The organism is Bdellovibrio bacteriovorus, from assembly GCF_001592735.1.
In the GTDB taxonomy this organism is placed as follows: domain Bacteria; phylum Bdellovibrionota; class Bdellovibrionia; order Bdellovibrionales; family Bdellovibrionaceae; genus Bdellovibrio; species Bdellovibrio bacteriovorus_D.
In genome coordinates this window covers 1-54,016 of record NZ_LUKE01000008.1, presented here as the reverse complement: position 1 = coordinate 54,016, position 54,016 = coordinate 1, and the positions used below count along the sequence as shown (strand labels likewise).

The following is a 54,016-nucleotide window of genomic DNA, read 5'->3' as shown; positions in this document are numbered from 1 at the left end:
CACATAATTTACATAATCCTTTGACCTGGATTTCGTTCTTTTATATCGTATTTCAAGGGCCCACAGAGGGCCTTTGAAAATCCCAAACCCGTTATATTGTCTATATATAAATAGATTTTTAATCTATTAAGGTCTATCTATATATAGACGATATGTAGTATTATATCTACATATAGATAGATTTTGTGAAGGCGGACTTATGGGATCTAAGACAGCAAAACTGCGTCGACATCAGATTGATCGAAGCTTTGAAGAATCCAAAAGATTTCTTTTAAGCAGACTTCCTAAGTATGGGTGGGTGAATGAAATCCGTGAAGCCTTAGGAATGACGATGCAGGATTTAGCCGATCGCTTGGGCGTGATCAAACAGCGCATCGATCGCATTGAAAAAGATGAGATCAATGGCAGCGTCACGTTAAAGACGATGCAAGAAACGGCCGAGGCTTTGAATTGCGATTTTGTTTATTTTTTAGTTCCGAAAGGACAAGGCTTACAAGCCACACTTGAAGCCCAAGCACGCAAAGCGGCGCAAGAAATTGTGAAAAACACGGAACACACCATGGAGCTTGAGGAGCAGGGAACTTCTAAACAGTCCCAGCAAAGGTTGATTGAAAGCCTGACACAGGATTTGTTGATGAAGGAAGACCGTAAAATATGGAGAACGAAAAATGAAAATTCAAAGTCCTCCCGGCGCGACACCTCTGGATGATGAAACTCTTCGTGGATTGATTCCGAATTTAAGCACGCAACAAGAGCTCGACGAATTTGAAGCTGCCGGTATCGCGCGCGCCACTTTGTGGGCTCAAAGCAGTCGTCGTTTGCAGCAAGATCTTTTGTCGGCCTCGGGTCTGTGTCTGCTGCATAAAAAAATGTTTGAAGATGTTTGGGATTGGGCCGGGCAGTTTCGTTTGCGCCAAACCAATATCGGGGTTGCGGCTAAAGATATTCAAAATGAATTAGGTCTGCTTTTAGGTGATGTCAAATTCTGGATTGAACACGAAACATTTTCAGCTGAAGAAATCGCCGTGCGTTTTCATCATCGCTTGGTGTGGATTCATCCGTTTCCTAATGGCAATGGGCGATTTTCAAGGTTGGCGACAGATTTATTAATGCAGCAAATGGCTGAAAAAAACTTTTCCTGGGGCCGTTCGCAGCTAGGTAAACTAGGCGAAGCCCGCAGCGCTTATATCGGCGCACTTAAAACCGCCGATCACTCGCAAGATTATGATCGGCTTTTAAGATTTATGAAAAGTTAAATTTTTAAGTCTCTAGCGGCATGCGCGGGCGGGGTGTTTCCCCTAAAATAATGGAGTTCGTAAACTCATAACTGACCAAAAGAGTTAAAGAGCTATAATACACCCACACCAAAAATACCACTAAGGAACCGGCGGCGCCGTAAGCACTGCCAATGGCCGTACTTCCTAAGTATAAAGCAATCAAAGTTTTACCGACCATAAAAAAGAAGGCGCTGGTTGTGCCCGCGATAAGACATTTTTTCCAACCCATTTTATCCGAGGGAACAAAGCGATAAATGGCGGCAAATAGGAGTGCGAAAATCGCAAAATTGCTGACAAACGTCACCGTCTGCCAAAAGAAGCCTTCGCCTCCAGGAAAGACCACGGTCAAGGCGGTGGAGAGCATCAGCGAAGCAATGAAGAGAAAAATAAAACCCAGCAAAAGTCCGATAGAAAAAAGTCGATCGATAAGAAAACCCATCCAGCTTTCTTCGTGGGCTTCGTACTTATGTTCGTTCACTTTATTAAGGGCATAACGAAGTTGAGAAAAAATCGCTGAAGCGGAAATTAAAAGTATCGCAAAACCGATGATACCGGAAAGGCCCGTCGCTTGCGGATGTTTATCCGCGTTATCTAAAATCAAACGAATGGATTCACCGGCCTGGTGGCCGATGGCTCCAGAAAAACCTTCGAAAATTTTTGTTTTTTGGTCTTCCCCTAAAACCGAGGCTAAAGATAGTAAAATAAGCACGAAAGGCGCGAGGGCTAAGCCCGTGTAATAGGCCAAGGACGCGGCCAACACAAAGACTTCGTGTTTAGTCAGCTCATTGGTTAAATTTACGAATCGCGTTTTGATGGTCATTGCTACCTCCGTTATTTTTGCCAGCCGGGCACCCACGCGGTGGTACGGCCGCCGACTTCATCGTGCTGAATTTTTTGACCCTTGCTTGTTTTGGCGTTTTTAGATTTTCCCCAGCGATGATGGAAAAGCCAGGTTTTCGGGAAGCGTTCATAATCGGCATCGACGCTGGCTGCTTTTTTTACGACCGCCAAAGTCATCTTGTGCAAAAGTTTAAGTTCGGCAGGTTTTAGCTCGGATGCCAAGCGATGAGGCGCAATACGGGCCTGAAAAAGAATTTCATCGGCCAGCCAGTTTCCGATACCTGCAAAAAGAGTTTGATCTAAAAGAACGGCCTTGATGGCCTTTTTTCTTTTTTTAAGTTTCTCGCTTAAAACTTTTACTGTCGGCCAATCAATCAAGGGATCAAATCCCAGGCGTTTGATACGGGGATGTTCCCAAGGATCGTCGGCCAGCCACATTCGACCAAAGCGTCGCGGATCGGTAAAGGCCATTTCAATTTTTTTATCACAAATTAAGAGCAGTCGACAAAACCACATGCGGCCTTTCGGATCGTCATCGTCCTCGAGGCTCCATAATTTAGTGCCTCCCCAAATATCGCGATGACGACCGGTGGAGGCGTCTTCTAAAAGTGAAATATTACCACTCATGCCTAAATGAAAAATCGGCCACGGTTTTTTATTGAGCTCTAACCAGAAGTATTTTCCTTTTCGACCGGCCCCCGTGATTTTCGCACCGACCAAAGCTTTTTCGACTTCTGCAGAGCGCACAAAAGCGAACAGCCAACGATCCTTGTCGTCGGTCACAATTTCTTTTATTTTTCGGCCCTTTAATGTGCTCGCAAGTTTGCGTCGAACGGCCTCGACTTCTGCTAGTTCCGGCATCTTCACCTCGCCCTTATATTTTATCCCGCGTTTTAAACGGCGAGTGCAGTATTAAATTTATTTTTCGCCAAAATGCATTGTGAGGGAACACTAATGCCACCACGCACCTTGCCGATTAACGCCCACTTCTGGAGTAAATCCGCGCGGCGCTGAGGAAAGGTAAGCAGAAAAACTCATATTGTCTAAAGTCCAAGTGCCATTGCGAGTGCTGACGGCAGCGACCACATGCCCCTCACCCCCTCGCGTCCCGACAAAAGCCGCCATATGAGAAGAAGGCACCCCGAGCCAGCGAAGCAGTTCGATACGTAAGACCGCATAGTCTTCGCAATCTCCTGAACGTCGCGCCAAGGTTTGCGAAGGTGTTTGCCAATGATTTGACGGATCTTCCAGGGGGCGGATCATCTGGCGAGTGACTTTATGCACCCAAGAAATCCGCTCTGCTAAAGGGGCCTCGCGCATTTGTTGAACACCCTGCCAAAGACCCGCGGCCCGCAGCATCTCGGAAGAAAGAGTGGCTCTGATGGCTTCGCGCCGACCCGACGGAAGAGGTGATTCCATTTTAGATTCTTTGCCCCAGAACTCCGCTCCAGCAGAAGCCAAGGGTGAAAACAAGGTCGCAGTAACAACAAATAAGGTGCAGATGAAATATCTCATTGAAAAACCCCCTAAAGCAGAACCAGGGCTGCAACCGAGATGCCGAGCTTTGCCCGAAATGAAAGGTCAATAAAACACACGGGACTGTTTTGCGCGCCGCCTTTTTTGGGGCATTAATACTTAAAGTGAGGACTATTTCCCAAGCCGCTCCACGAGAAGAGTGATAAAAAAAATGGAATTAAGGGCGCCTCGGTGTAAAAATCAAAAGCAATGAGTAAAACAATCACTAAAGAAAACGCCCGGGGTATTTGGCTAAAATCCCAAGGGCTGACGGAATCTGCTCCCTTCGGCAAGGGATCTGCGGCGACCACCAAGGCCATCGAACATTTGGGTTATGTCCAAATCGACACGATCAACGTCATTGAGCGCTGTCATCATCACATCTTGTACACACGCATTCCGGATTATAAACGCCGTGATCTGCACCAAGCACAAAGCCAAGATAAAACCGTTTTTGAGTATTGGACCCATGCGCTTTCTTATGTGCCGACCCAAGACTTTCGCTTTTTTATTCCAGATATGAAGCGCCGGCGTCTTTCGCCCGGGCCGTGGTTGGGCAAAGTAAAGCCGCAAGAGCTGCAAAAAGTTTTGCGTCTGATAAAAAAAGAAGGACCGATTTCTATCCGGGATATTACCGATGATGTTCTGGTTGAAAAAGATCACGAATGGGCCAGCCGTAAACCTTCCAAGAAAGCTTTGCAGCTGGGTTTTTATTCTGGAAGATTGGTGATCAGCGAACGACAAGGCATGCTTAAAAAATACGAGCTGCTGGAAAGACATTTTGCGTGGGATAAGATGCCAAAGCCCGCCACACGCGCGGAAGTTTTAGAATACGAAATTCAGAGATCTTTAAGAGCCCAAGGACTTGTCACCCTTGATTCTATTTGCCACTTAGTACCCAGTAAAAAACCGGAAATTAGAAAGATCATAGAAAAGAAAGTTAAAAAAGGTGAGCTGATTGAAATTAAAGTTCAAGATGCCACCAGATCTGAGTTCTGGGTCGCGCCGGAAGTTTTAGACGAAGCGGTCACGGTGAATGAAGAGCTTGTCCATATTCTGTCCCCTTTTGATCCATTAACTATTCAGCGTAAACGCTTGCACTCGCTTTTTGATTATGAACATCGCTTTGAAGCCTATGTGCCGAAAGAAAAGCGCAAATACGGCTATTTTGCGTTGCCGGTTTTAGTCGGCGATAAGATTGTGGCGGCCATTGATTTAAAAACGGATCGCGAAAAACAAAAGATGCTGATTCAGAAATGGACTTGGCTGGGAAAACACAAATCAGCTAATAACAAAAAACTTATCGAATCCGAGTTGAACCGGTTTGAAAAGTTCCAACTGCAAAAGTAACTTTTGAGTCCTGACATTTATTGATAAGATTTTTTACTTATGCCTTCGCAAATAAGGCATAATAAAAATATGAAGCCTTATAAGAACATCAGCGGCAAATCAGGCGTGATAGCTTACGAAATTCGTGAGCGTTCCATTGTTGTGGTTTTTGTGGGTGGGGATTCGTATTTGTACGATTATGTTCGCACGGGAAAGCGCGAAGTTGAAAAGATGAAAGAGCTGGCCCTGCAAGGCTGGGGACTTGCGACCTATATCTCGATGCACGTGAAAGATCGTTACGCCCAAAAAATCGCGGGCTGAGATTTTACTAAAACTCTTCTTTGGTCATCGCGAAAAGCAACAGATCCACCCATTTTTTATTAAACAGCAGTCTTTTTTTGCTTAAGCCTTCTTTGCGTAAACCCAAAGCTTTGGCGACGCGGATAGAGCGCTTGTTTTTAGGCTCGATGCCGGCCTCAATGCGGTGAAGTTTGATATTTTTAAAGGCGATGTGGATGGCGGCTTTGCAAGCCTCTTGCGCGTATCCTTGACCCCAGTGATTGTTGAAAATGCGATACCCTAAATAAGCGTTGTTAAAAACTCCTCGAGAAACATCCATCAGCGCCACTTGGCCAATCAGCACGCCGTCGTCTTTGCGGAAGACGCCGAAGTTGTAGTACTTATCTTGCGCGCGCAGTTTTTTTTCGTTCTTTAGCGTCTCTTTGAATTTTGCCAAGGTCAGCTCGGACTCTTTCCAATTGGTTGTGTCCCATTCGTTTTGCACGGGACGTTGGCAAGAGTAAGCTTGTTCCCAGTTTTCATAGTCATGAAGTTCTAGGGGACGAATAATAAGACGCTTGGTGATTTTCAAGTACGGCAACCTTTTAGAGATCATGATTAGCGAAGTTCAACCGAGTCCTCAAAGCTGTCATTGCTGATGAGACGCAAAGGCACACGTTGAAGTTTGGTGTGGTAATAGGAAAGATGATGACCGCTTTTTACCATGGCGGTGTGCTCGTAATGGCCGATAAGTCTTAAGGTGATCTTAACTTCGGTATTGCGAGGCACGGTGATAGCTTTAGGAGTCACCATATGGGTGTTTTTATCGTTCACCCAAATTTCCGCGCCTTCTTGCTCCGTAATCACCATGCACAAGCAGGGAGACTTCGTCGTAAAGCTTAGAAGTTCGCGTAAGGTTTTAAACCATGTCATCCGTGGCCCCTCCCCAAAGAGCTGGCCAGGGTTTAGCACAGGTTTTTTATGATTTAAAAGTGTTTTTCGCCAATCCCAGACCTTTTAGGGTGCGAGGGAATGGCTTAATGCAGAGCGATTGGGGCAATCAGGTAGAATTCAGGGATTTCTACTGTAAAACTTTCGCCGTTTTCAGCGACGAACTGATAATGCCCTTTCATACTGCCGGTGGAGGCGTGCAGAGGGCAGGCACTTTCGTATTCAAATGTCTGACCGGGTTGGATTTTGGGTTGAACACCCACCACGCCAGGGCCACGCACTTCTTCTTTGTGTCCGTGAGAATCCGTGATCAGCCAAAAGCGGCTCATCAATTGAGCGGGTGAAGATCCATTGTTGGTGATTGAAATTTTATAAGCAAAGAAATGATAGTTTTGATCAGGCTTTGATTCCTGAGAAACGTAAACCACATTCACCTTGATACTAAAATCTCTTGTTTCGGTCTTTTGCATTGCCATAATGAAATCTAGGATAGTTTTTTCGTAACGAAAGTAAAAGAAAAATTAATAAAACGTCTCTGGGCGGCACGTTGGCATGTCAAAGATCACGGGACTTTAAGATTTTCAATTTCAAAGACCAGGGGATAGTGGTCACTTGGTAAATGAAGTTTGGCCTCCATATTGCGAGGCACATCTCGTTCCATTCCCATTTCGTCCTTATAACGATACACTTTGGTGGCACCGGCTTTGACCAGTTTTTGAAGATTGGGATTTAAAAACGCAAAATCAATCTGACGACCATCGGCTTTGCCGCCGTTGCGAACTTGGTAGAATGTCGCTCGCGCTTCGGGGGGAAGTTGAGACACCTCTAAGACGTCAGACAACTGGGTCAGGCTGTACAGGTCCCTAAACTCCTCATCGGTGTGGTGAACTCCGGCTTGACCATTAAAATCACCGGCCACCATGATCGGTAAATCGGGGTGCACGGCTTCAAGTTCTTGATAGATTTCGATCAAAGTTCGTAATTCTGCTTGGCGTCGTTCAAAGCCATTGGGGTCGATACGATCCGGATCTAAGCGGGACTTTAAATGTGCTAGTAAAATCGTCAAAAAAGGTTTCTCACGATCGGTGGTAAAAAGTCTGAGTTCGGCCACGTCCCGCGAAAACTTATGACTGCTTGTGACCTTGCCGCCCTTAATCGGATAACCGTTTAAAAGGCTTTGGCGTTCGTGAGGATAAAGGTAATTGATGGGGCGATTTTTATTGGACTGAAGATCGAAATAAAAATCCATGTTCTTGCGGATCAAAAATCCCACGTCAATATTGCGCTCTGAGTTTCCTTCAATCAAACAGGGCGAATAGGCGTCATCCATAAAGAGATGGTTGAAGTTATTTAAGGATTCAAAACCACCGACTTCGCACAGCATAATGATGTCGGCGTTAATTTCTTTCAGAGCCTTGGCGATTTCGTGGCACTTTTTAAGCGGCTTATTTTCATAGACCGAAACGGAGAGACGCTGCCACTGGGACTCGCTCAAATTTACGGCCTCTTTTTGGGGAGTGCCTTCGAACATCAAAAAGAGGTTCTCTGCATTGAGTAAGCAAAATTTAAGATTTGTGGTCTTCGTCCACGTCATATTATGATTCTACGGAATTTGTTCATCCAGGCACAAACTAAAAGTGAGGAAATCAGTGGCTAAGAAGTCCGCTTCAGCGAAAACTCCGTCAAAAGGCAAATCACAGCTCAACATTCAATCTTGGGTTGATACCTTTAGCTTCGGAAAAGAACTTAAAGTAAAAAATGAATTGACAGGTTTCGTCTATTTCTTAGGAGTGGATGATCAAAGCCAACTGGGCGCTTTGATTGAAGAGCATTCTTTAGTTTGGCAAGCAGAGTCTTTGAAAAAAACAGAACGCGAGTTTATTTATTTCGTCGGTCAAAATGGCCCGGTGTGGATTCTGCGTCCTCGTCAAAAAGGAACTGTCGGTCACGGTGGTTTGATTGACGAAGCCGAATACACGTGGGCCCGTGATCAGTTCGGTGCCTTGGTTGCGCAAATCAAAGCTCACGCGGTGAAAGTTTTAAATATTGAATTCCGCGGCACGGATGAAGTCCAAGATCTGGGCGCTTTGGTCGGTTTAGATATGGCGACTTATAATTACCGTCACTATGTCGACGATAAGCAGCTGTTGGATCTTCCTAAGGTTTCTTTGAAAAAGACTTTGGGCACTTTGGATTCCGATTTGATCGTGGAAGCTATTGATCGTGCGCGCGCCGTAAATACGGCCCGCCATTTGGTGAACATGCCACCGAATGATTTAAACCCAGCTACTTTTGCTGAACTTGTAAGCAAAAAATTGAATTTGCCATCCACGGCGAAAGTGACCGTGTGGGATGAGCGTAAACTTCGTCAAGAGGGCATGGGTTTACATGCTTCCACTGGCCAAGGGGCGGAAAACACCTCGCGCATGGTCCACATCCGCTATCGCCCTAAGGGAAAATCAAAACTAAAACCGATCGCGTTTGTGGGTAAGGGGATTACGTTTGATACGGGCGGCCTTGATATCAAACCGTCTTCGGCGATGCGTTTGATGAAAAAAGACATGGGTGGCGCGGCGTCGGTTGTCGGTCTTGCGACGTGGGCCTCAAACAGTGAATACCCGGGTCCTTTGGATTTTTATTTGGCTTTGGCGGAAAACGCGGTGGATGGAAAATCCTTCCGTCCCAGTGACGTGATCACCGCGCGCAACGGTTTGCGCGTTGAGATTGATAACACGGATGCTGAAGGCCGCTTGGTTTTGGCAGACGTTTTAGATGTCGCCTGCACGCAAAAAGGGTCGGATGATCCAGAATACGTGATTGACGTCGCGACCTTAACGGGGGCGATCAAAGTGGGTTTGGGTTCTGAAATTGCCGGTTTGTTTTCAAATGATGATACTTTGGCGTCAGCGATCACTCAGGCCGGACAACGTGCGGGGGATTTGAACTGGCGCATGCCTTTGTTTGAAAAATACTGGGCTGAGATGTCGTCGCCATTTGCAGATTTTAAAAACTCGGGCGGAAGCTTTGGTGGCGCGATCACTGCGGCGTTGTTTTTACAAAAATTTGTGCGTGGAAAAAAATGGGCGCATTTAGACGTGTATGCGTGGAGCGATAAAGCGCAAGGGGCACTCACTAGCAGCGGTGGTTCTGGTCAGCCGGTTCAGTGTTTGATTGAGTTTTTGACGGATCGAGCGATGAACGCGTAGTTGATTGCGGATAGTTTTATTTTTAAGACGCTCAGGAGTTAAAAACCTGAGCGTTTTTTATTTGTAGCTAACGCAACTCGCTGCCGCGTCCTGCAGCTTTGTGCGTTACACTTGGAATTAAAAAAGATATTTTACCGATGCGCCGATCGTGGTTCGGCGCATGTCTTTTAACGTCAGTTTGGCAGTGCCTTGGGTGACGTCGGAGTTACTTGCGGTGACACTTTGAAGAAAGAAATCCAACGAAGAGGTGTCTGGAATAAGTGCAAACCGGGCGCCGACTTGTACGCCAGACATGGTGTATGCGCTGGTTCTTGTCAGAGTAGTTGTGGTGGTGTTTTTCGCTTCCGTGCTTGAAAGGGAAGCGAAGCCAAGACCGCCGCTGATAAAAAATCCGTCGTTTACTTTGAATTGGACTTGTCCTTGAACTTCGATAGTTTCACCGGCGCCTTTTTCTGTGATTTCTCCATTTTCCGCATCAGTTGTTGAGCCTGCCCACAAGCTGGTATAATCAATTAGAATTCCAATCTCGGCGGCACGAAATCTACGAAACGTACCTAATTGCAATCCGGCAGAGTTTCGTCCGGAACCCATGGTGCCGTCTGCATTATCGGTGGCGATTTTCGCCTCAAATGTTTTTGGTATGTAATAGGCGGTTAGAACAACATCTAACGGAGCGGTCTCCGTTTGTTGAACGGGGCGATAAATGAGTGAAGCTTTTGGGTCTTTGAACCCCTTAGAGTAATATGTGGTATTGAGGCTGCTGAGTTCTGTGTTTTCACCAGGAACCAGGATCAGTCTAATAGACGCGTTGAAGTTATCAGTGATTCCATAGGAAAATATCAAGCCAAGATTTGTTCGTCTCGTTTTTTGGTCAGCGGCAAATGTAGATCCCGAGTAATAGCTCAGTTCTTCATTCTGAGAAAAGAAGGCACCTTCAATGCCAAATTTTCCACTTTGAAGGAGATACCCTAAGTCGGTCATTGTTCGGTTCGGTAAAATAAGAGGGACGTTTTCTGAAACCGATGCGTTTTTGTTTTTGGGCTGCTTTTCCAAAACGGGTTCGTCAATAACGTGAAGAGAAGGCTCGAGCATCTGGTTTAATGTCAAAGACTTCGCCTTATCGCAATCTGAAGTATCTAAGGTGATATTGTTGGCACTTTGCCCTACAACTTTAAGGGGACATTGAGTGTTATCTTGAAAAGTTGCGAGCAAGATTTTTCCGCGTTCGATGGGCTCGCTCGAATTGCTCGTCACGACCACGATATTTTTACTCAAAATAATCTGTCTTATTTTATATTGAGCTTCCAAAGCTGGAGTTTGGGCAAAGGAGTTAGTGACTCCAAGCACCGAGCAAACAACCAAGATCATTTTAAGTTTCATCATTTCCCTCTCTTTGATGTCATCGCAGTCATTGTGAATGGGGATGGATATAAATAAAAATAAATTGTTTATTTTGAATGTTTTGCGCGTAGGTTTGCGACTAAAGTAGGGCGCCTTAACGCGCTGGTGCTACCTACGTAGGTAGCACTGGTGCGTTATCGCTGAGTTGCACTGGAATATTGAATACAGGCGTCGGCAGCTTTGTGCGTTATCGATGTAATCGGGGGATATAAGTAATCGCGGTCGCGGTTACTTATATCCAAATAACTTTTTAGATTTAATATAATCGCGAACTTTGTCCGGAACGCATTTTTCCCACTTCGGGTCGCCTTTGGCTAAAAGGTCTTCGACGTCGCGGGAATGCATGTACTCTAAAGTCTCATCACAACCAGCCACATCGACGATTTGGCTGTTGTCTAAGAAGTAAGAATACATATGGCGCAGGTGAGGCTGCGGAAAAAAGCTTTTCGTGGTCATGCACAACATCGAAGTCTTATGGGGGTAAACGTAAAGCTTGGTCTTTTGTTCTAAAAGCTTCCCTAAACCTTCCAGCAATCCGCCTTCAAGATCTTTATAGTGATCTTCCGTAAAAAGCTTTTCTAAGTAATTGGCCGAGATAATGATCGCCATAAAGTGCGGCGTATAACGACGCATGAAGCGCTTTAATTTATAAAACAACTTAAAGTTAGAAATCATCACGTGCATACCCAAGTTCGTCAGTGTTTCCACGCGGGCTAAAAAGTCTTTTTCGTTGACGTCGCCATCGGTGAAAAAGCTTTGCATCGTCATTTCCATGATCGGCAAAACTTCGACGTTCTTGGTTTCACTAGCACTGACGTCGCCCTTCATTTGTAAGATGCCTTTTTGCATGACATCCAAATGAGTCGTGGTGATCGGGCGGAAGTGACCGCGCTGAATTAAAACGGATTTGCCGTAAACAGCATCGGATACATTTAAAATTTCATTTTTTGGCGAAAACAAGATCGCTTCGGCTAAACCGCGACGAACAAGTTCTAGGTTCATCAAACGATCATCAAACTCTGAAAGATCAGGGCCGCGGAACTTAATCACGTCAATGACGATTTGACCTTCTTTAAGGTTATCCACTAAATGCGGGATGAACTGGTCGGGATCATTAATATGATAAAAAGCCGCGTGAATCAAATTGACGCCCAAAATCCCTAAGGATTCTTGTTGTTGCAAGCGATAGCGATCTAGCATCCGGATGTGCAAAATGATTTCGTTGTGCGCGCCCCCCGGCGTATTTTGAAAGCGCACCCCCATCCAACCGTGGGATTGCTTGTGACCGCCTGAAGCCGTCGCGACCGTGTTGGCAAACGCAAAAAACTTCGTATGCGCACCACGCGTGTCCGCCAAACGATCCACTAAAAGATCGTACTCATGACCAAGCATTTTTTCTAAACGCGCTTCACACACGTAACGGCCATTGGCCTCGCGCCCATAAATATCGTCACTGACGATCATGTCGTAAGCAGAAATAGTTTTAGCGATGGTTTGTGAGGCTTTGCCGACCTGAAAGAAATGTCTGGCAACTTCCTGACCCGCACCGATTTCGGCAAAAGCACCATAGCGAGAAGTATCAATGTTGATTTTAAGTGCTTTAGCTTCTGGTTTTTCGATGGGAGAGTCGGACATTACTTTCTGTCTCCTTCATTCTTTTCAGCTTTCACCCAGCCGGTGATGGCTAAGCTCATCGCTTTTTCAATCGGCATATCTAATGGAGTGATTTTACTGCGAGGAACCATCAGTGTAAATCCCCCTAAGCCGTAACTCATCGGCACATAGACCGCGATGCGATCGCCCGCATTTTGTTCGATGGCAGGAATGTCTTTAAAGCTTTCGCGAGTCACTAGACCCAAGACGCGGACTCCGCCTTCGCCCATATCGACGAAGACCACTTTTTGTAAGCCACCCGGACCGCCACCTTTAGAAAATAAATTCATCAGATCGCGCAAAGGACTGTAGACCGCTTTAATGAACGGAACTTGCGTGAGCTTTTGTTCCAACTTTTGAAAGATCCCGCCAGCTAAAAGGTTATTCAGCATCAAGCCTAAAAGGAAAATAAGCACGATCGTTAATAAGAATCCTAAACCGGGAATGTAAACCGGAAGAACTTGGCGAAGGGCATCGCCTAAAAAACTGTCCACGATCGCGATGCCGGCGTAGATAATATATATAGTCAACGCGATCGGTAGGAAGGTCACTAAACCTTGCAAGAAGATTTTCTGAAGCTGTTTCATACTTGGATGTCCTGTTCTAAGAAGTCTATCGGCAGAAAATGAATAACATCTAAGACCCGGTCCAGCAAGCCGTGACGCCCTCTCATATTGAGACATTTTTTTTGCTCAACCCCCCTGGACTTCTGTCCGAAGAGAATAAGGTCAAAGGAGAACCCGTGAAACGAGTTCTAGCACGTACTACTATATTTACCATCTCTTGGATGTTCGCGCTGTCCGTTTGGGCTCAGGCCGAAGTCGTTCCGGGCGAATATATCGTGAAATTCAAGGCCTCATCGGGAGCCGCCGTCGCTCAGACCAAGCTTTCTGGTAAGGCGTCGTTGAAGTCTTCCTTCCCCGGTATGGGGATGTACCACGTCAACATGAAGGGTGAAAACGAAAAGGCCAACTTTGACGCCTTAAAAGCCGACCCAGAAGTTGAGTATATCGAGCCCAATTTCGTACAAAGAAAAAGTGAAGTCGAGCCCAACGAACCTGTAGAGGCTTTGTCTTATGATGAGGTTGTTGCGGCGGGTGCTTCGACAAGCCCCACTGTGTATTCCCAGTCCTCAGCACCTACGGGTATTGAATCGGCTTGGACTCAAGTGCTGTCTTTAAGCTCTTACAATCACAAGGTCGTTGTGGCCGTGATCGACACGGGCCTGGATCGGTATCATGACGTGTTTAAACCCGTGGCCTCAGGCGGTACGGGAGCACTTTGGATTAATCAAGCGGAAGCCAATGGTCAGCCCGGTGTCGACGATGATCAAAACGGTTATGTCGATGATATCAATGGCTGGAACTTTATTAATAACACCAATAACTTTGTTGATGATGACAATCACGGGACCCACGTGGCGGGGATTGTAGTCGGGACAGGGCAAAATATCTTTGCGCGCCCCTTGTCAGAGTCAAAAATCCAAATCATGCCGTTAAAGTTTTTGGGTGGTTCGGGATCAGGTTCAACATCCAATGCCATCCGTGCGATTTATTACGCGGTCAATAACGGGGCGCGCGTGATCAATAATTCTTGGGGTGGTCCTTCGTACTCGCGAGCGTTACATGATGCGATCACTTACGCTTATGACAACAAAGTTTTAGTTCTTTCTGCCGCCGGAAATCTTGGCAGTAATAATGATTCCACGCCGATGTATCCCTCAAACTATGATGTTCCAAGCAACCTATCGGTGGCTTCAACATCTAGCTATGACGAGCTTTCAAGTTTTTCAAACTATGGTGCTTCGACGGTGAACTTGGGAAGTCCGGGTGAGTGGATTGAAAGTACCATCCCCGGTAATAAAACGATGAAAATGTCGGGCACAAGTATGGCAACGCCATTTGTCTCCGGTGTTGCGGCGTTGGCTTTCCGTGAGGCTCCGGGGCTTTCAGGTTATCAGATGAAAAATCTGATCATCGGAACATCGACGGCAGTAAATCGTCTGTATGGACGCGTTTCTTCGGGCGCGCGTGTGGATGCGGCGACGTTGATCGCGGCCTCTAAAACCATGGTTTCGACCATGTCATCTCAGCCTTCTTACAAACCTTCTTATCAAGCAGATCGTAGCGTGGCCTCTGAAGGTGCGGGCGGTGCTGCGGGTGGATGTGGTTTGGTTAAAGCGGTCACGCAAAATGGGCCGGGTTCAGGTCAGGGGGGCAATATGCCAGGGGCGGCACCGATTGGTGTGATCGTGGGCCTGTTGTTAGTGCCGATGATCGTATGGCAGGTTCTAAGAGCCCGTGCTCCGCAATCGCGACGTAAACATGAACGCTTTAAAATGAGTTCGGAAATCCGCGTCAGTGTCGGTGAGCGAGAGTTGGTTGGTTCTGTGCAAACAATCTCCGAAGGTGGTTTGTCATTCAATACCGATCAAGCGCTGGAAAAAGGTGGTATCGTCACGATGCGCATCCAAAGCCCGGATGGTCACGAGGTCATCGAGGTGCAAGGACAAGTCGTGTGGAACGAAGCTAACCAAGCGTATGGCGTCCAATTCGCCAACGCGAAACAAGGAACACTGGCTATGATCCGCGACTGGACTTCGGGATTGATGAAAACTTAAGCTGAGTAAAAATGTTCTTTCGACAAAGCCCTCTGCTAAAAACAGGGGGCTTTTTATTTTATTTTAACCAATTTGGCTGAGGGCGATGCACTTGCCAAGTCAAAGACTCTAAGACATTGCGTGAATGTTCGCAGTAAAAAGATCTTTCATGACCGCAGGCCTGCTGGATACTGGTGTTTAAACTTGTTAAAACTTTGTCTGCGTAAGCATTCCAGGCCGGGGAAGCTTTGGCCGGACTTCGTACTTGCTGTTGGATGGCGAGTTCCATGGATGAAACCAAGTATTCCACTTGAGCGGAATAGTGTGGATCTTGGCGTTTCATATTTTCAAGATTTCCGCAGCGACGGTATTCGATCGAATTGCGGCACGTATCGCCTTGGCACTGAACAGCGACTGATTTTTCGACGCTATCAAATCTTAAAATATCAGCCGTCTGACCATAACTTTCATTGACGATCGCGTGAGTGGTGACTTCATACGCGGCCGTTGAAAAATCCGTTTTTTTATTAAATGTCAGTTGGTCATTAAGCCAAACATTCGCATGCACTTCGCGGTCTTCATCCGAAATATCAGGCATCGTGCGACGATACACTTGGATGTCACCAGGCTGTTGTTGACCTGCGGGAACTTTCAGACACAGCGGAGAATCAATCAAATGTTTAAACTCTTTGGCAGAGGTGAAGCGAAAGTGCGCTAAGACGCCCGAAGCGAACAGGGCCGAATTCCAGCAGTTCGGGCCGTGGTGAGTGATCTTGGTGCTAAGTAAAAACTGAATGCGGGGATTGAGCTCTTGAGCTTGTGCCGTAAACGCATAGGCAGTCGTCAATAAGAGCGACAGGAAGGAGGCGCCCATAAGGCGCAGGCAGCTTTTAAACACCCGTTGGTCCTTTCAAAGAGACTTTAAAAGAACCAATCCAAAAGACATACCAAGATATGTCTCAAAATGAGAAAAAACTAATAGTAGTAATCCACCTTCACGTTAAAGCGCATGGTGTTGTGATGGCAGTCGCTAGAGGCATCGTTATCACCAATGGTGATCATCGTGAGGTTGATATCGCTGGCACTTGTCATGCCCAGGATATTTTGAATCACACGCTCGCTAAATTGCAAATTCACGCTGCCATTGGTGTCCGTCAATGGGAATGAACAAGAAGCAAGCCCCTTATCCTTGCCAGCGCAATATTGCTTTTCTGGAGCAGAATCGGCCGTGTCGGCTTTCGCGCTTTTACCTTTGATGCGAGACCAGTCATAAAAATAATAGCCGTTGGTGTTTTGCAAATAGGTTTGAAAATCGGATGTCGCCGTTAAAAGATAGTTATTCAAAGTTAAAAGAATGTTGTCATCATAGCGAAAGTTTTGCTGATCTACGTCTTCAAGGTGAACTTGGCAGACCACCGCTCCTGAGGGAATATTCACCTTGCGCACTTGTTCGATGCGAGCGGTGGCAAAAGTATTAAGTTTCGCCAGATTATCTCCAACTCCCCAAGGACATTGCCCAACGTTATCTTCAAAGACGATTTGCGTGGTTGACGACTGAATTTTCCCGCGAGCTTTCGCATCGTCGCAGTTATTGATCAGCTCAGAAACCGTGGTCGGTGGAGTGCCTGACGGCGTTGCAGATGGGGACGGTGATGGAGAGGACGTCGGTTCTTCGGAAGAGCCCGGAGTTCCACTTAAATCCACTTCGGCTTCACTGGTTTTCAAAGCATGGTCTTCAATTTGGAGACCCTTATTCGAACAATTTTGAAAGAGTGCCACTAAGGCTACACCCACGGCTGCGATAGCTAAAACGCGCTTTTTCATCAACACCTCAAATCCTTATTATGAGGATAACAAAAGCGGCGCGCGCCTTTAAGAAATAAATGTGATAAGTCCTAAGGTCTGTGACTAAAGAAGTGTCCCATGCAAGATCACGCTGGCCACGGTGAAGTAAATAACTAAACCGGTGACGTCCACGATCGTCGCAACCGCCGGGGCAGAGGCCGACGCGGGGTCAAAGCCAATCTTTTTAAGCAAGAACGGAAGCATGGATCCAGATATGGTTCCCCATAAAACGACGCCCATCACACTCACGCAGACGGTGAGTCCTACAAGCGCATAGTGTTCGGTGTAAAGACTCGACCGATTTGGCCACAACATAATACGGATCATGCCAATGATTCCTAATAAAGCACCTAGGCAAAGGCCGGTGAGGACTTCTCGGCCCAGAACTTTCCACCAGTCGCGCAAACGAACTTCACGAAGGGCAATCGCACGAATGATCAAGGTGGAGGCTTGAGAGCCCGAGTTACCACCTGAGGAAATAATCAACGGAATGAACATCGAAAGAACCACGGCCTTCGCAAGCTCGTGTTCAAAAAAAGCCATGGCGGTCGCGGTGAACATCTCTCCCAGGAAAAGGATCAAAAGCCAGCCGCCACGTTTTTTCAACATCTCGAGCATGCCGATTTTTAAGTACGGGGCATCCAGGGTCTCAACACCCCCGATTTTATGAATATCTTCGGTGGCTTCTTCTTGAATTGCGTGCGCCACGTCGTCAAATGTCACGATACCCTTCATCACGCCATTTTCATCGACAACGGGAACGGCCATCAAATCTTGGTGAGAAAAAATCTGACCGATTTGTTCTTGGTCCATCTCAGGGGGAACCATCAAAATATCGGTGTGCATAATTTCAGCGATTTTTTTACCCGGTCCCGCAGAGAAAAGCTCTCTGAAAGAAACGACACCTTGAAGCTTTTGTTCAGAGTCTAAAACGTAAGCGTAATAAATCGTTTCCACATGGGTCTTAGCTTGAATGCGGATATAGCTAATGGCTTCATCCACCGTCATATCAGGACGCAGACGAACAAAGCGGGAACTCATCAAGCCCCCGGCGGCATCTTCAGCATAGGCTAGTAACGCTGTGACTTCTCGTTTGGTTTGGGGGTCTAGCAAAGTTAAAAGATCGTCTTTAGAGTCGACACCAATTTCTTGAATCAAATCGGCCACGTCATCCGGAGCGAGAAGGCGGATCCAAGAACGCTTTTCTAAGGCAGAAGCTTCAGAAATGAGCTCGGCTTGATCGTGAGTTTTAAGGCTTAAAAAAAGCTCTTCGGCTTCGGTGCGCGGAAGCTCTCGGAATTTTTCACGACGTTCGTCGCGGGACATTCCCGACCAGGCATCCGTCAAACTTAACACCGATTCTTCATTCTGATTTTCTTCTGGCGTTTGTTTGATGTCGTCCATGGTGCCTAGCTCCGTTTAAGAAAAACCTTTACTCTTGAATATCGGTTTTTGCCAACAAATATTTTAGACCAGTTCTGTATTTTTAAAGCGCGGAAGCACTTCGCTTGTGGGCCCTAATGAGACGATTTCCCCATTCTGAAGCCATAAGATTCGATCGCACTTTGCCAATGTCGAAAGACGATGGGCGATGATGATCTGAGTTCGATCTGAAAAGAATTCTTCTGTTGCCTTCACCATGATTTCCTCAGACTGAGGATCCACGGAACTGGTGGCCTCATCCATAATCACAATCGGGGCTTCTTGCAAAAGGCACCTTGCCATACACAGAAGCTGGCGCTCACCTAAAGAAAGATTCTTACCTCGTTCTTCGATCCTCATTTCCAGACCACCGGGTTGCATTTCCACCCACTCGCGCAGTCCCACTTGTTCTAGGACCTCCCAAAGGCGTTCTTCTGGCAAGTTTTCTTTGATGTCTAAGTTAAAACGCAAACTGCCTTGAAACAAAATCGGCTCTTGGGCGATAAAGGCCATCGACTGACGATAAAGATTCAGATCCATGCCGCTTGAATTTTCACCGAGCTTGTCATTGAACCTTGGTTCGTGCCCGTTAATAGAAATATGCCCCTTATCGATCGGGTAAAGGTGAAAAAGCGCTTGAATCAAACTTGATTTTCCGGAACCGGTGCGACCCACGATCCCTAATCTTTCTCCGGCCTTCACTTCAAAATCGACACCCTTTAGTACCCACGGCAGGTCCTCGCGGTACCGGAACCATAATTGGGACACTTGCACCGAGGCATTGCGTTCTTCGGTCAAACGACGGCCAGAAAGATATTTTTCTAAAGTGGGTGAATAGGTCGCGTGTCCGGTGGCAAAGGTTGCCGAGGCCGGTAAAAGACTGCCTTTTTCAATCGGCATGCGCAGGTATTGATCCAAACGTTCAACCCCGATCATCGCTTCTTCAAATTGGGTCAACCATTCAAAGAACATTTGCACGGTGTTACCCGAAAGCGCAATAAAAGCAAAGGCCACGCCCACCGAACCAATCGTAGTCCAACCGCGTTCGACCATAAAATACGCTGACACACCAGTAATCAGTAACAACAAAGCCGTGAGGCTATTCATCTGAAATGAAAAACTAATCAGGTGTTTGGTGGTGCTCATTTTTTGATTTAAAAAATGGCGATCCAAATTTTCAAAGCGTTCGGCAAACGAACGCTGACGACGGAAGGAGCGAATGGTGCTGGCCCCTTGAGTGGTTTCAGCAAAATGCGCGATACTGGGGGAACGACTGGCGGAAAGCTCACGACGTGAAGTGCGTAGTTTTTCTTGATTGAATTTATAAACCAAGAAATTCATCACGGCGATGAACGCCACCAGAATCAAATAATAAGGACTCGCCACGGTGATTAAAATCACCATCATCACCAAATCAAAAATAATCGAAAGGAACTCGGCCAAGGGCCCCCCGAAAAGTCGGAAGATATTGCCATAGTCGCTTGAAAAACGCGTGATGATCCTTCCGGCCGGAGTGTTATCAAAAAAGCTCATCGGGAGGCGCGACGTGCGCAACGTCACTTCATCATAAAAAGTCGAAATGGCTTGCGCGGAAAGACGCGAAAATCCCACCCGGAAAGAAATGGTCAGAACAAAACCCACTGAGGCCATGCCCAATAAAAGAAAAACATACTGTGCGGAAGTGTACCCGGACAGCGGCGTTTCTTTGCCGATCAGGGCATCCACCCAATATCCAATAACATTGGTATTTGCTAATAAAAGGCCACGACCTGAAAGACCCAAAGCCAGGCATAAAAGAATACGCCCCCTATAAGGCTTATAGGCAAAAGACAAGGTTTGAAAAAGCGCGCGTGAATAGCCGCCTTCTTTTTTTGAATCGCCGTCAGAGAGGTATTTAGGTTTAGGCGCGATTCTAGACACGATTCACCTCGGTTGCGGTGGGTGTGGTGGCTTCTTTAGCGACACTGGTGGTGTACTCGCGGAATTTTTCACTGCGGGCTAAAAGCTCTTCAAAAGTTCCTTGATCGATGATCTTACCATCTTCCATAAATAAAATACGATCCACACGGTTTAAAGCACTCAGTCTATGAGTCACTAATAAACGCGTGCGCTCACTCCACGCGCCCAATAAAAGCTGCTCAAAAAGTTTGTGTTCCGTGTCGACATCCACCGCACTTAAACAATCATCCAAAAGCATGATCGGGGCTTGATGAAAATGCACGCGGGCCAAGCCCACGCGCTGACGTTGGCCGCCAGACAGGTTCACACCGCGTTCGCCGATTTCGGTGTTAAGTCCTTTTTCCACACGTTCTGAACTTAAATCAAATTGGGCAAGCTTCAGCGACTCTTCAACGAAGCCGTCTCTTTCCGGTTCGATGTCGTAAAGAAAGGCGACATTTTCACGCAAAGAAGCGCTCATGATAAAGCCCTCTTGGGGGACATAGGCGAAATGTTCGCGCACATCATCCAAAGGAGATTCTAAAACATCTTTGCCGTTCAAACGATATACTTGAAATCGCGACCCGGTTTCTCTCAAGAGAGATAACAACAACATGGATTTGCCAGCGCCGACTTCGCCCACGATAGCGACAAACTCGCCCTGTTTCACGTCCAGGTTGATATTTTTTAAAATACGACGAGGACCAACAGAAAGATTTAAACCGCGAATTTGTAGGGCCCAGTCTTCGTCATCACGATCATCCCATTTTTCTCGGGTTTCATCTTCTGAGGTTTGGTTGTTCTTTGTCGCAAAAAACTGTTCAAGGCGTTTTAGGGATGTCCAGGAGTCAAAGGCGAACGTAAAAAACCAAGGCATTTGACGAAAGGGCCTTGTTAAGAAAATACCCACGATCCACAATAATGCTAAAAGCTCGCCGCTGGTTAAAGAATGTTTTGAATAAAAAATCAAACTGCCTAAGGCCACGAGGTTGATAAAAAATGTGATCGATGAGGAAATGGAGTTCATCACTTGGCCATTGGTGACCATTAAGACGCGATTGCGCGTTTCAATTTCTCTTTTATTAAAAATGTTTTTTTCGAAATGACGAGTCCAACCTAAGATGCGGATGGTGCGGATGTTTTGCACCCATTCGTTCACCAAGCCAATGCGTTCCGCGGCTAGTTGTTTAAAACGGAAAAAGAATTTTGATTGGCGAAAGGCCATGAAGGTATTGATGGCCGTGATAAAACACATCACCCCCACAATCGGCCACAGCGGAACATCAAAAAGAACCGACAAAGCAAACGGAGCTAAAATCAGTGGAAATAAAGTTGAACATCCTGAAGGCAGCGTTTGATCTAAAAAGACCGTCGCTCCTTGAACGTCGGTGGCATATAAAGAAACGATTTCCCCGACGGGGCGACCGCTCATGGTGTCTACACGCAAGTTCAAGGTTTTTTCATAAAGGCGTTTACCGAACACGCGCTGCATGTAAAGGGACTCGCGGATGCTCAAGTAATTAGTGGCTTGGGAAAAAGCCTGCGCCATCAGCACACACAAAAACGCGCCTAAAATATAAGCCAAAGGAGATTCAAATTGGATAAAGTGCAGGTTGCTAGGCGTGTGGGTCAGTTGATCCACAAATTCTTTCTGGAAGAACGGACCTAGGATACCAAAGACCGCCGCGGTCAGCGAAGTGAGCAAAATCAAAACGCGGGCATGAAATCGCGTGAATACTACTTCTGAAAATAACGATCTCTTCATGATGCGTCGTTCCTAAACCAGCCTGTGAGGCTCATGCGGGGTTGAAAGCTCTTCTCGACTTGATGAGGGAAGAGGTCACTGCGAAAAAGGACCAAGGTGCCTAAGCGAGGTTCGACCTGGGCAATCCGTTGATTTTCATCGTGGGGATCAAAAAAGCTGAGAGCTCCACCGTGATCGGGTTTCCAGTTTTCATTGAGGTAAAGGATGAAGGTGATTTTCCTTGCTCCCGTGCCTCGATGATTGTCGACATGTTTATCATATCCGGTGCCGGGGGGATACAACGCAAAATGTGTTTCATATCTTTTTAAGCCGAGAAAAAAATGTCGATTGAGCGCTTGTGAAATGTCATTCAGCGCTTTTAAAAAATCCTGCTCTATAGAATTCGAAGAATCTTCTTCTATCCAACGCGTGTGATCGCCGCGAATTTCGGTGTGCGCAGATTTGGATACTCCGCGTCCTATGGAAGCCTGTTGAAAATGACCTTTGGAATGCTGATTTTGACACTCTTGGGCAAGAGAACGCACGAAACTTTTTTCGAAGACTTGTGAGGAACGGGCCCAGCCATTTTCTGCTAGGTCTGCAAACATTCTTTCGAGAGAGGAGAGATTGATTTGATTCTGTTCCAAAGTGTTGCCATTCTAGTAAGGCGAGGCATTGATGGCAAAAAGTTCTTTTACACGACGTGATTTTTTAAAAGCATCCGCTTGGGGCGGATCGGCTTTAGCTTTGAGTCATTGCACCAGTCTTGATCATTACTTTATGGGGGATATGAGAAGCCTTCAAGAAGAGGTCGTGATCTTAGGGGCGGGGGCGGCGGGCCTTGTTGCCGCTTTTGAATTAAAAAAACGCAAAATCCCCTTTCGTGTCTTTGAGGCGTCCTCACGTGTCGGGGGGCGAGTTCAATCTGTTCCCGTCTTCCCAGAAGGAGGCCCCATTGCAGAACTGGGGGCGGAGTTTTTCGAATCTCATCACAACCATGTGTTTAACGTGATTCGCGAACTGAATGTGCCAGTTAAAGAAGTGAAATCCGTATCGGGTCTTGAAGCGCATCTATTTTCTTTCGCGGGAAAAACGTATCGCGTGAAAGATCTGGTGCCGAAAATGAAAACTCTGCAGGCCCCCCTTCGTCGTGTGCGCAGTGATCTGTTTCGCGATCAAGATGTGATCTTAAGTTATAAAAATGCCCTGCAGTTTGAACGATCGGCTTATTACGATTCGCTGTCATTGCGCAGTCTTTTAGATGCCTGGAGCACGGAAGTAGATCCGTTGGTGTTGAAACTGATCGAAGTCCAAGCCGTCAATCGTTTCGGGGTGGATGCTTCGGAACAGTCGGCATTGCATTTTCTTTCAACGCTGGATGCGGAAGGCAGCGCCCTGCTTTCAACCGCCAGCTTAAATCGTGTGGAATCAGGTCTTTCAGATTTGATGCAGATTTTAGCCGAACGTGTGGCGGGCGTGATTCCCGATCAAATCATTCGCGTGAATTCACCGCTGGTTGAAATTTCAGAAAAAAAAGGTGTGTTCCGTTTGGTCTTTCAAACACCCAATGGTAAGGACACCTATCAAGCTCGCCGCGTGATTTGCACGCTGCCTTTTACCGCCCTTCGAAACGTGAAGGGGATTGAGCGTATGCAGTTTTCACAAAATAAAAAAGACAGCATCGCCGAGCTTAATTACGCCACTCATTCGAAGGGTGTGGTGGGGTTTGCCTCGCCGTTTTGGCGCACAAAAAAATCTTTGGTCGAAGCCAATGTCGGCAACTTCACCGGAGATTTTTTATCGCAAAAAATCTGGGACTCCAGTCGCATTGTCAGTCAGGAATTTGGCACGCCTCGCCCGCAAGAAGGTCTTTTGAGTTACCAACGTGCGGGGACCTCCGGACTTAACGCTGGCGCGGGAAGTGCGGATGAGATGCTCAAAGACTTAGGTTTGTTTTATAAAGATATCCCGAAACATGTGACGGATCAGATGATCAATTGGAGTCAGCGCAAGTGGTCGCAAGGCTCGATGATTTATTATAAGCCAGGTCAGTACATGAAATATCGTGGGGTCGCCGGAGAGTCTGAATACGATGGCCACTTTCAGTTCGCCGGAGAACACACAAGCATGCGTTTTCCGGGAACCTTGCAAGGGGCCTTTGAAAGCGGCATTCGGGCCGCGAGCGAGATCACTTAGAGAGCTACTTAACTAAATTGACATTTAAGATCGCTTCTTCGCCTTGAGCCGAAATAAAATCATCCACGTCTGTTTTATTGATGGAATTCATCAAACTGATCTGGTGATTATTCGTCAAAGTCATTCCTTGTGGGGCACTGCCATCCGCATTCACCCAGCTATAGTTTGGCTGAGGGGATACGACGAAGATCACGATATTGTAAGAAGGACGAAAGCCTTCTTTTTCAACTTGCACTTTAGGTAAACTCATCGAATCAGCGGAGATATAAACCGTTCTTGATTCCTTCACTTGCGAGATCGTTATCTGCGAGGCATCGGTAGAAATAAACGGTCGGGAACCCACGGCGTAAAGTACGGTGAGGTACTGGCCCCGCAAGTTTCCTAAGCGATTGACCTGAATGGAAGGGATGGCTTCAAAACGAGCCGCTTCCGCGTTTCGTTGAGAAACAGAACCACTCATCAGACCTAATCCGATAATCAGCGTCAGCGCGTTGATGATGAGAAGTTTAAGGGATTTCATTATTTTGCTCCTGTTTTCGCGTAATCTAAATACATCACAAGGTGTCCGTTTGGATCCATGACGACGCGATTGATATCTAATTTAATGCCAAGAATTTCTGGTGGCAGTGGAAGTGATCCCGGGATGGTCTCTTCCTTCTTTTGCCACTTATCACTTTTTTCTTTTAGCTGATCTTTGATGCCCTTGATGACTTTTCCTTTAAACAAAGACCCGCTCCAAGAAAGGTACTTGTCATCCATGCTCAGGCTTTCGGTGTCAATGGAGTGAAGAACCAATTGCATACCGCTTTTGTCTTTGAGCTGACGGACTTTAGTTAAAATATCAAAGCTCACAATGATGGTCTTTTTTAAGAACATCGATTTAGGTTCGTTTTCAACAGTCACCCGCAGTTTCACGAACGTTTCATTGTTTTTTAAAGCCACCCCTGTGGGAATTTTGACGTAATCAATAGCCGGCGAGCCCATGAGTTTTAATACAGAACCATCAGACTGGCGAATCTGTTCAAAGTTCTTACGTTCAAAACTTAACTGTAAAACGCGATTGATCAACGCGCGATCCACACTTAAGGCGATGTCGAACTTATCTTGAGAAAGCAAATTCAACGACGGTGCGCCACGGGATTTGCGGGAGGCTAAGGGTTCGCTATTTGGATTTTGCGAATCTTCCACATAGGCCGTTAAATCAATGTTTAATGAATTTTTAAGATTCAAGTTTTGCAACATCAAGCCCCATTTGAAATTCGGGCGACGGTCATTTTTTTCTTGTCCCGGAGGAATCATGTCTTGAACTTGTTCTAATTTGCCACCAATAAATTCTTTGGCTTTTTCATTGAGCATTTCAGGCAATTGCTTGCTGGCAAAGTCCCCTAAGTGCTCGCGCACTTTTTCTAAAATCATGGGGGTTTTGTCGTTAAGTAAGGTGTCCACTTCAGCCGTGTTCATTTGGAACTTGCGACCGTTGATCTCGACCGTGACTTGCGGGGTGATCAGTTTTTTGTACTTTAAAGCCACCGGAATATCAGCAAGATTGTGTTGTAAATCCAAAGCTTCAAAATCAAGTCCGCCTTGATTGTTCATGCGTAAATAAAAAGGCAGGCGAATTTTTAAGGGGATCTCTTTACCGCCGGCAACGACCGTCACATCTTCCAGACCGACTTTGCCTAAAAACTCATTTTGCGTATCCCAAGCCGTCACCGAGGTGGTGGAAACAGTCATCTTTTTGACTTCAAGTTCGATGGCTAAAATCGCGCCATCTCGTTTGCCTAAAGTGGACATGAGCTTTTCATCAGTGACTAAGCCAAATCTTGAAAATTCCGCAATGTAACCGGATTCACCGATTTCAATGATGGGCTTATGATCATTTAAAGAAAATCCTACCAGCCATTTGGTTAAAAGTTCGCGCACTTGCGAATAGATTTTGACCATTTCAGGATTGGAATTGGCGTAGTCTTCGACTTTGATGGGTTTATCAAAGGCATATTTCATCGCGGGAAAATAGCCTTCGTCCAAATTAACGCCTAGATTTCCTAATAAATCCGACAGACGATTGTCGAAATATTTCATGCCGCGTGGGGTGATTTGAACTCGCACGGCAGATCCGAGCACATGTTTTTTGGCGATCGGCGGATTTCTATCTGCCGCAAACGCACAGATGCTTGAAGTCAGCATCAAGGGTGTTAGCAGCAATAAGAGAGGACGACGAAGGCTCATTCAATCTCCACGGGTTCGACTGCTGCTAGCGGTGCAATCCAGAGTCCAAAAGTGAGACACCCTTTTAAGGGTTTTAAGGACCTTTAAGTGATTGAATCTGGAAAAAAGTAGGGGGTGGTGACGCAAAAGGGCGCCCTGATATGCTTGAAGAAATGCTCACAAATTCCGATAGACTAATACGGGGGGAAGCTCTTTATGCCATGGAAGTTCCGAATTACGGCGTTTGTTATTGCACCATTGATGATTCTTTCATTCCAAAACTGCAGTGATTTTTCTCTTCAAGATCAAATCATGTATGAGCAGGCCCTCTTAGAGTCGCGTGAATCCCTAGATGCGGAGCTGATTCCCAAGCTCACGACGTCTTCGGAGCTTCGTCGTTGGTATAAAACTTCAAACAACAACTACGTGAATCTTTCGACCGTTGGTGATCAGTGGTCTGTGGTCCTCGCAGTTCCGCGCACTTCGACGGGAACTCTCTATTCGGTGCGCACCGGAGTGGGGGATCAAGAAGGTTCGATCACTATTTCTGCGGGAAAGATCCAAGCGGTCCGTTCGAACTCTGTCGGTACTACCTACAGTGAAACGGTGGAAGCCGCTCTTCCTGCAAGCGGCGATAACATGGTGATCGCGGCAAGCTTTGGCGCGAAAGCCGGTGAAGTATCATTGCTAGTTAACGGAAAAGTTCAGCAAACGGCCGCGGTTGTTTCAGGAACTCCGGAAGCTTTCACAAGTGCTACCAAGATTTTAAATAGCTCGGGCACTTTTGGTGAGTACATGATTTACGTGGGTGATAGTTCTTCGTCTGAAACGGCCGGAAAACTGGGCATCGCCGAGCTGAATGTGATGTCCCGCTATATCGCGGACAATTTGTCGATTCCAAATGTGATCTTTGATCCTGTGGTTGTTGGCGGAGCTAGTGGTGGTGGAACAGCCGAGGATGCAAAGCTTGCCGCGGTGAAGACGATCATCAGCAATAAATGTATGACCTGCCACGGCGGGACCTATTCGCCGAATTTAAGCAACTTTACGGCCGCGAGCATGGTGAGCTTAGGACAAATCACCGCAGGGAATGCCTTGTCCTCGAAGCTGTATCTTCGATTGCAGGGCTCGGGCGGATCGACGATTGGGAATGGTAAAGACATGCCTCAAGGCGGAAGTATTTCAGCCAGCGAGGTTCAGGCCGTCGCTGACTGGATTAATAGCTTATAATTTCTTAGAATGAAAAACCGTAACCGGCGCGCAAGATCATTTGTGTCGCCGAAGAAGTCGCGTTGTCTGGGTAAATCGCGTAATCAAATTGCAACGGGATGAATGTGGTTGGACTTAAACGCCAGTCCATTCCTAAGGCCGCCACGATCGTTTGGTTGGTGGAGATTTTGCTGGTATCAAGGATGTTACTGCTTTTGCTCATCGCAATTAAGAAACCTAAACCCGCACCCACCCAGAACTGAGTGCCTGAAGCGGGACCAAAAGCGTACTTACCTAAGGCTTCAATACCCAGATAACTCAAGTCCACTTCGCAACTTGTAGAGCCTCCACAAGTCGCCGTTGAAGAATCACCTTTAGCCACCAGAGTTTCGTAACCAGCCAGGATGCGAGCGCCAAAACCCCCGTCCACGGTCATTTGATACATACCCGAAAGGGCAAAGCTAGAGCCGGTGAGGGAAATAGATGTGCTCCCACTTGGTTTTACGGTCATGGAATTCATCGAATAACCAAGCATGATGCCGCCGCTGCTTTTATTGGCTGTAGCACGACCACCACCGCTGTCACTGCTGCCGCTGGAAGAGGGGGTGTGAGTGTTCAGTGTCAGGTCGTTGGAGGCCTTTCCTTTAAGCACGGTCCCTAAAGCGCGGCCGCCTTTAACTTGGGTGACTTCGATAAGTGCGCGGGCTTTGCCGTTGGCATCGCGCCCCATGATCTTATCGCCCACGTTCAAAGAAGCGCCTTCACTGTCCATAAGGACTTTATTGTTTTTGACCTGCAAGATCTTAATGGCGAAAGCGGGAGTTGAAAAAAGACACACACTTAAAACGGAAATAATAAGTTTTTTCATATGTAAAGTATCGCGAGTTTTTAGAGCGAATGCAAAGCGGGCCCCGGACCTTTGCCGGGGACGCATATGGAGAATTGTTCGGGAGGGGAAAAGCTAGTTAGAATGATTCCAAGTCAACTTACTCAAAAATTCATATTCTAAGGAGAATTTGTGAAATCAATGGTCATGGGCCTAGCGATCTTGTGTGTCTCTTCGTTTTCTTTCGCTCAAAGCGTGAGTGTGGATGTGGTTTTAAATCCAATGGGTGATTTTAAAGCAAAGACATCTGACGTGAAAGGTTTTGCGACCGTAAAAGGTGATGAAGTCTCCGCCTCAAACATCATAGTTAATTTGAAATCCCTAAAAACAGGTGTCGAGTTGCGTGACAAACACACTCAAAAACATCTGCAAACAGACAAATTCCCGGAAGCCGTTTTGTTGTCAGCCACAGGTAAAGGCGGCAAGGGAACGGGTAAAATCAAAATCAAAGGTATTGAAAAAGACATCGCCGGTACTTACAAAGTTGAAGGTAAAACTTTGAAAGCAGAATTTAAACTTTCTTTGCCAGACTTCGGCATCCAAGACATCAACTACATGGGTGTGGGCGTTGAGGACGAAGTAAAACTAGCAGTCAGCGTTCCGGTTAAATAAGTCTTTAGAAGCGGTAGTTCACGCCCAGCTTCCACATGGTAGCGCCCTCGGCCAGAGGGCCTACGCCTTGATACAGATCCCATTTGTTAAAAATTCGAAGATTGATATCTGCCAGGATCGTCGCATTGATATTGCGACCAGCATCGATCGTCGTTCCGGATTCCACGGGCCAATCAATGATTCGCGAAAACACCAAGGCGCTGGTGCCTAGGGCAATGCGTTCGCTCATGCGGTAAAATACGCGCGGGGAGACGCCAAAAACCGAATAGTTCACTTTGCTTTTAAGGTAGGTGATGGTCGTGCTATTGCCACCACCATTGGCTTGGCCCACGCCGCCAAATAAACCGACAGAATAACCCCAGCGTTTGAGGTTAAACTCTTTTTGCACGGTCACAATGAAGCTGTTGTAGTTCGCATAATCGGTGTCAGAAGTAATGCCTTGTCGTAACTTGAGTTTGTCGTTCCAAGAAAGCGAAGAAATGCTTAAGCCCCAGTTAGAAGAATTCTTTTTAAGTTCGGGATGAATTTCTTCAGCCGCGCTACTGCTGGAACCTTCTTGAGCCCAGCTTGGCAGAGCGAACAAAAAAACGAAGATCAGTGAAAGTACTTTAGTAAGAGACATGGACCTGTCCTTGCAATGCCCACGCGTCAGGAACGCCGGCAGTTTCAGTGTATGTCTTAGCATTCGTCGCCATGGCGCGAAATTCAATGCGTGGCAACGGAAAGAATAAAAATCCCGCACTGAGGCGCATGGATTCAGGGGAGGGCTCTTTGATGGTGTTCTTAGAATGCTCAAAGATCGTTAAGAAATTATACCCGCGACGCAAGTTCAACAGTGTTTCAACCCACGCATAACTTCCTAACTCGGGATCGCTGTTGGTTGAAAGGTCTTTTTTCTGTTTAAGTCCGGCTTCGGCAATAATCGAAGACCCTTTCGATAATCCAATGCGCATCGTTCCCGCCACTAAGTTCCACTCGGTGGAATCATTTTTTGAACTTAAGACCGATCCACCCACTTTGAGGCCTTCATGAACTTGGTATTCACCCACGGCGGAAAAACCTTTTTGGCGAACGGGTTCATCTTCGGCTTGGTTGCCGGTAAAATAGTTAAAGGCGATATCCCAATCTGGATAGGTCACGTGCAAGATAGCTCCCAACGATTGATCGTATTGACCTAAGGTGATCGCGCGACGATTCACGGCCGTGTGATCAATATTGCGAATCCCATAGGCCTTATCCATTTGACCTATGTACAACCAATAGTTGTTGCTCATTTTAATCCGCGCATAGTACTCACGCGCAAACCATGTGTTGGTTTTGCCGAAATAAGGTTCTTGTCCCGTGTACGAGATGGTCGAAACCAAGGCGTATTTCTGTTTTTTATCCGCAAAGGCCGTAATATTGACGTCATTTTGCATGTTGATAAAACGCTCGGTCGTGGCTTGAGAGCCCGGATCCATTTTTAACCAAAGGCCACGATACTTAAGGCCGGGACGAATCCACCAAGGTAATTGCGTGCTGCCTAGAAAACCGGATTGTGCGCCAATTTCTTCTTCGTCTTTAGAGGCTGAAAATACATCTCGCGCGGTGATTTCGGTGGCAAACAGGGCCCGGCCGTAATCATTTAAAGCCCCACCACCTAGGCTGTTGTAATGGCAAGTCACGCAGGAAGAGTAGCCGTACCCGATGAAATCGGGATAAGCATGAGCTGCGGGAGATGAAAAGAGACCGATCGAACCGACCAGCAACGCGAGTAGGATGGAGAATTGATTATTTTTCACACCTAAATTCTAAGGAAGGGTCGGGAAGAAGCAAATTATTTCGAAAATACATGATGCGGCACTCAAGAATTTAGGGCATAAGAAGGCTCTTAAAGAGGACCTGGGAAGATGGCAAAAAAGAAGAATCAAAAAGCAGAAAAAACGACTTCAAAAAAGACCGCCGTGGAGACCTTAGAGATCCCGGTTTCTGTTAAAAAAATCCTTCAAAATGTTCGACCGACTCCGACCATTGAAAATGGTCTGACCAATGAGGAAAAAATCGAACAAATCACCACCAAGTTTACTGAAATCATGGAAATCCTGGGGTTAGATCTTGAGGATGACTCTTTAAACCAAACGCCTCATCGCGTGGCTAAAATGTATGTGAACGAAGTATTCAGCGGTTTGGATCCTAAGAAATTTCCGAAAATGACCGTCATCGACAATAAAATGAAATACGATCAAATGATCGTGGTGCAAAAGATCAGCTGTCTATCGTTCTGTGAGCATCATTTCTTACCGATTGATGGTTTTGCAACGGTGGCTTACATCCCCAATGAAAAAGTGATCGGTTTATCTAAAATCAATCGTATCGTGCAGTATTTCGGCCGTCGTCCTCAAGTGCAAGAGCGTTTAACCAAACAAATCGCGGACAGCCTTCAGTACATTTTAGGAACTGAGCACGTGGCTGTTCATATCAACGCCAAGCACTATTGCGTGGTCATGCGCGGGATCGAGGACACAACCAGCATCACCGGCACTGCCGACTTGCGGGGGCATTTTAAAAGCCGTCAGGAAACTCGCGAAGAGTTCCTGCACCATTGCCGTTCTTAGGCTCTTTTTTTAAAGAGCCGACTGTAAAAGCTCGCGCGAATTTTTTGACAACGTCTCAACGGCCACGATGCGTTTGATTTCACTCAAGGCACGGTCCTTCATCGCGGGCTCTAACTTTTGCACAAAGTTAAAAGCGGCACAAAGACGAGAAGCCACCTGAGGATTTTTCGCATCGATCTCAATAATGCAATCAGCGTAAAATTTGAAAGCATCGGTTTGGGGATCGTTAAAACGAATCAAGTTTGAACCAAAAGCTCTTAACAAAGAATACACATTGTTAGGATTGGTGATGTTAAACGCGGGGTGTTTGGTCAAAGCTTTGACCTCATCCAGGGTATGAGGACGTAAGGATGTCGCTTGCACGGTGAACCACTTGTTTAGCACCACCGAATCATTTTTCCATTCTTGATAAAAGTGATCTAAAGCCTTGGTTCTTTCTGGTGAATCCAGCTCCGCTAAGATCGCCATCGCAGCCATACGATCCGTTAAATTTTCGGCTTTCCAGTATTGTTCTGAAGCGAGTTTTAAAATCTCGGGATCTTTAGTTTCTGCCAAATATCCTAAAGCCATATTTTTTAAACGACGGTGCGCGCCAACTTTAGAGTCATGGTTCTTCGTTTCAACGCCATGGTATTGACGATAGGTATCCAGCAAGGCTTGACGGCATTCCTTGGCGATCGCCGTTCTAAAGGCATTGCGAGCCGCATAAAAGGCATTGGCATCTAGGACAGCTTCTTTTTGAGCCAAGACGTGCAAGCTTGGAAGCTGCAACATTTTAGCTTTAAAAGCGGGTGACGCCTTAGTATCAAGTAAAAGTGCATTTAAGGCTTTTAAGAAGCGCGGCTCTACCGTTAAAGCTTCTTTTTTACGAGCTTTAGCAATCAAGTCGCTGTAAATATCCGACGCTAATTTTTGCGCCATCTCTCGACGGTTGAAAGAATCGGGATCTTTTTCAACTAAGAAGTACAAGTCATCTGCGGCCGCGGCCCACTGTAAAGTGACCGGCGCAGAAAACTCGCGCAAAATAGAAAGCACGGGTTTTTCATTCATACCAGTAAAAGTATAAACTTCGCGTGCTTCCCTAAGCTCGATGATGTATTTGCCGTCAGAGTTCGTATGAACACCCTTGGCATTTAAAGGCAGCTCTTTACCTTGTTTATCGAGTAACGCCACCATCAAAGGAATGTGGAAAGGTTCTTTGGTGGGCTGGCCCGGGGTTGGCGCGCAAGATTGCTCTAATGTCAGCGTGTACTCTTTTTTGCTGGCATCATAAGCCTCTTGAACTTTCACGGTCGGGGTTCCGGCTTGGCTGTACCAGCGGCGGAACTGGGTGAAGTCTTTGCCGTTGGGTTCTGAGATGGCCGCGGCAAAATCTTCGGTTGTGACTGCTTGGCCATCATGACGGCGGAAGTATTCATCCATTCCTTTGCGGAAGCCTTTTCGGCCCACAATGGTTTGCATCATGCGAATGACTTCAGCGCCTTTTTCGTAAATCGTCGAAGTAAAGAAATTATCCACCGACATACAAGAGTCAGGGCGAACGGGATGAGCATTCGTGCCGGCGTCTTCCGCAAATTGAGCGGCACGCAAGCCATCGACGTCATCAATACGTTGGGTGCCACGATCTGTCATATCGCCAGAGAATTCTTGATCACGGAAAACAGTCAGACCTTCTTTGAGGGATAACTGAAACCAATCCCGCAACGTCACGCGGTTGCCCGTCCAGTTATGGAAATACTCATGAGCGACCACCGATTCAATCGAGAAAAAGTCCGTGTCCGTCGCCGAAGCCGTGTCAGCTAAAACCAAGCGAGAGTTAAAGATGTTAAGACCCTTGTTTTCCATCGCACCAGCGTTGAAGTCATCAATCGCCACAATCATGTAGTCATTCAGATCGTACTCTAAGCCAAAAGCCTCTTCATCCCACTTCATGGATTTTTTTAAAGACTCCATGGCGTGGTGACAGCGATCTTGTTTCCCGTGGGCGGCATAAACTTCTAAGTTTACTTTGCGACCGCTGCGAGTGGTGAAGGTGTCGCGAATCACGCCAAGATCTCCGGCTACCAGGGCAAAAAGATAGCACGGTTTTTTATGTGGATCTTTCCAGTAGGCTTTGTGACGGCCGTTCCCCAAGTCTTCCACTTTGAGGCGGTCGCCGTTAGAAAGGAGTACGGGGTACTTGGTTTTGTCGGCCTCAATAGTGACGCTGTAAGAAGTCATGACATCCGGACGGTCCCAGAAGTAGGTGATGGTGCGGAAGCTTTGCGCCTCACACTGAGTACAAAAGATGCCGTTGGATTTATAAAGGCCCTCTAGCGCTGTGTTGTTTTGGGGTTGAAGCTCTGTCTCAATTTCTAAAGTGAATTGGTCGGGGACGTCTTTCACCATAAGTTCTTCAGAAGTCAGCTCATATTGTGAAGAATCTAGGGCTTTTCCATCGACTTTGATCGAGATTAATTTGGGTCCTTCACCATTCAAAAGCAGCGGGGCGCCCGGCGTTGTCTTACGAACCTGGCTTTGAGAGATCACTCGACAAAAGTCTTCGTTTAAAATGAAGTCGAGGTTCACATTGTCGACCGTAAAATCTGGAGATTTATAGTCTTTCAGGAAAATTTTTTCTTGTTTCATAGGACCCCGCTTTGGATAATGGACTCAAATGAGTTTGCTGATCACTTCTATCACATTAAATACTTCCCAGCTACAGAACATGCTGGTTTTTTATCAAATTATCGGCTTCCAATTTACGTCTACGAAAGTCGATAAGGGAAGTGAGATGCAGCGCGCCCTTCATAATGGTGTTGAGTTTACATTATACGCGAATAAAAACGTAGAAGCCTCGCGTGTACCTAGTTTGCAATTGGGTTTCAAGGTAACGAATCTTGTCGAGACGGTTGAAAAAATTAAGGCTGTACCGGGGGCGATGTGCATTCTTGATCCAACAGATATGCCGGACGGATTTAAGGCCATCGTGCTTGATCCCGATGGCCATGCTATTGAGCTTATCGAAATTTAAATTCGATTTTATTGGCAGGCACCAGGCCTGTGCCGAAAATCTCAAATTTCACAAGTTTGCGACTCCAATCGATATTGGCTAAGCCGAAGTTTTCTTTATTATACGCAGCACCAATGTAATGACTATCGGTATCTGGAAAATCATGCGGACGATTGATGGAGCTGGCCGTGATATCGTAAAGATCGCCTAAGCCTTTTAAAGAGATTTTCGAGATGCTCGCACTATGTCGATCACCACTCAGAATCACCGCATTGCGGGCGCGGGTTTTCTTAAGCAAATCAAAAAGTTTTTGGCGCTCCTTAGGAAAGTTCGCCCACTTTTCAAAAGGGGGCTCATCGGCAATCACTTGTATACTGCTAACAATCAGACGCAAATCCGCGGGGCGTTTTAGTTGGGCTTCCAGCCACTCCCACTGGGCTTCACCTAAGAGGGTGCCGTCTTGATTGGCTTCATAGCCACCGGGTTTGCCGTTGACCGAAGGAAGTTCTTTTAAAGGACTGCGGTAAGAGCGCGTGTCGAGCATAATGATTTGCACGGTGCGCTTTTTAGGACCGATGATTTTAGCGTGATAGATGCCTTTTTGCTCTAACGGAATCGTGTTCTTGGCATAGAGCCAGTAATTCATAAAATCTTTGCGGGCCGAGGCTTGACCCGCCCAATCCGCACCGCCATCGCGTTGTCCATAATCGTGATCATCCCACGTCGCTAAGAACGGAACTTTTTCGCGGATCGCGCGGTATTCGGGGATCAAGTCAAGTTTGCGGTATTGATCCGCAATAGGTTGTTGCGAGGGGCTAGAGGCATAGACATTGTCGCCCATAAACAAAAACAAATCGGGTTGCGTGCTTAAGACATCTTTCCACAGTGGTTGCGGTTGATCTTGGTTGGCGCACGAACCGAAAGCGATTTTGGTGAGGTCATCGTTGTAATCAATCCCCCGCGTGGGAATATTGGAAACATAGTTGGTCACCGGCGATGACGAATTGGGTGCGTGGGCCGAGCCTAAAGAGTTTGTATTCGCAGAATGCGAGCAAGAGGTGGTTAAAAGAACAAGTGCTAATAATATCGAATATTTCATCAAAAAGTCCTTTTCTGCTTGGGCTGATTTCAATCGAGGAGGGAGGGATTGTCCAACATTTTTTGTCTCAAAATAAAACAGGCACGCAGATTGTAATAACCCTGAAGTATGAAGAGAAAATACCAAGCTTACTTTGCTGCCCTAGTTATTGTTGTTTCTGTTGTCGCATTATTTGGGTTTAGACCTAAAAATCCCGAAATGAGACAGCCACAAGTTGGCGCCCCTGTGCATCCAGCTAACAAGCGTTTTGTCTTTCAGAAAAACATTCTGGAAGCCAAGCAAAGTGCGGAGCGATTGGATGAGCAAGCGCGTGGACTTTTAGAGGCCTCGGCCATGAGCTATGTGGAGCGTTGGTATAAATCGGTAGACCTAAAATCTATGGAATCTCGTTACGCTCAAGATGTAAATCGTCATGTTTTGGCGATGGCTCAAGTGATGAAGTTGCGTCGTGAAAATGGCGGCAAGTTGCGTGGATTGCATGAATTTGATTTTCAAAACCTTTTGCGCAAAAGTGATTACGTGCTGTCCTTGAATGTGACATCACCGCATCTTAAAAAAGTGGCGCCCCATTTAATGAGCTTTTATAAGCTTGAAAGAAAAGTGACGAGTCTTCGTCCCTTGGTGGCGGCCAACTAATTACTGACTGTAACCTTGCGCATCCGCCAACACCTGACTGCCCCACATCACGGTCGTGCCGTTGGTAATAAATTGCGCGACAAAGCTCTGTAGGCCCGAAGCCCCTTCATTTTGCCAGTACATCACACAATTTGTATTCGTGGTATGTGCGCCGTGGGCGGTGTCTTGATGACTGCTGACCATCGGCACGCCATTGTTCACAAAACCTAGCGCATGACCCATTTCATGCACCAAGGTGCTTTGTTCGACATACTTCGGAACGGGGCCCGCGGGGTTGGCCCCCGTACTTTCTACGACATCCTTAAATATCGCAATAATCGGGGTGCCGGTCAGGCTCACGCCGATGACCGACGTGCTTGCACCTGAGCCGGAATTGTAATAGCCATTTAAGAAATACAAATAAAAATGCGCTTCAGTCGCGGTGGAATCCGTGTGTGCCGTTTGGTTGTGAAGGGCGACGATCTCTGTTCCTAGCCATGATGATTTGGCGTTATTAGAAAGAGCCGTCATTGAGCCCAATGCCTTCGGAACGACGACGACCGGAGCCGAACTGCGGTATTTAAATATCTCGTTGAGATTGTCTTCTAAAATATCCCAATAATTAAGTCCGCCGGCAGTAGATCCGGTAAAAGGTTCTGCGCCGGGTTCGTAGTAGACATCGACCACAATTTTTTGCGTAGACTTAAAATAAAGCGAGGGTTTTGAATAGGGGAAGCTGGTCGTTGTCCCACCACCATCTCCACCGCCATTGCAGCCGAATAAAAAGATCGAAAAAATGAAAGCCGAAGAGCGAAGCATTTTTAGCATATGTTCTATTTTAGAAAGCTTTCTAACTTCTGACAATAGCATCAGTCACGCACTCTAAAGATTTAGACCGGGTGGCTTGGGATTCCAGAGTAAAACTGAGGAAACTGGCCAAGGCGGCCTTATCGTTATCTGGGCTCCAATAGACCGAGACGGGTAAAAAGAAGTTTTTAACAGGCACAAATACGGTGTCATCGGGGGCGATATTCTGGGTGCCAGCGAGACTTAAAGAGATTCCTCGCCCGGTGGCGACTAAGATGGGGCACACTTCCCGGGGGTTTTTCATGTAAACCTTGGGCTTAAATCCGGCTTGTTCAAAAACTTGCGTGAAACTTTCATAAATCACTCGCGCTTCGTCGCGGGGGTGCAAAATGAAAGTCTCATTTTTAAGTTCTTTAAAATCCAGTTCTTTCTTTTTTGCCAAGGCATGTTTGCGAGGAAGTAAAACACCCAACTTATGATCTTTCACGAGTTCGTTTTTAAGGCTCACGTGTTGGTCCGTGCCCTCTAAAAAGGCGACGTCGAAGTCTCCGGAATACAGACCTTTTAAAATTTCTTTTTCCGACTCTTGGGCGAGTTCAAACTTAATTTTAGGAAAGCGTTCCTGAAAGGCATCAATAATTCGGGGAAGCTTTGCCAAAAAAGCGGCCGTGGAAAATCCGATTCGCAAGTCCCCCGATTTGATTTTTCCGATCTGCTTGATTTCCGATTCGATGCGCTCCATGGATTGAAAGATCTCGCGGGCTTGCTTTAGTAGATAAATTCCTGAAGCCGTCAATGTCACCTGACGGGTGGTGCGTTCAAAAAGGCTGGTGCCTAGCTCTTCTTCTAAGGCGGCAATAAGACGGGTCAGGGGAGGTTGGGACATCCCTAAGATTTCTGCACTTTTGCGAAAATTAAGTTCTTCGGCGACGACGATAAAGGCTTTAAGCTTTTGTAAGTCCATGTATTATTGATACCATAAAGGTATCAATAAGTCCACAAATCAGAAATTATCATTTCGCCCTGAGCGGCTTATAATCAAACCAAGGATGTGAGGTCTTTATGAAGTTTGATTATGACGTTTTAATCGTGGGTGGTGGTCCTGCGGGCTTAAGTGCGGCTTTAAATTTAGCGCGCATGCAAAGAAAAGTGATTCTATGCGATGACGCCAGGCCCAGAAATGCCCCCTCGTCCCACTTAAATTCTTTCCCCACCCGAGACGGCATTCATCCGCAAGAATGGCGCAAGCTTGCCATGGCGGACATTGAAAAATACAGAACTACGGAGTTTTTTTCAGGATCAGTGAAAAGCATCGAAAAACAATCGGCGGGATTTCGGGCCGAGCTTTCCTCTAGTAAATACGTTCATGTTCGCAAAGTGATTTTGGCGGAAGGTATTCAAGATCGTCACCCCGATATTCCGGGACTTAAAGATCTGTGGGGGAAGTCCGTCTTTCACTGTCCCTTTTGTCATGGGTATGAAGTGCGCGATAAAAAATTAGCCCTTTTGTCGGATGCTACTTTTGCCGCCCACATGGTGCCCATGATTCGCGGGCTTTCTAAAGATTTGGTGTTATTAACAAACGGCGCTGAAAATCTTGATCCGGAGTTTATTCGGCATTTAGAAAAAAACACAGTGCCCTGGATTTCAAAAAAAATCACTCACCTGGAGTCTGTGGGAGAACAGTTAAGGTCCGTTCACTTTGTCGACGGAGAAAAAATAAATTTAGAAGGCATTTTTATGACGCCGGTATTGCCGTTCCAAATAAAATCTTCCTTAGGAACTTCTTTAGGATGTGAGTTGAATGAAATGGGTCTTTATAAAATCGGCATGAAGTATGAGACTTCGGTGCCCGGGGTCTATGCTGCCGGTGATAGCTCCACTATGATGCATTCAGTTTTAATGGCCAGTGCTGCGGGCAGCATGGCCGGGGCGGCTGCCGTCCATGAGATTTTGGCGGAAGACTTCGCGAGGAAATGAGCAGGAATTAGACGTTTTGAGTAAATAGTTCAGGCGATTTTTAAAATGTTCGCTAGCGAACGCGATTTAAAGCGTCCCCTGTTTTTTTAATAGAAGGTCACGGAAACCCCATGGCATAACCCTCCCATACACAGGAGAATTCCATGACAAAGTTCCTTTTAGCTTTTGCGACTTTAAGTCTTTCTTTTGCGGCTCAAGCGAGCCAAACAACTGTAAAAACCGCTTACACTTGTGAACAAGATGATGGTGATATCTGGTATTCCATCGGGCTGGTGCCTTCGCTAGCGCCTTCAAAATTCAATACCGTGGTTGTGCTTAACAACGAAGACGACGGCACGAAAACACGTCTTGACGATTCTGCGGCGACTTTGAAGTCTAATGGCAGCGGCGTGATCGTTTTCAATAAAGACGCTTCTATCAAACTTGTAATGGACGGAAAAGAAAACGGCGCTTCGGGGACATTGACTATTTTGGCTGATGGTCCGGGTGATATTGAAACTGCGGTTATCTGTTATAAAAACTCAGAAATCACTTACGATTCTAACTCGAGCGCAGAACCACGCATCTCTGTCGGCAACTAAGTGGACGTCGAAAAACTGCTGAATGAGACGGATCCCAGAAGCTTTCTGCGATCCGCTTTAAAAATTCAAAAATCGGGGGCGAAGCCCATCAGTGTCGCGGAATTTTCACGGCACTGTGGTTTTAGCTCTCGCAGTTTTCTTTCCGAATACCTGTCTGGAAAAAAGAAGCTTTCTAAAGAAAGTCTTCGTTCTATTCGCCATGCTCTTAATATTCCCAAGATGGCGCAAGAGTACTTTGCACTGTTGGTCGGCCAAGAGCAGCCCGAACTGAGCCCTTTATCTCAAGATAAAATCGCGGTTGAAATTCTGCGTCTCAGAAAATCCTTTAAAACGGGAAATCGGACACCTAGAACGCTGGGCCCCTTGTTGGGAAAGGTTGTTTCTAAGAAAAAATGTTTCTTGGTTTATGCTTCCTTGGGTGATCAAGAGCAGGGGGCTTCGTTAGAGGATATCTTGAAACGAAGTAAACTTTCAAAAGTGGAAGCGCTAAGAAATATCGAGATCCTAGAAACCTCAGGGCTAGTCACCGAAAAAAAAGGACGCTATTTTGCTAATGAGACTGCGGTGGACATGCTCAATTTTACGGGCAAAGAACTGGGCACGTTAGTGGGCGAATTGGGACGAGAAATTGCCACCAGCCCGGCTGAGTTCACAGACAATCCTAACAATCTTGTTTTGTATTCAGTGTTTTCCGTTGAAACTCGTCAATTGGCCGCGTTCAAAGAACGACTGCGCGATGCCGTTTATAAAGTGATGGATGAATTCCAAAGCGAAAACGGGAACTCCACCCAGCAAGTTTTTATCTGCTCTAAAAACTGATGGTTTCTAAGGGTAAAGTCACCGTAACAGCTTTCCGTATAGAACCGAATCCACAAAGCGGCCATTTTCGATATAGTCCTGCGCAAACAGTCCTTCGCGTTTAAAACCATTGCGTTCGGCGACCTTCATCGAGGCCACATTATCCTGAGTCGTGCTGATAATGGCCTTGTTAAAACCAAGACGTTTCATTTCTGCTAATAACAGCTGCAAGGCTTCGCTGGCGTATCCTTTTCCATACTCGGCGGTTTCAAGCGCGTATCCGACCTCGGCTTTATGATCAAGGTAGGAGATCGTATGCACGTGGGCGGACCCAATGGCTTTGTCTCCAAGAAAAATTAAATAATGAATGTCTTTTGATTCCATAGTGACAGGTTTAACCACATATTGCTCAACCTCTTCCAAAGTTTTAACCCAAGGATAAATCCGACCGCCCAAGGCATGATCACGTTGGATGTAGTCAAAAACTTGCTGCGAGTACAACGGGGAGGCATGGGCCATCTTGATGCGCGGACCTTCAAGGAGTGAATTGAAAGGCTTTTTTTCTAAGTCGCCTAGTTTTTCAGAATTCATATTTCTTTCTCTTTAAAAACAAAACCCCAGAAATTTAAACCTTAAAAGGCTTAAATCCTGGGGTTGATATTCATTTTTCTATCTAAAAGCCGAAGCCCTTAAATAATTATTTACGTTCGCTGATCGGAGTCACTTTACGTTGAGGTGAACCCACGTACTCACTCAAAGGACGAATGATACGGTTGTTCGCCGCTTGCTCCATAATGTGCGCGGACCAACCCGTAGTACGCGCCATCACGAAGATCGGTGTAAAGAAGTCGATCTCAAAGCCCATCATGTAGTAAGCCGGGCCTGCCGGGAAATCGAGGTTTGGATAGATTTTCTTTTTCTCTACCATCACTTTTTCCAAGCTGTTGTACATTTTCATCCATTTTTGATCGCCGATAACGTCGGCCATGACTTGGGCGTATTTTTTCATTGTCGGTACGCGAGAGTCGCCAGACTTATACACGCGGTGACCAAAACCCATGACTTTTTTCTTTTGCGCCAAGGCATCGATCATCCACTGTTCGGCTTTAGCCGGATCCGCGATTTCGATCATCATGTGCATGACTTGTTCGTTCGCTCCACCGTGCAAAGGTCCCTTCAGGGCGCCGATACCCGCTACGGTCGCAGAATAAAGATCCGATTGAGTTGAAGTCACCACACGTGCGGTGAACGTCGAAGCATTGAAGCTGTGTTCCGCGTAAAGGATCAAAGAAACGTCGAAAGCTTTAACCACTTCTTTAGCGGGCACTTTACCAAAGCACATGTGGAAGAAGTTTTCCGCGATAGATAAATCTGCTTTCGGAGGAATGAAATCCAAACCTTTTTTGAAGCGGTAATCCGCCGCCACCATCGTTGGAATTTTTGCTAGCAATTGGATGGCTTTGTCCATATCTGTTGCAGGCGTTGAATCCCAGATACGCGCATCTTCACAACCTTGGAAAGAAACGGCCGTGCGAATAGAATCCATCGGATGGCATTTTTGCGGAAGAGCTTTGATCACGTTCAACAAAGTCGTCGAAATCTCGCGATAGCCGCGCTCTTTTTTTGTGAAGTCGGCAAGTTGAGACGCATTTGGCAATTCGCCGTTGTACATCAAGTAAGCCACTTCTTCGAACGAGCAGTTTTCTGCTAAATCTTGAACGGGGTAACCACGGTAAACCAAGGAGTTGGTTTCTGCATTTACTTTAGATACTGAAGACGTGTCGATCACCGCACCTTCAAGACCTTTTTTCACATTCATCTTTTCCGGTTCTGGAACGTAATCTGGATTAATATATTCAGCCATAAATTCTCCACAAAGATCATGCTCCGTGATCCCATATTTGGGCGGCGCATTAAGTTAATTAAAGTAATGGCTCAAGCTAACTCCGCCTCCGAACCCGGTCAAAACCTTTCGGCACCATTTCTGCATCGTACCGCCACGTGCAATCACTTGGAGCTAGGTATGTTACGTCGGTACGTCATTATATGTCTGATCTTTAGTCAGTTTCTGTCTTCGGCCTCACACGCCGGGGTTCTGGCGGATGATCTCTATTGGTATAAGTCGTCCTTAGGCTTTTCTAACATCACAAAAAAGGGTGTTGAGTCCTATTTAAATCCTTTTAAAGGGCCGGCAGAGTTCCGTTTGGCCGAAAAAAATGCTCCTTGGGCAGGCAATTACTTTCCTATGTATCAGGGGGGAATTGCTCAGCGTTGGACTGAATCTAAGCATCCAGGCACAGTCTTAAATAAGAATTCATATATGAAATTAACGCCTGAGGAGCGGCAAAAATTGTCGCCTGTCGAAAAATATGACGTCCTTTTAGGCCTCTATGATTTTCGTACGACGGATCACGAAATGAACTTTCGCGGTCCTTTAAGACAAGGGGCCAAGATTCAAGATTGGGAAGGTTTTTGTAACGGTGTTCGTTGCGCGGGGATTATGTTAGCCGAACCTCAGTTTGCGGTAGAACGCACCAATCCGGCGGGAGAAAAAGTGGTTTTCCAACCCGCGGATTTAAAGGCTTTAGCTGGGGCCAGCTATTTTTATACTCAAGAGTACGCGCAGATTGGCTCGCCTTCACGCAAAGGCCGTTCGCAAAATCAACCCAATGCCGCGGTGTTTGACCTGGTTTTACGTTACGGTTTAGCCGTCAATAAAAAGCCTTTCATTATTGATTCCCACCTGGGATCAGAAATCTGGAATGAAACTGTGGTCGGTTATAAGCGCACGCTAAGTGACAAGAAAAAACTGACACCCACCGAACGAGAGGCTTATCCCGACGCGATTGAAAAAGTCGATGTCAGTTTTGTTTTAGAAACCTTGGGGGAAGTAGACATCAAACAGAGCAATCGTCCGACGAAGGCTCAAGTGGCGAATGGTTCATTGCTGCAAACCCTAGAGGGTCGGTACACCTTGTATCTGGATCGCGATGGACGGGCCATCGAAGGCAAATGGAAAAAGAACGCGGGCGTGCGGGGAGTTGATTTTGCTTGGTTTGTCGGTGGTAAAGGAGCGGATAAACTTCATGCCGATAAGGGCGGGAACCCGCATTTAGAGTTCGGTGTGATCAAAGATTTGATCAACGAATCCGCCCATCCGTCGTGCAATAAGATTTTTCAATAGTTTTTAGTAGATGTAATCGTGGAAGGACAATTAATGAGACATTTACGTTCTATTCTGGCTTTAGGGTTTGTGTTTTTGCAGCTATGGTCGCTGGCGGCCCAAGCTATTTCCGATGAAATGCAAAGACTGGTGACGTATGAGACGAAATCCAATGCGGTGGCGGCTCGTTCAAATCAAAAGATTATGTTGGAACACTTTGAAATTCCGTTAGAGCTGGTTGAAGCCAATGTGGCCTTGCGTGCACCTCCGCAATTTGTGCAGTCGATGATTTTTGAGCGCAATGGGAAAAAGTATGTCCGTTGGATTTTAAATCCTGAAGACACCAAATGGCATAAAGAAGTTCAGAAGTTCTTAAGGCAAAACGGCATTCCCGCAATACGTTATAAATATTTTGAGGGTTATCAAACGGCTTCTCGCAGCTATATTGCCGTAGATCCTCATAATGGCGCGGAGTTTTCCATCAAGGGATCTACCGATAATACCGGTGGCTATTGGGCCGATAAAAAACAGACTTGGGATGATGCTAAGCAAATCCGTAAGATCACGGATTTCGTGGCCGAGTCTTTAAAAAATCAACCGGCGTTGCAAAACATCGTTCTATTAGATGAAACGATGGCCTTTGGTATCAAGGGTTTGGATCAAGGTTTGGTCATTCGTTCTTACGACAGTCTTTCTAATTCTGGTAAAACCTACGTGCCGGGTTTTTCCATCATGCATGATGAAACGGGTCGCAAGATCGCTAAACTGAATGGTTCTGATGATCCTGGGACTTACTGGAATGAACACTATAACAAGCCTTTAGCGAAAGCCTTGGCGGAGTTTATGGCGTTAACCGGAATGGTTTACGATTCTCCGCACTCGCAAAACTTTTTAGTCGAGCTTGATGCGAATATGCGCCCCACCGGTAAGATCGCTTTACGCGATTTTGGTGATGCATTTTTGTTAGAAAACTATTTTGAAGCTATTGGTCGTAAGGACATCACTCGCGTCTGGGAAAAAGACAATGTTCTTAAAGACCGCTTAAGAGTTTCCGTTGGAATTTTACAAGGAAACAAAGAGCCCTCGTGGCTGACGTTGGCGGACGTTTCGCCTTCGAACAATAGTTATACCCAGTGGGGTCAAGACTTCCATGTGACCTTTAAGAATGAGTTTGAAAGACAGACGGGTATCAGAATGCAAACGTCCCCGATCACCCCAGGAGCTGAGAACCCAAAATACATTGGTCGTACCTATTTCTTTAATACGGTCTCGGGCCTAGAATTTTTGAATTTGGCTAAAAAAGGTCTTACGCGCGATCACTTGATGATTCGTTCGTGCACGCGCGTGTTTGCTATGTAGTTTCAAACCAAGAATCTAGTTTTTGAAAAAACCAGTCTTGCATGGGTTTTCGTAAAGAGATGCTTTCGAGCATCTCTTTTTTATTTTGCACAATCCCGGTAAAACTGCGCCCGTCTTCGACAGAGTCTGAGCATTCTTCAACCCATTTTTCGGTGGCTTCCGGATGGAATTGAGTCGCCATAATATTATTCCCAAACGTAAAAGCTTGGTTGGGACAGAAATCATTGGTGGCTAAAAGCTCCGCCCCCGGGGGCAAATCAAAAGTGCACTGATGCCAGTGAAAAACGTGGAGTGTTTTTTGCGGATTTTCGTCTAACAGTTGCACCGGCACAAAGCCGATTTCCCATTTGTGGTAAGGATAAGAGCGACCTCCCAGAACTTCCGCTAAAAGCTGGCTGCCCAGACACAACCCAAAGATCGGTTTTTTGGCGGCGATGCATTCTTTCAGAAATGATTTTTCGGTTTTAAGCCAAGGATGCTTGTCTTCTTCAAACGTATCCATGGTCCCGCCGCAGATCACCAGAGCTTTAAACTGCGCAGGAGGGAAGGGGGGCGGGGTTTGGTCCACGCGCCACACATACGTGCTAAGGCCGCGTTGCTTTGCCCATTCAAGGGTGCTTCCTGGGGGCGTATCGTCTTCATGTTGAATAATAAGGAGATCAAGCATGGGTTGGATATACCGCTTGGCCCCCGGGAATGGCTAACAATTTTTGCGCGAGAAAGCTCATTTTTATCCTATTTTCCTTCTGTAAACGGCCCTCGCTGAGCTTAGAGCCAAAATGGCCGGTACACTTCGTGCTTAGTAAGGCGTGGATTAAAAACTTTGGAGGATTTATGAAGACGACTCTTTTGGTTCTTTCGGTCACTTTCTTGGGCGCCCTTGCTCAAGCGAAAACAACGACTTATCAAGGTGTGGTGACCTCACGCCAGCAATGTAAGGATTCGGGCGGTGTATTTGCGACCGACACGGCTTGCAGCAAAATTGCTTTTACGAATAAGTCCTGCAAAATCACTTTGAATATGGACGGACGTCGTATCAACAAAGTGGTTGTGGATGTTCCTGAAATCAAGGCGCAAAAAGAATCCTTCTTTGCCACAATGTCGGGCTCTGCCAGTGGTCCTTGGTTTTATGATTCAACGAAAACAGTTTATTCAATCAAGTTGAACAGTTCTTCTTCTGTAGAACTTAAATTGACGGCGGATTCAGATGTTTTGCTTGGTGCCAATGTTTATACCGACCACAAAAATGTCGGTAATAAGGTGGCTTACAAGCAGTACTCTTGTGCAAACTTAAAAGCAATTCGCTAAATTTCAATATTTTTTAAAAGCCACTGTCCCAACTCAGAAACACCCGCGATCAAATCCGGGTGTTTTGTTTTTGCGGCCTCGATCGCGGCCTTCACCGAATCACCACGATAAGGCTGTCCTTTAAGGCGGGTCGTCAGTTCATCCACCAAAGAAGGGTACAGGCAATCTGTATAGATATGCACATCTTTGATAACGCCGTCTTCGACTTTGAATTGAAAATCAAAAAATCCCAATGAAAGATATTCATCCATCTTGTGGGTGAACTCTAAAGTGTTCCCGTAAAGCCATTCCCAAGAGCTTAATTGGTCGTAGTGACCTTTAAGTTCGGCATTCTTATTCACAGTGGCTAACGAAAGCATTTCGATATCGGCTTTGCCGTCATAAAACCTTTCAAACGCGGGCACCATGTATTCGACGATGTGTTTAGCTTCGATGCCGGGACGAACTTCATTTAAGTTTGCCACCCTTGCGCGCACCGACTCTTTGCCTTTGGCTTGCAGCTTTTTAGGGTTTGGGGTCAGGTAGTTCCCTAATCTAGTTAAATCGGCGTGGAGTAATAGGGTGCCGTGATGAAAAGCACGATCCTTTTTTTCGCGATAAGCACTGCCGCTAAATTTTCTGGGGCCGTCGGGGAAGGGGATCAGCAAATCATTACGCCCCGAAGCTTCGCCCGTAATACCCAGCTCTTTCAGGGCATTAAAAATGATTTGCACATTGTTTTCGCGCTTATATTCTTCGCGTGGGGATAAAAAGGTAAAGCAGATGTTGCCCAAATCATGAAAGACCGCGCCGCCACCGGTTTTACGCCGGGCCAGGTGGACTTTATCTTCTTTCATTTTCGCCAGATTGCATTCATTCCAAGGATTCTGGTTGCGCCCGATGACGACAGTTTCTTCATTCTGCCACAAAAACAAAACTTGCTGGGAAGGATCCAGGTTATCAAAGATCCACTCTTCTGTCGCAATATTGAGATGCGGATTTTTACTTTCAGAAAGAAAAACTTTTAACTTCTTCATCGGTGCCAGGTCCCGTTTACGTAAGCACAGCGTTAAGCTGCGCTTACTCTCTTACTTTAAAATTAAAGATGCTGGAATCAAAAGAGTTGTACTCGTCATAACGAGTCAGCGCATACAAATCCTTACGATGTTGCATGCGATCTAAAAGACCTTCTTGCGTGCCTTTTGCTTTGATATCAGCCAAACCATGAATAGTCGCGCCCATGGCTAAACGGAATGTGGTCACGGGATAGATCACGATGTTGTAACCAAGATTTGAAAGCTCTTGATACGTGTACAGGCGGCCTTTGCCGAACTCGGTCATATTTGCTAGCAACGGAACGCTGACGGCTTTACGGAAAGTTTCAAATTCTTTTTCGTTCTCGAGAGCTTCGGTGAAAATGCAATCAGCACCAGCGTCGATGTAAGCTTTGGCTCTGTCGATGGCTTTATCTAGACCTTCCACCGCGCGTGCATCGGTGCGCGCGATTAAAAGGAAATTCTCATCCATTTTTTTACCGCGAGCGGCGGCAGCGACTTTTCTGGTGGCTTCTGCTGCAGTGACCAGACCTTTGCCATCAAGGTGACCACAACGTTTTGGATTGATTTGATCTTCGATATGGCAACCCGCGAGGCCCATTTCGATCATCTCTTGCACCGTGCGGGTCGCGCTCATGGGTTCACCAAATCCGGTGTCGATATCAATGATGGTCGGAAGTTTTGTGGTGCGAGAAATTTGACGGCCCCGTTGGGCGACTTCAGTCAAAGATGTCAAACCGATGTCGGGATATCCTAGGTCATTAGAAAGAACGGATCCTGAAATGTAAACTCCGTCAAAACCCTGGCGTTCGATTTCCATGCTGACCAGGGGCGACCATGAGCCAGGAAACTGCAAAAGCTTGCCCGATTTCAAAGCGTCGCGAAAATTTTTACGTTTTTGTGCGGGAGTTAATTCAGGGAATAGCATCTTTCCTCCAGAGGTATTTAGGTGCCCACGAGTATACCCCAGAAACGAGGTAAAGGGTATCTGCTTCCAGCGGCAGAGTCTGAGGAAAGCTCCTAAAAGAAACGATGCGTTGAGCTGTGAGCTAGCTCACCTTCTTAAGTTCGACCTGATAGGGGAGTTTGGCGGCTCTTAATAGGTCCTGAAGGGCGAGTTGAATCATTGTGGATTCAGGAGCTTTAATGATTTTAGCAAACTTACCAGCGCGTTCAGGGCTGACCAGTCGTCGGCCTTTTTCGATATCGCAAAGGTGCGCGCGAGAGATTTTCAGTTTTTGCGCCAATTGTTGTTGAGATATTTCCTGAGCTTCACGCAAGGAGCGAATCAATAGACCTAAGGTCATAGGTCCAAATTCAGAGGCTAAAGTTTCGATCCCGACAAATTTTTTTGTAGTCATATGTTTATTCACCTCTAGCACTTGCAAAAACTCGAGTGTGCCGTCGCTTCGTTCGATATAACCGCCCGGTTGACGACCGTTTTCATATTGTACCCCAATTAAGGGTACAAAGACAAATACCAATATAATTATGATGTAGGAAATCCATTTAAGGATTTGCCTTATTAAGGTCTGTTCCTCGCCTGGCATTCTAATAACCGCTATTTGAGTTATGGCCGGATTCGAAAATCGGAAGTTAAGATTTCACCACCGCATCGGTTCTGCGCGGCGTTGTCGTGAGCGGGTTTTAGAGCAGAGAGTACAGGAGAAATCCCATCCCGATATTGGCGACAAAGTGAGCCAGCCACGGATAGGTCAAAGATCCGGTTTTAAAGCGAAGAAGGCCCATTATAAATGCGAAAGCTCCAGCTAAAAGCGCACCCGACAAACCAAATGGAAATCCTTTATAGTGTAAAAACATGAAGCCGGTGGATTGCATCACATTGGCGATCCAAAATGACTTTGGCATCATAATGTTCAACGCAAGACCTCGAAAAATAAACTCTTCAGCGAAAGAGTTAAGTACGGCAAAAATTAAAATCATGCCTGTGACCTCAATCAAGGGAGTTCCATTTGGAACTTTAAATGGAATCTGTTCCATGGAAGGAGCGGTGAAGTGAACCCAAGCAGCCACCGTGCCGAATGATAATAAACCCAACAAAATAGCTATCATCGCAGGGCGGATTTTAAACTCAATCAAGCCGTACCATTTTGTGTCTTGGGCTCGCCATAAAAGAACTGCGGTTGTTAACGTCATAAAAACACTAGGCAGGGGCCATAAGTCTCTAAGGAATGCGATTTGGGTCAGTAAAAGAACTCCAAACGTGCAGGCCGCTAGGCTCAGATGGGTTTTCAATTTTCTAATTGCGAAAACCACAAGACAGATGCCAATCAAAATAATCGGAACGAGTTTGCTTTCCAGAAAACTCTGAGAGCCATATGCAAGGATGTTTAAGGCTGTAAGCCAAACCATGGTGCCTCGTTTTTACCTGATGCTATCGAGGGAAGTACCGGCTGTAAAATAAAAAAGCCGTCGGGAGGGACCGACGGCTTAACAACAACGTTCATTCTAAGGAACAACTAAGCGTGATACATACGATCTTCAAAGGCCGCCAAAGCGGCTTTCGCACCTTCACCAATCGCGATCACGATTTGCTTATAAGGTGTCGTTGTAACGTCACCCGCGGCGTAAATACCCTTTTCGGAAGTACGACCTTTTTCGTCGACTTTGATTTCACCAAATTTGGTCAACTCCACAGTTTCTTTTAAGAAGCTGCTATTCGGAACAAGACCGATTTGCACAAAGATGCCGTCCAAAGTGAAAAGCTCGGTTTTATCCGACTGACGATCCACGTATTCTAAGGCCGTCACCTTGGCACCATCGCCAATGATTTTTGAAGTCTTCGCACCCGTGATGATCGTCGCGTTTGGCAACGATTTAAGTTTATCCACCAAGATCTGATCGGCTTTTAAGTTGTCGTTGTATTCAAACAACGTCACTTTGCCGACGATGCCCGCCAAATCAATCGCCGCTTCCACGCCCGAGTTTCCGCCACCGATCACCGCGACGGATTTACCTTTGTAAAATGGTCCGTCACAGTGAGGGCAGTAGGCGACACCACGGCCTAAGTATTCTTTTTCGCCTTCAATGCCGAGTTCGCGCCATTTTGCGCCGGTCGCCACGATAATAGAGTCTGCCGTTAAGTGTTCACCACTTTCAAGCTCAATACGTTTCGGGGCGCCTTGCACGATTTTTTTCACCCGACGGTTTTCTAAAACTTTGATCGGGTAAGAAGCCACGTGCTGATTTAATTGCGCCGCTAATTGAGGACCTTCGGTGTAAACAACCGAAACCAAATTCTCAATACCTTTAGTTTCTTTCACCTGACCGCCAATAGCGTCAGTGATCATCGCGGTGGAAAGACCTTTACGAACGGTGTAAATCGCCGCCGAAGCTCCCGCCGGACCACCACCGATCACGAGCACATCCATATGTCCTAAGTTTTGGTTCACAGGCTCTGCGGGCGCGGCATTGGCGTCTTTACCGAAAACTTCTTCAAGCTTAGTGATCAAATCAAGCAAGCTGCTGCGGCCTGAGTGAATCATTTTCGAATCAACAACCAATGACGGGACACCTTGGATGCCCAGGGATGAAATTTCATCGGGTACGTAACCGCCGTCGGTGATCGTGTGTTTAAACGAACCGTGAATGATCGCGATTTGATTTAAAGCTTGAACCACGTCCGGACAGTTTTCACAGGTTAAAGAGATATAGCTGGTTAAAGCGATATTCTTTTTAAGGCCTTTGATACGAGCCGCAAGGGAGGCGTCGGGCATTTTGCCTTTGCCGTCGGAATTCAAAATAGCCACTATCAGCGTGGTAAATTCATGACCGCCCGGAATGGCGCGGAAAGTGATGCCGGTGTCTTTACCGTGGGCAAAAATACTAAATTGAGGCGAAGTCACCTGAGCCATGCCGGTCGCGGCACGAGCTTTGATTTTGGAAGATGTACTGGCAACTTCTTCAAGCATCTCAACCAAATCTTTTTGATCGGCGTGAGAGCTAGGAGCATAGACGAGTTCAACTTCATTTTCGAGTTTTTGGAAGACAGTCGATAACTGTTCCTTCATTTGAGGATCTAACATTGAAGAACTCCTTACTTAAAAAATTCAAAACTAACTTAACTTACTTACACAAAGGGCCGCGGAGTGACCGCAGCCCTCTTGAAATTTAAAACCTAAAACTAGATTTTTCCTACTAGATCAAGACCTGGTTTCAAAGTCTTGTCGCCTGGTTGCCATTTAGCAGGGCACACTTCATTTGGATGAGAAGCTGTGTATTGAGCCGCGTGAACTTTACGAAGAAGTTCGTCCGCGTTACGACCGATGCCGTTGTCATTCACTTCAGCCAATTTGATTTTACCTTCTGGATTGATCAAGAAAGTACCGCGGTAAGCAAGACCTTCTTCTTCAATGTAAACTCCGAAGAATTTTGCTAAGTGACCAGTTGGGTCCGCAAGCATGGGGTAATTGATTTTTTTGATGGTATCAGAAGTGTCATGCCATGCTTTGTGCGTGAAGTGAGTGTCTGTAGAAACAGAGTAAACTTCAACGCCCGCTTTTTGGAAAGCCGCATATTTGTCAGCCATGTCACCTAGTTCAGTAGGGCACACGAAAGTGAAGTCAGCGGGATAGAAAAAGAATACGGACCATTTTCCTTGCAAGTCTTTTTGTGTGATCGTGCGGAACTCACCTTTGTGATAAGCTTGAGCAGAAAAGTCAGTCACTTTTGAATTGATCAATGTCGCCATTATGTCTCCTATATGTTGGCAGTTATCGATAGGTTGAGCCTAGACGATTGACAAATATTAGTAAAATTGATATTTTTAAAAAGGCGATAGATTTCCTTTATCGTGATGCCGTGGGCTAAATCTATCCTCATGCGCCTCGGAAAACGCCCCTCAAAGGAGCCTAAAAAATGATCAATCCTAAAATGAACTTTTCTTTAACGCAGCTGGAATATGTCCTGACCGTCAATAAATACGGGCATTTCGGGAAGGCGGCCGAGGCGTGCAACGTGACCCAGCCTACGTTAAGCATGCAGATCCAAAAACTAGAAGAAGATCTGGGGGTGATCATTTTTGATCGCTCCAAAAAGCCTATCCTTTTGACGGAGGTCGGCAAAAAACTGGTAGATCAGATTCAAGCCGTGCTTTTCGAGGCCAAAAAAATCGGCAATATCGTGCAAGCGCAAAGTATGAGCGCGCAAAAAGGGGAGCTTGTTTTGGGCGTCATCCCCACGATTGCACCTTATTTATTGCCCAAACTTTTACCGGTCTTGGAGCAAAAATTCCCCGCGATTGAATTAAAGATTATGGAATTGCAAACCCACGGAATCATCGAGGCACTAGATAACGACGAAATCGATGTCGGAATTTTGGCAACCCCGATTCATAAATCAAAAATTCATGAAATGGCTTTGTACTATGAGCCTTTTAGCGTGCTTTGCCAAAAAGATCATGAATACGCCGATCATAAAAAAATCAAATACAGCAGTCTGAAGATGGAAGACGTGTGGTTGTTAGAAGAAGGTCATTGCTTGCGCAATCAGGTGATGGATATTTGTGCCACAAAAAAACAAAAAAACACCCATCGTCGTTATCAGTTTGAAAGTGGCAATTTGGAAACGCTAAAAAATCTTGTCGATCAATACGGCGGTTATACTTTATTGCCTGCCTTAGCCACGGAAAGTATTGGTGATGGAACTAAGTTGGTTCCTTTTGAACGTCCGATTCCGGCTCGTGAAATCGGGCTCGTATATCGTCGCGAACATTATAAGAATGAACTGATCGAGGCCTTGGCCGATTCAATTATGGACAGCATCCCAGAAGAGATTCGTAAGATCCGTCCTAAGGATTTAGACGTTTTGCCGATTTAAACTAAAAGCCGCTCGCAAGAGCGGCTTTTAGTTTAAAGATCCAAAGCCTTTTTGATCTCTTCATCCGGCATTAAATCGCCGTGCGATAGATCATCATTTTTCGGCGCAGGGGATTGGTCAAATAAGTCAAATGCACCAAGGTCCCAAACATATCGCTGACTTCCAACGCGGAAATCACAAAGCCGGCTTTTAATTTCGGAATAATAACCGGATTGTTCGTGGCATTGTGGCGGCTATAAATTTTTTGAAAACCTTTTTCGGTCAGCACGCGAATAGTTTCTTCTAACATTTTTGAATAAAGACCCAAGCGACGATGTTCCGGCAAAATCGCCGAATTGCGCATGTAAAAAGCTTCAGCAGAGTGTTGATCTCCGCTGCACCATCCGACAAATTCGTTTTTATAAAAAAGCGCTAAGTTGAGTTCGAAGCCACCTTTATAAGGTTGAGCCAGATCTCGAAATTTCATCTTTTCGTCGTCAGAAAGAAAGCGATGATAACGAAAGATCTGAGAGTGCTCAAAAACCTTTTCCGCATGCAAATTGTACAGAGGCGTAAACTCAGCGTCGCTCAGCGAACGAATTTCATAACCTTCAGGTAGTTGAACTGCGGTATTCATTTAAAATTCCTTTAAACATATAAAAAGCATATTACAGAACTAGCTATTAGAAAAAAAAGTAAAAAATTTTTTAGAGTGAAAAGTAACGAAATTCAGCACGAGCTTGCTGGAAGAGGGAGCTT

Annotated in this window: 54 protein-coding genes; 19 read left to right on the top strand and 35 right to left on the bottom strand. The window is 46.2% G+C overall.

Features of this window, described 5'->3' with window-relative positions:
• The first annotated feature begins 199 nt into the window (after positions 1 to 199).
• On the top strand, positions 200 to 709 hold the full coding sequence (locus AZI86_RS18945) for a mobile mystery protein A (protein WP_061836886.1): 510 nt from the start codon (positions 200 to 202) through the stop codon (positions 707 to 709).
• Complete coding sequence (locus AZI86_RS18940) at positions 669 to 1,256, top strand: mobile mystery protein B (RefSeq protein WP_061836885.1); 588 nt, start codon at positions 669 to 671, stop codon at positions 1,254 to 1,256. The genes AZI86_RS18945 and AZI86_RS18940 overlap by 41 nt, the downstream gene beginning before the upstream one ends.
• A gap of 4 nt (positions 1,257 to 1,260) precedes the next feature.
• Here the strand turns inward: AZI86_RS18940 and AZI86_RS18935 are convergent, their stop codons facing one another.
• From AZI86_RS18935 to AZI86_RS18925, 3 genes are all read right to left on the bottom strand, one after another.
• Entirely contained in the window at positions 1,261 to 2,097 is an 837-nt protein-coding gene (locus tag AZI86_RS18935; RefSeq protein ID WP_061836884.1) for a YihY/virulence factor BrkB family protein, read from the bottom strand.
• Between the two features lie 11 nt (positions 2,098 to 2,108).
• Positions 2,109 to 2,978, bottom strand: a complete 870-nt coding sequence (locus AZI86_RS18930) for an Fpg/Nei family DNA glycosylase (protein WP_061836883.1) — start codon at positions 2,976 to 2,978, stop codon at positions 2,109 to 2,111.
• 90 nt (positions 2,979 to 3,068) lie between these two features.
• Positions 3,069 to 3,632, bottom strand: a complete 564-nt coding sequence (locus AZI86_RS18925) for a transglutaminase-like cysteine peptidase (protein WP_061836882.1) — start codon at positions 3,630 to 3,632, stop codon at positions 3,069 to 3,071.
• Positions 3,633 to 3,842: 210 nt separating this feature from the next.
• Between AZI86_RS18925 and AZI86_RS18920 the strand changes: the two genes are divergently transcribed.
• Both AZI86_RS18920 and AZI86_RS18915 read left to right on the top strand, forming a co-directional pair.
• Positions 3,843 to 4,982 carry a winged helix-turn-helix domain-containing protein gene (locus AZI86_RS18920; RefSeq protein ID WP_061836881.1) on the top strand — a complete coding sequence of 380 codons (1,140 nt, stop codon included), beginning with the start codon at positions 3,843 to 3,845 and terminating at the stop codon, positions 4,980 to 4,982.
• A 69-nt stretch (positions 4,983 to 5,051) separates the two neighbouring features.
• On the top strand, positions 5,052 to 5,282 hold the full coding sequence (locus AZI86_RS18915) for a hypothetical protein (RefSeq protein WP_061836880.1): 231 nt from the start codon (positions 5,052 to 5,054) through the stop codon (positions 5,280 to 5,282).
• 7 nt (positions 5,283 to 5,289) lie between these two features.
• Here the strand turns inward: AZI86_RS18915 and AZI86_RS18910 are convergent, their stop codons facing one another.
• The 4 genes from AZI86_RS18910 to AZI86_RS18895 all read right to left on the bottom strand — a co-directional run bounded on the left by AZI86_RS18910 (position 5,290) and on the right by AZI86_RS18895 (position 7,785).
• Complete coding sequence (locus AZI86_RS18910) at positions 5,290 to 5,856, bottom strand: GNAT family N-acetyltransferase (protein ID WP_061836879.1); 567 nt, start codon at positions 5,854 to 5,856, stop codon at positions 5,290 to 5,292.
• 2 nt (positions 5,857 to 5,858) lie between these two features.
• Positions 5,859 to 6,173, bottom strand: coding sequence for a hypothetical protein (locus AZI86_RS18905; protein WP_061836878.1), 315 nt, complete (start codon positions 6,171 to 6,173; stop codon positions 5,859 to 5,861).
• 104 nt (positions 6,174 to 6,277) lie between these two features.
• Entirely contained in the window at positions 6,278 to 6,667 is a 390-nt protein-coding gene (gene apaG / locus AZI86_RS18900) for a Co2+/Mg2+ efflux protein ApaG (RefSeq protein ID WP_096000926.1), read from the bottom strand.
• 86 nt (positions 6,668 to 6,753) lie between these two features.
• Positions 6,754 to 7,785, bottom strand: coding sequence for an endonuclease/exonuclease/phosphatase family protein (locus AZI86_RS18895; RefSeq protein ID WP_061836877.1), 1,032 nt, complete (start codon positions 7,783 to 7,785; stop codon positions 6,754 to 6,756).
• A 55-nt stretch (positions 7,786 to 7,840) separates the two neighbouring features.
• Here AZI86_RS18895 and AZI86_RS18890 point away from each other — a divergent pair, with 55 nt between their 5' ends.
• On the top strand, positions 7,841 to 9,397 hold the full coding sequence (locus AZI86_RS18890; RefSeq protein WP_061836876.1) for a M17 family metallopeptidase: 1,557 nt from the start codon (positions 7,841 to 7,843) through the stop codon (positions 9,395 to 9,397).
• A gap of 117 nt (positions 9,398 to 9,514) precedes the next feature.
• Here the strand turns inward: AZI86_RS18890 and AZI86_RS18885 are convergent, their stop codons facing one another.
• The 3 genes from AZI86_RS18885 to AZI86_RS18875 form a co-directional block, all read right to left on the bottom strand.
• A complete protein-coding gene (locus AZI86_RS18885; protein WP_061836875.1) occupies positions 9,515 to 10,780 on the bottom strand; it encodes a hypothetical protein in 1,266 nt (421 codons plus the stop codon).
• 246 nt (positions 10,781 to 11,026) lie between these two features.
• Positions 11,027 to 12,433: a hypothetical protein gene (locus AZI86_RS18880; RefSeq protein ID WP_061836874.1), complete on the bottom strand. Its 1,407-nt coding sequence runs from the start codon at positions 12,431 to 12,433 to the stop codon at positions 11,027 to 11,029.
• Positions 12,433 to 13,038 carry a DUF502 domain-containing protein gene (locus tag AZI86_RS18875; RefSeq protein WP_061836873.1) on the bottom strand — a complete coding sequence of 202 codons (606 nt, stop codon included), beginning with the start codon at positions 13,036 to 13,038 and terminating at the stop codon, positions 12,433 to 12,435. The genes AZI86_RS18880 and AZI86_RS18875 overlap by 1 nt, the downstream gene beginning before the upstream one ends.
• 155 nt (positions 13,039 to 13,193) lie before the next feature.
• Here AZI86_RS18875 and AZI86_RS18870 point away from each other — a divergent pair, with 155 nt between their 5' ends.
• The gene (locus AZI86_RS18870; RefSeq protein WP_253716031.1) at positions 13,194 to 15,071 is read left to right on the top strand and encodes a S8 family serine peptidase; all 1,878 of its coding nucleotides are present in this window, start codon (positions 13,194 to 13,196) and stop codon (positions 15,069 to 15,071) included.
• A gap of 58 nt (positions 15,072 to 15,129) precedes the next feature.
• Here the strand turns inward: AZI86_RS18870 and AZI86_RS18865 are convergent, their stop codons facing one another.
• The 6 genes from AZI86_RS18865 to AZI86_RS18840 all read right to left on the bottom strand — a co-directional run bounded on the left by AZI86_RS18865 (position 15,130) and on the right by AZI86_RS18840 (position 22,646).
• A complete protein-coding gene (locus tag AZI86_RS18865; RefSeq protein ID WP_157684781.1) occupies positions 15,130 to 15,924 on the bottom strand; it encodes a hypothetical protein in 795 nt (264 codons plus the stop codon).
• Positions 15,925 to 16,025: 101 nt separating this feature from the next.
• Positions 16,026 to 16,874 carry a hypothetical protein gene (locus tag AZI86_RS18860; RefSeq protein ID WP_157684780.1) on the bottom strand — a complete coding sequence of 283 codons (849 nt, stop codon included), beginning with the start codon at positions 16,872 to 16,874 and terminating at the stop codon, positions 16,026 to 16,028.
• A gap of 84 nt (positions 16,875 to 16,958) precedes the next feature.
• Positions 16,959 to 18,299 (bottom strand): magnesium transporter, encoded by a 1,341-nt coding sequence (gene mgtE, locus AZI86_RS18855; protein ID WP_061836869.1) that lies wholly within the window; start codon positions 18,297 to 18,299, stop codon positions 16,959 to 16,961.
• A gap of 63 nt (positions 18,300 to 18,362) precedes the next feature.
• On the bottom strand, positions 18,363 to 20,237 hold the full coding sequence (locus AZI86_RS18850) for an ABC transporter ATP-binding protein (RefSeq protein WP_061836868.1): 1,875 nt from the start codon (positions 20,235 to 20,237) through the stop codon (positions 18,363 to 18,365).
• Positions 20,230 to 22,020, bottom strand: coding sequence for an ABC transporter ATP-binding protein (locus AZI86_RS18845; RefSeq protein WP_061836866.1), 1,791 nt, complete (start codon positions 22,018 to 22,020; stop codon positions 20,230 to 20,232). Before AZI86_RS18845 ends, AZI86_RS18850 begins: the two co-directional genes overlap by 8 nt.
• A complete protein-coding gene (locus tag AZI86_RS18840; protein ID WP_157684779.1) occupies positions 22,017 to 22,646 on the bottom strand; it encodes a 2OG-Fe(II) oxygenase in 630 nt (209 codons plus the stop codon). The genes AZI86_RS18845 and AZI86_RS18840 overlap by 4 nt, the downstream gene beginning before the upstream one ends.
• A 31-nt stretch (positions 22,647 to 22,677) precedes the next feature.
• Here AZI86_RS18840 and AZI86_RS18835 point away from each other — a divergent pair, with 31 nt between their 5' ends.
• Positions 22,678 to 24,195, top strand: a complete 1,518-nt coding sequence (locus tag AZI86_RS18835) for a flavin monoamine oxidase family protein (protein WP_253716030.1) — start codon at positions 22,678 to 22,680, stop codon at positions 24,193 to 24,195.
• 4 nt (positions 24,196 to 24,199) lie between these two features.
• On the opposite strand, the gene AZI86_RS18830 is transcribed toward AZI86_RS18835, so the two are convergent.
• On the bottom strand, positions 24,200 to 24,715 hold the full coding sequence (locus tag AZI86_RS18830; RefSeq protein WP_061836862.1) for a hypothetical protein: 516 nt from the start codon (positions 24,713 to 24,715) through the stop codon (positions 24,200 to 24,202).
• On the bottom strand, positions 24,715 to 26,424 hold the full coding sequence (locus AZI86_RS18825; RefSeq protein WP_061836860.1) for a DUF2785 domain-containing protein: 1,710 nt from the start codon (positions 26,422 to 26,424) through the stop codon (positions 24,715 to 24,717). Before AZI86_RS18825 ends, AZI86_RS18830 begins: the two co-directional genes overlap by 1 nt.
• A gap of 195 nt (positions 26,425 to 26,619) precedes the next feature.
• Between AZI86_RS18825 and AZI86_RS18820 the strand changes: the two genes are divergently transcribed.
• Complete coding sequence (locus AZI86_RS18820) at positions 26,620 to 27,633, top strand: cytochrome c (RefSeq protein ID WP_061836858.1); 1,014 nt, start codon at positions 26,620 to 26,622, stop codon at positions 27,631 to 27,633.
• Positions 27,634 to 27,637: 4 nt separating this feature from the next.
• Here the strand turns inward: AZI86_RS18820 and AZI86_RS18815 are convergent, their stop codons facing one another.
• Positions 27,638 to 28,480 (bottom strand): outer membrane beta-barrel protein, encoded by an 843-nt coding sequence (locus tag AZI86_RS18815; protein ID WP_081112002.1) that lies wholly within the window; start codon positions 28,478 to 28,480, stop codon positions 27,638 to 27,640.
• A 159-nt stretch (positions 28,481 to 28,639) separates the two neighbouring features.
• On the opposite strand from AZI86_RS18815, the gene AZI86_RS18810 reads away from it, so the two are divergent.
• Positions 28,640 to 29,110 carry a YceI family protein gene (locus tag AZI86_RS18810; RefSeq protein ID WP_061836890.1) on the top strand — a complete coding sequence of 157 codons (471 nt, stop codon included), beginning with the start codon at positions 28,640 to 28,642 and terminating at the stop codon, positions 29,108 to 29,110.
• Positions 29,111 to 29,114: 4 nt separating this feature from the next.
• On the opposite strand, the gene AZI86_RS18805 is transcribed toward AZI86_RS18810, so the two are convergent.
• Positions 29,115 to 29,732 (bottom strand): hypothetical protein, encoded by a 618-nt coding sequence (locus AZI86_RS18805; protein WP_061836856.1) that lies wholly within the window; start codon positions 29,730 to 29,732, stop codon positions 29,115 to 29,117.
• Positions 29,719 to 30,891, bottom strand: coding sequence for a hypothetical protein (locus AZI86_RS18800; RefSeq protein WP_253716029.1), 1,173 nt, complete (start codon positions 30,889 to 30,891; stop codon positions 29,719 to 29,721). The genes AZI86_RS18805 and AZI86_RS18800 overlap by 14 nt, the downstream gene beginning before the upstream one ends.
• Before the next feature lie 108 nt (positions 30,892 to 30,999).
• Between AZI86_RS18800 and folE the strand changes: the two genes are divergently transcribed.
• On the top strand, positions 31,000 to 31,704 hold the full coding sequence (gene folE / locus AZI86_RS18795) for a GTP cyclohydrolase I FolE (protein WP_081112001.1): 705 nt from the start codon (positions 31,000 to 31,002) through the stop codon (positions 31,702 to 31,704).
• Positions 31,705 to 31,713: 9 nt separating this feature from the next.
• On the opposite strand, the gene pepN is transcribed toward folE, so the two are convergent.
• Positions 31,714 to 34,332, bottom strand: a complete 2,619-nt coding sequence (gene pepN, locus AZI86_RS18790) for an aminopeptidase N (RefSeq protein WP_061836855.1) — start codon at positions 34,330 to 34,332, stop codon at positions 31,714 to 31,716.
• 28 nt (positions 34,333 to 34,360) lie between these two features.
• On the opposite strand from pepN, the gene AZI86_RS18785 reads away from it, so the two are divergent.
• Positions 34,361 to 34,717 carry a VOC family protein gene (locus AZI86_RS18785; RefSeq protein WP_061836853.1) on the top strand — a complete coding sequence of 119 codons (357 nt, stop codon included), beginning with the start codon at positions 34,361 to 34,363 and terminating at the stop codon, positions 34,715 to 34,717.
• Here AZI86_RS18785 and AZI86_RS18780 read toward each other — a convergent pair.
• A complete protein-coding gene (locus AZI86_RS18780) occupies positions 34,704 to 35,795 on the bottom strand; it encodes an alkaline phosphatase D family protein (protein ID WP_061836851.1) in 1,092 nt (363 codons plus the stop codon). The genes AZI86_RS18785 and AZI86_RS18780 overlap by 14 nt on opposite strands.
• A 108-nt stretch (positions 35,796 to 35,903) precedes the next feature.
• Between AZI86_RS18780 and AZI86_RS18775 the strand changes: the two genes are divergently transcribed.
• Positions 35,904 to 36,431: a hypothetical protein gene (locus AZI86_RS18775; protein WP_061836849.1), complete on the top strand. Its 528-nt coding sequence runs from the start codon at positions 35,904 to 35,906 to the stop codon at positions 36,429 to 36,431.
• On the opposite strand, the gene AZI86_RS18770 is transcribed toward AZI86_RS18775, so the two are convergent.
• Both AZI86_RS18770 and AZI86_RS18765 read right to left on the bottom strand, forming a co-directional pair.
• Positions 36,432 to 37,238 (bottom strand): hypothetical protein, encoded by an 807-nt coding sequence (locus AZI86_RS18770; RefSeq protein ID WP_061836847.1) that lies wholly within the window; start codon positions 37,236 to 37,238, stop codon positions 36,432 to 36,434.
• Positions 37,239 to 37,260: 22 nt separating this feature from the next.
• Complete coding sequence (locus tag AZI86_RS18765) at positions 37,261 to 38,181, bottom strand: LysR family transcriptional regulator (RefSeq protein ID WP_061836846.1); 921 nt, start codon at positions 38,179 to 38,181, stop codon at positions 37,261 to 37,263.
• A 98-nt stretch (positions 38,182 to 38,279) separates the two neighbouring features.
• Here AZI86_RS18765 and AZI86_RS18760 point away from each other — a divergent pair, with 98 nt between their 5' ends.
• From AZI86_RS18760 to AZI86_RS18750, 3 genes are all read left to right on the top strand, one after another.
• The gene (locus tag AZI86_RS18760) at positions 38,280 to 39,197 is read left to right on the top strand and encodes an NAD(P)/FAD-dependent oxidoreductase (protein WP_061836845.1); all 918 of its coding nucleotides are present in this window, start codon (positions 38,280 to 38,282) and stop codon (positions 39,195 to 39,197) included.
• A gap of 143 nt (positions 39,198 to 39,340) precedes the next feature.
• Positions 39,341 to 39,778, top strand: a complete 438-nt coding sequence (locus AZI86_RS18755; RefSeq protein WP_061836843.1) for a hypothetical protein — start codon at positions 39,341 to 39,343, stop codon at positions 39,776 to 39,778.
• A complete protein-coding gene (locus tag AZI86_RS18750) occupies positions 39,779 to 40,597 on the top strand; it encodes a hypothetical protein (RefSeq protein WP_061836841.1) in 819 nt (272 codons plus the stop codon).
• Positions 40,598 to 40,615: 18 nt separating this feature from the next.
• Here the strand turns inward: AZI86_RS18750 and AZI86_RS18745 are convergent, their stop codons facing one another.
• Together AZI86_RS18745 and AZI86_RS18740 are read right to left on the bottom strand one after the other, a co-directional pair.
• On the bottom strand, positions 40,616 to 41,167 hold the full coding sequence (locus tag AZI86_RS18745) for a GNAT family N-acetyltransferase (RefSeq protein ID WP_061836839.1): 552 nt from the start codon (positions 41,165 to 41,167) through the stop codon (positions 40,616 to 40,618).
• 106 nt (positions 41,168 to 41,273) lie between these two features.
• The gene (locus AZI86_RS18740) at positions 41,274 to 42,440 is read right to left on the bottom strand and encodes a bifunctional 2-methylcitrate synthase/citrate synthase (protein ID WP_061836837.1); all 1,167 of its coding nucleotides are present in this window, start codon (positions 42,438 to 42,440) and stop codon (positions 41,274 to 41,276) included.
• A 66-nt stretch (positions 42,441 to 42,506) separates the two neighbouring features.
• Here AZI86_RS18740 and AZI86_RS18735 point away from each other — a divergent pair, with 66 nt between their 5' ends.
• Together AZI86_RS18735 and AZI86_RS18730 are read left to right on the top strand one after the other, a co-directional pair.
• Complete coding sequence (locus AZI86_RS18735) at positions 42,507 to 43,760, top strand: hypothetical protein (protein WP_157684778.1); 1,254 nt, start codon at positions 42,507 to 42,509, stop codon at positions 43,758 to 43,760.
• 33 nt (positions 43,761 to 43,793) lie between these two features.
• Positions 43,794 to 45,098, top strand: a complete 1,305-nt coding sequence (locus AZI86_RS18730; protein WP_061836834.1) for a ferric iron reductase — start codon at positions 43,794 to 43,796, stop codon at positions 45,096 to 45,098.
• Here AZI86_RS18730 and AZI86_RS18725 read toward each other — a convergent pair.
• Positions 45,091 to 45,765, bottom strand: coding sequence for a type 1 glutamine amidotransferase (locus tag AZI86_RS18725; RefSeq protein ID WP_061836833.1), 675 nt, complete (start codon positions 45,763 to 45,765; stop codon positions 45,091 to 45,093). The two genes, AZI86_RS18730 and AZI86_RS18725, sit on opposite strands and share 8 nt — an antisense overlap.
• A 167-nt stretch (positions 45,766 to 45,932) precedes the next feature.
• Here AZI86_RS18725 and AZI86_RS18720 point away from each other — a divergent pair, with 167 nt between their 5' ends.
• On the top strand, positions 45,933 to 46,406 hold the full coding sequence (locus AZI86_RS18720) for a hypothetical protein (protein WP_061836832.1): 474 nt from the start codon (positions 45,933 to 45,935) through the stop codon (positions 46,404 to 46,406).
• Here the strand turns inward: AZI86_RS18720 and AZI86_RS18715 are convergent.
• The 6 genes from AZI86_RS18715 to ahpC all read right to left on the bottom strand — a co-directional run bounded on the left by AZI86_RS18715 (position 46,403) and on the right by ahpC (position 52,151).
• Positions 46,403 to 47,422: a lipoate--protein ligase gene (locus tag AZI86_RS18715; protein ID WP_061836830.1), complete on the bottom strand. Its 1,020-nt coding sequence runs from the start codon at positions 47,420 to 47,422 to the stop codon at positions 46,403 to 46,405. The genes AZI86_RS18720 and AZI86_RS18715 overlap by 4 nt on opposite strands.
• A 43-nt stretch (positions 47,423 to 47,465) precedes the next feature.
• On the bottom strand, positions 47,466 to 48,368 hold the full coding sequence (gene prpB / locus AZI86_RS18710; protein WP_061836829.1) for a methylisocitrate lyase: 903 nt from the start codon (positions 48,366 to 48,368) through the stop codon (positions 47,466 to 47,468).
• A gap of 121 nt (positions 48,369 to 48,489) precedes the next feature.
• A complete protein-coding gene (locus tag AZI86_RS19305; protein ID WP_157684777.1) occupies positions 48,490 to 48,801 on the bottom strand; it encodes a helix-turn-helix transcriptional regulator in 312 nt (103 codons plus the stop codon).
• A gap of 286 nt (positions 48,802 to 49,087) precedes the next feature.
• Positions 49,088 to 49,597 carry a CPBP family intramembrane glutamic endopeptidase gene (locus tag AZI86_RS18700; RefSeq protein WP_157684776.1) on the bottom strand — a complete coding sequence of 170 codons (510 nt, stop codon included), beginning with the start codon at positions 49,595 to 49,597 and terminating at the stop codon, positions 49,088 to 49,090.
• Between the two features lie 323 nt (positions 49,598 to 49,920).
• Positions 49,921 to 51,486: an alkyl hydroperoxide reductase subunit F gene (gene ahpF, locus AZI86_RS18695; RefSeq protein ID WP_061836825.1), complete on the bottom strand. Its 1,566-nt coding sequence runs from the start codon at positions 51,484 to 51,486 to the stop codon at positions 49,921 to 49,923.
• A gap of 98 nt (positions 51,487 to 51,584) precedes the next feature.
• Positions 51,585 to 52,151, bottom strand: a complete 567-nt coding sequence (gene ahpC / locus AZI86_RS18690) for an alkyl hydroperoxide reductase subunit C (protein WP_061836823.1) — start codon at positions 52,149 to 52,151, stop codon at positions 51,585 to 51,587.
• A gap of 167 nt (positions 52,152 to 52,318) precedes the next feature.
• Here ahpC and AZI86_RS18685 point away from each other — a divergent pair, with 167 nt between their 5' ends.
• The gene (locus AZI86_RS18685; RefSeq protein ID WP_253716028.1) at positions 52,319 to 53,278 is read left to right on the top strand and encodes a LysR substrate-binding domain-containing protein; all 960 of its coding nucleotides are present in this window, start codon (positions 52,319 to 52,321) and stop codon (positions 53,276 to 53,278) included.
• Positions 53,279 to 53,348: 70 nt separating this feature from the next.
• Here AZI86_RS18685 and AZI86_RS18680 read toward each other — a convergent pair whose 3' ends face one another.
• On the bottom strand, positions 53,349 to 53,894 hold the full coding sequence (locus AZI86_RS18680) for a GNAT family N-acetyltransferase (protein WP_061836821.1): 546 nt from the start codon (positions 53,892 to 53,894) through the stop codon (positions 53,349 to 53,351).
• Positions 53,895 to 54,016 lie beyond the last annotated feature (122 nt).

Bases quoted from the DNA above. Each gene is read 5' to 3' on its own strand.
- AZI86_RS18920 (WP_061836881.1), top strand. From the start codon at position 3,843: ATGAGTAAAACAATCACTAAAGAAAACGCCCGGGGTATTTGGCTAAAA.
- ahpC (WP_061836823.1), bottom strand. From the start codon at position 52,151: ATGGCGACATTGATCAATTCAAAAGTGACTGACTTTTCTGCTCAAGCT.
- AZI86_RS18830 (WP_061836862.1), bottom strand. From the start codon at position 24,715: ATGAAATCCCTTAAACTTCTCATCATCAACGCGCTGACGCTGATTATC.
- pepN (WP_061836855.1), bottom strand. From the start codon at position 34,332: ATGAAACAAGAAAAAATTTTCCTGAAAGACTATAAATCTCCAGATTTT.
- AZI86_RS18875 (WP_061836873.1), bottom strand. From the start codon at position 13,038: ATGAAACAGCTTCAGAAAATCTTCTTGCAAGGTTTAGTGACCTTCCTA.
- AZI86_RS18775 (WP_061836849.1), top strand. From the start codon at position 35,904: ATGAAGAGAAAATACCAAGCTTACTTTGCTGCCCTAGTTATTGTTGTT.
- AZI86_RS18760 (WP_061836845.1), top strand. From the start codon at position 38,280: ATGAAGTTTGATTATGACGTTTTAATCGTGGGTGGTGGTCCTGCGGGC.
- AZI86_RS18745 (WP_061836839.1), bottom strand. From the start codon at position 41,167: ATGAATTCTGAAAAACTAGGCGACTTAGAAAAAAAGCCTTTCAATTCA.
- AZI86_RS18765 (WP_061836846.1), bottom strand. From the start codon at position 38,181: ATGGACTTACAAAAGCTTAAAGCCTTTATCGTCGTCGCCGAAGAACTT.
- AZI86_RS18825 (WP_061836860.1), bottom strand. From the start codon at position 26,424: ATGAGCCTTCGTCGTCCTCTCTTATTGCTGCTAACACCCTTGATGCTG.
- AZI86_RS18945 (WP_061836886.1), top strand. From the start codon at position 200: ATGGGATCTAAGACAGCAAAACTGCGTCGACATCAGATTGATCGAAGC.
- AZI86_RS18905 (WP_061836878.1), bottom strand. From the start codon at position 6,173: ATGACATGGTTTAAAACCTTACGCGAACTTCTAAGCTTTACGACGAAG.
- AZI86_RS18925 (WP_061836882.1), bottom strand. From the start codon at position 3,632: ATGAGATATTTCATCTGCACCTTATTTGTTGTTACTGCGACCTTGTTT.
- AZI86_RS18820 (WP_061836858.1), top strand. From the start codon at position 26,620: ATGCCATGGAAGTTCCGAATTACGGCGTTTGTTATTGCACCATTGATG.
- AZI86_RS18735 (WP_157684778.1), top strand. From the start codon at position 42,507: ATGGCTCAAGCTAACTCCGCCTCCGAACCCGGTCAAAACCTTTCGGCA.
- AZI86_RS18720 (WP_061836832.1), top strand. From the start codon at position 45,933: ATGAAGACGACTCTTTTGGTTCTTTCGGTCACTTTCTTGGGCGCCCTT.
- AZI86_RS19305 (WP_157684777.1), bottom strand. From the start codon at position 48,801: ATGACTACAAAAAAATTTGTCGGGATCGAAACTTTAGCCTCTGAATTT.
- AZI86_RS18730 (WP_061836834.1), top strand. From the start codon at position 43,794: ATGAGACATTTACGTTCTATTCTGGCTTTAGGGTTTGTGTTTTTGCAG.
- folE (WP_081112001.1), top strand. From the start codon at position 31,000: ATGGCAAAAAAGAAGAATCAAAAAGCAGAAAAAACGACTTCAAAAAAG.
- AZI86_RS18770 (WP_061836847.1), bottom strand. From the start codon at position 37,238: ATGCTAAAAATGCTTCGCTCTTCGGCTTTCATTTTTTCGATCTTTTTA.
- AZI86_RS18930 (WP_061836883.1), bottom strand. From the start codon at position 2,978: ATGCCGGAACTAGCAGAAGTCGAGGCCGTTCGACGCAAACTTGCGAGC.
- ahpF (WP_061836825.1), bottom strand. From the start codon at position 51,486: ATGTTAGATCCTCAAATGAAGGAACAGTTATCGACTGTCTTCCAAAAA.
- AZI86_RS18895 (WP_061836877.1), bottom strand. From the start codon at position 7,785: ATGACGTGGACGAAGACCACAAATCTTAAATTTTGCTTACTCAATGCA.
- AZI86_RS18815 (WP_081112002.1), bottom strand. From the start codon at position 28,480: ATGAAAAAACTTATTATTTCCGTTTTAAGTGTGTGTCTTTTTTCAACT.
- AZI86_RS18785 (WP_061836853.1), top strand. From the start codon at position 34,361: ATGAGTTTGCTGATCACTTCTATCACATTAAATACTTCCCAGCTACAG.
- AZI86_RS18910 (WP_061836879.1), bottom strand. From the start codon at position 5,856: ATGATCTCTAAAAGGTTGCCGTACTTGAAAATCACCAAGCGTCTTATT.
- apaG (WP_096000926.1), bottom strand. From the start codon at position 6,667: ATGGCAATGCAAAAGACCGAAACAAGAGATTTTAGTATCAAGGTGAAT.
- AZI86_RS18810 (WP_061836890.1), top strand. From the start codon at position 28,640: ATGGTCATGGGCCTAGCGATCTTGTGTGTCTCTTCGTTTTCTTTCGCT.
- AZI86_RS18685 (WP_253716028.1), top strand. From the start codon at position 52,319: ATGATCAATCCTAAAATGAACTTTTCTTTAACGCAGCTGGAATATGTC.
- AZI86_RS18715 (WP_061836830.1), bottom strand. From the start codon at position 47,422: ATGAAGAAGTTAAAAGTTTTTCTTTCTGAAAGTAAAAATCCGCATCTC.
- AZI86_RS18780 (WP_061836851.1), bottom strand. From the start codon at position 35,795: ATGAAATATTCGATATTATTAGCACTTGTTCTTTTAACCACCTCTTGC.
- mgtE (WP_061836869.1), bottom strand. From the start codon at position 18,299: ATGGACGACATCAAACAAACGCCAGAAGAAAATCAGAATGAAGAATCG.
- AZI86_RS18865 (WP_157684781.1), bottom strand. From the start codon at position 15,924: ATGGGCGCCTCCTTCCTGTCGCTCTTATTGACGACTGCCTATGCGTTT.
- AZI86_RS18860 (WP_157684780.1), bottom strand. From the start codon at position 16,874: ATGAAAAAGCGCGTTTTAGCTATCGCAGCCGTGGGTGTAGCCTTAGTG.
- AZI86_RS18835 (WP_253716030.1), top strand. From the start codon at position 22,678: ATGGCAAAAAGTTCTTTTACACGACGTGATTTTTTAAAAGCATCCGCT.
- AZI86_RS18805 (WP_061836856.1), bottom strand. From the start codon at position 29,732: ATGTCTCTTACTAAAGTACTTTCACTGATCTTCGTTTTTTTGTTCGCT.
- AZI86_RS18935 (WP_061836884.1), bottom strand. From the start codon at position 2,097: ATGACCATCAAAACGCGATTCGTAAATTTAACCAATGAGCTGACTAAA.
- AZI86_RS18915 (WP_061836880.1), top strand. From the start codon at position 5,052: ATGAAGCCTTATAAGAACATCAGCGGCAAATCAGGCGTGATAGCTTAC.
- AZI86_RS18885 (WP_061836875.1), bottom strand. From the start codon at position 10,780: ATGATGAAACTTAAAATGATCTTGGTTGTTTGCTCGGTGCTTGGAGTC.
- prpB (WP_061836829.1), bottom strand. From the start codon at position 48,368: ATGCTATTCCCTGAATTAACTCCCGCACAAAAACGTAAAAATTTTCGC.
- AZI86_RS18700 (WP_157684776.1), bottom strand. From the start codon at position 49,597: ATGACGTTAACAACCGCAGTTCTTTTATGGCGAGCCCAAGACACAAAA.
- AZI86_RS18940 (WP_061836885.1), top strand. From the start codon at position 669: ATGAAAATTCAAAGTCCTCCCGGCGCGACACCTCTGGATGATGAAACT.
- AZI86_RS18680 (WP_061836821.1), bottom strand. From the start codon at position 53,894: ATGAATACCGCAGTTCAACTACCTGAAGGTTATGAAATTCGTTCGCTG.
- AZI86_RS18845 (WP_061836866.1), bottom strand. From the start codon at position 22,020: ATGAAGAGATCGTTATTTTCAGAAGTAGTATTCACGCGATTTCATGCC.
- AZI86_RS18740 (WP_061836837.1), bottom strand. From the start codon at position 42,440: ATGGCTGAATATATTAATCCAGATTACGTTCCAGAACCGGAAAAGATG.
- AZI86_RS18725 (WP_061836833.1), bottom strand. From the start codon at position 45,765: ATGCTTGATCTCCTTATTATTCAACATGAAGACGATACGCCCCCAGGA.
- AZI86_RS18880 (WP_061836874.1), bottom strand. From the start codon at position 12,433: ATGTCCGACTCTCCCATCGAAAAACCAGAAGCTAAAGCACTTAAAATC.
- AZI86_RS18755 (WP_061836843.1), top strand. From the start codon at position 39,341: ATGACAAAGTTCCTTTTAGCTTTTGCGACTTTAAGTCTTTCTTTTGCG.